This is a genomic window from Shewanella sp., from assembly GCF_013214165.1.
Classification (GTDB): domain Bacteria; phylum Pseudomonadota; class Gammaproteobacteria; order Enterobacterales; family Shewanellaceae; genus Shewanella.
In genome coordinates this window covers 1-46821 of record NZ_JABSSM010000036.1, presented here as the reverse complement: position 1 = coordinate 46821, position 46821 = coordinate 1, and the positions used below count along the sequence as shown (strand labels likewise).

The 46821-nt window shown below is 48.9% G+C and carries 34 protein-coding genes and 2 pseudogenes; 18 read left to right on the top strand and 18 right to left on the bottom strand.

Going from position 1 to position 46821, the window contains the following annotated elements; translation table 11 throughout:
- Nucleotides 1-97: pseudogene (locus HRU42_RS12120) on the bottom strand (thiopurine S-methyltransferase); the annotation flags it as partial.
- Nucleotides 98-312: 215 nt separating this feature from the next.
- On the bottom strand, nucleotides 313-666 hold the full coding sequence (locus tag HRU42_RS12115) for a hypothetical protein (protein ID WP_295031473.1): 354 nt from the start codon (nucleotides 664-666) through the stop codon (nucleotides 313-315).
- A 339-nt stretch (nucleotides 667-1005) separates the two neighbouring features.
- Here HRU42_RS12115 and HRU42_RS12110 point away from each other — a divergent pair, with 339 nt between their 5' ends.
- Nucleotides 1006-2847 (top strand): protein kinase, encoded by a 1842-nt coding sequence (locus tag HRU42_RS12110; protein ID WP_295031471.1) that lies wholly within the window; start codon nucleotides 1006-1008, stop codon nucleotides 2845-2847.
- Nucleotides 2848-2865: 18 nt separating this feature from the next.
- On the opposite strand, the gene HRU42_RS12105 is transcribed toward HRU42_RS12110, so the two are convergent.
- On the bottom strand, nucleotides 2866-3447 hold the full coding sequence (locus HRU42_RS12105) for an FxsA family protein (RefSeq protein ID WP_295031469.1): 582 nt from the start codon (nucleotides 3445-3447) through the stop codon (nucleotides 2866-2868).
- Nucleotides 3448-3755: 308 nt separating this feature from the next.
- Here HRU42_RS12105 and cutA point away from each other — a divergent pair, with 308 nt between their 5' ends.
- From cutA to HRU42_RS12080, 5 genes are all read left to right on the top strand, one after another.
- Nucleotides 3756-4079: a divalent-cation tolerance protein CutA gene (gene cutA / locus HRU42_RS12100; protein WP_295031467.1), complete on the top strand. Its 324-nt coding sequence runs from the start codon at nucleotides 3756-3758 to the stop codon at nucleotides 4077-4079.
- A gap of 81 nt (nucleotides 4080-4160) precedes the next feature.
- A complete protein-coding gene (locus HRU42_RS12095) occupies nucleotides 4161-6002 on the top strand; it encodes a protein-disulfide reductase DsbD (protein WP_295031465.1) in 1842 nt (613 codons plus the stop codon).
- A gap of 122 nt (nucleotides 6003-6124) precedes the next feature.
- Nucleotides 6125-7750: a cation:proton antiporter family protein gene (locus HRU42_RS12090; RefSeq protein WP_295031463.1), complete on the top strand. Its 1626-nt coding sequence runs from the start codon at nucleotides 6125-6127 to the stop codon at nucleotides 7748-7750.
- Between the two features lie 726 nt (nucleotides 7751-8476).
- Complete coding sequence (gene galK / locus HRU42_RS12085) at nucleotides 8477-9643, top strand: galactokinase (RefSeq protein WP_295031461.1); 1167 nt, start codon at nucleotides 8477-8479, stop codon at nucleotides 9641-9643.
- Between the two features lie 82 nt (nucleotides 9644-9725).
- Entirely contained in the window at nucleotides 9726-10760 is a 1035-nt protein-coding gene (locus HRU42_RS12080) for an aldose epimerase family protein (RefSeq protein WP_295031459.1), read from the top strand.
- Nucleotides 10761-10844: 84 nt separating this feature from the next.
- On the opposite strand, the gene HRU42_RS12075 is transcribed toward HRU42_RS12080, so the two are convergent.
- Complete coding sequence (locus HRU42_RS12075) at nucleotides 10845-11282, bottom strand: hypothetical protein (RefSeq protein WP_295031457.1); 438 nt, start codon at nucleotides 11280-11282, stop codon at nucleotides 10845-10847.
- Nucleotides 11283-11473: 191 nt separating this feature from the next.
- Nucleotides 11474-12517, bottom strand: a complete 1044-nt coding sequence (locus HRU42_RS12070) for an NAD(P)H-quinone oxidoreductase (RefSeq protein ID WP_295031455.1) — start codon at nucleotides 12515-12517, stop codon at nucleotides 11474-11476.
- A 430-nt stretch (nucleotides 12518-12947) separates the two neighbouring features.
- On the opposite strand from HRU42_RS12070, the gene HRU42_RS12065 reads away from it, so the two are divergent.
- Nucleotides 12948-15959, top strand: coding sequence for a M9 family metallopeptidase (locus tag HRU42_RS12065; RefSeq protein ID WP_295031453.1), 3012 nt, complete (start codon nucleotides 12948-12950; stop codon nucleotides 15957-15959).
- A gap of 61 nt (nucleotides 15960-16020) precedes the next feature.
- Nucleotides 16021-16560, top strand: a complete 540-nt coding sequence (locus tag HRU42_RS12060) for a DUF2059 domain-containing protein (protein WP_295031451.1) — start codon at nucleotides 16021-16023, stop codon at nucleotides 16558-16560.
- Nucleotides 16561-16666: 106 nt separating this feature from the next.
- On the opposite strand, the gene HRU42_RS12055 is transcribed toward HRU42_RS12060, so the two are convergent.
- Nucleotides 16667-19177 carry a S8 family serine peptidase gene (locus tag HRU42_RS12055; RefSeq protein WP_295031449.1) on the bottom strand — a complete coding sequence of 837 codons (2511 nt, stop codon included), beginning with the start codon at nucleotides 19175-19177 and terminating at the stop codon, nucleotides 16667-16669.
- Nucleotides 19178-19657: 480 nt separating this feature from the next.
- Between HRU42_RS12055 and HRU42_RS12050 the strand changes: the two genes are divergently transcribed.
- Nucleotides 19658-20095, top strand: coding sequence for a curlin (locus tag HRU42_RS12050; RefSeq protein WP_295031447.1), 438 nt, complete (start codon nucleotides 19658-19660; stop codon nucleotides 20093-20095).
- A 13-nt stretch (nucleotides 20096-20108) separates the two neighbouring features.
- On the top strand, nucleotides 20109-21617 hold the full coding sequence (locus HRU42_RS12045; RefSeq protein ID WP_295031445.1) for a curlin: 1509 nt from the start codon (nucleotides 20109-20111) through the stop codon (nucleotides 21615-21617).
- A gap of 1174 nt (nucleotides 21618-22791) precedes the next feature.
- On the opposite strand, the gene HRU42_RS12040 is transcribed toward HRU42_RS12045, so the two are convergent.
- The 5 genes from HRU42_RS12040 to HRU42_RS12020 form a co-directional block, all read right to left on the bottom strand.
- Complete coding sequence (locus tag HRU42_RS12040; protein WP_295031444.1) at nucleotides 22792-23571, bottom strand: CsgG/HfaB family protein; 780 nt, start codon at nucleotides 23569-23571, stop codon at nucleotides 22792-22794.
- A 3-nt stretch (nucleotides 23572-23574) separates the two neighbouring features.
- A complete protein-coding gene (locus HRU42_RS12035; protein WP_295031477.1) occupies nucleotides 23575-23964 on the bottom strand; it encodes a curli assembly protein CsgF in 390 nt (129 codons plus the stop codon).
- A 47-nt stretch (nucleotides 23965-24011) separates the two neighbouring features.
- Entirely contained in the window at nucleotides 24012-24392 is a 381-nt protein-coding gene (locus tag HRU42_RS12030) for a curli production assembly/transport protein CsgE (protein WP_295031475.1), read from the bottom strand.
- A 375-nt stretch (nucleotides 24393-24767) separates the two neighbouring features.
- Nucleotides 24768-25520, bottom strand: a complete 753-nt coding sequence (locus HRU42_RS12025) for a single-stranded DNA-binding protein (protein WP_295031442.1) — start codon at nucleotides 25518-25520, stop codon at nucleotides 24768-24770.
- A 77-nt stretch (nucleotides 25521-25597) separates the two neighbouring features.
- On the bottom strand, nucleotides 25598-26965 hold the full coding sequence (locus tag HRU42_RS12020; protein ID WP_295031441.1) for an MFS transporter: 1368 nt from the start codon (nucleotides 26963-26965) through the stop codon (nucleotides 25598-25600).
- Between the two features lie 82 nt (nucleotides 26966-27047).
- Here HRU42_RS12020 and HRU42_RS12015 point away from each other — a divergent pair, with 82 nt between their 5' ends.
- The 5 genes from HRU42_RS12015 to HRU42_RS11995 all read left to right on the top strand — a co-directional run bounded on the left by HRU42_RS12015 (nucleotide 27048) and on the right by HRU42_RS11995 (nucleotide 36019).
- Nucleotides 27048-27251: a hypothetical protein gene (locus HRU42_RS12015; protein ID WP_295031439.1), complete on the top strand. Its 204-nt coding sequence runs from the start codon at nucleotides 27048-27050 to the stop codon at nucleotides 27249-27251.
- Nucleotides 27252-28067: 816 nt separating this feature from the next.
- The gene (uvrA, locus tag HRU42_RS12010; RefSeq protein WP_295031437.1) at nucleotides 28068-30905 is read left to right on the top strand and encodes an excinuclease ABC subunit UvrA; all 2838 of its coding nucleotides are present in this window, start codon (nucleotides 28068-28070) and stop codon (nucleotides 30903-30905) included.
- 592 nt (nucleotides 30906-31497) lie between these two features.
- Nucleotides 31498-32583, top strand: coding sequence for a M28 family peptidase (locus HRU42_RS12005; RefSeq protein ID WP_295031436.1), 1086 nt, complete (start codon nucleotides 31498-31500; stop codon nucleotides 32581-32583).
- Nucleotides 32584-32831: 248 nt separating this feature from the next.
- Entirely contained in the window at nucleotides 32832-34679 is a 1848-nt protein-coding gene (locus tag HRU42_RS12000; protein ID WP_295031434.1) for a DEAD/DEAH box helicase, read from the top strand.
- 389 nt (nucleotides 34680-35068) lie between these two features.
- Nucleotides 35069-36019 carry a hypothetical protein gene (locus HRU42_RS11995; RefSeq protein ID WP_295031433.1) on the top strand — a complete coding sequence of 317 codons (951 nt, stop codon included), beginning with the start codon at nucleotides 35069-35071 and terminating at the stop codon, nucleotides 36017-36019.
- A 13-nt stretch (nucleotides 36020-36032) separates the two neighbouring features.
- On the opposite strand, the gene HRU42_RS11990 is transcribed toward HRU42_RS11995, so the two are convergent.
- The gene (locus HRU42_RS11990; RefSeq protein WP_295031432.1) at nucleotides 36033-36476 is read right to left on the bottom strand and encodes a hypothetical protein; all 444 of its coding nucleotides are present in this window, start codon (nucleotides 36474-36476) and stop codon (nucleotides 36033-36035) included.
- 142 nt (nucleotides 36477-36618) lie between these two features.
- A pseudogene (locus HRU42_RS11985) lies at nucleotides 36619-37512 on the bottom strand (NAD(P)/FAD-dependent oxidoreductase); the annotation flags it as partial.
- 159 nt (nucleotides 37513-37671) lie between these two features.
- On the opposite strand from HRU42_RS11985, the gene HRU42_RS11980 reads away from it, so the two are divergent.
- A complete protein-coding gene (locus HRU42_RS11980) occupies nucleotides 37672-38052 on the top strand; it encodes a hypothetical protein (RefSeq protein WP_295031430.1) in 381 nt (126 codons plus the stop codon).
- 241 nt (nucleotides 38053-38293) lie between these two features.
- Nucleotides 38294-38698, top strand: coding sequence for a hypothetical protein (locus HRU42_RS11975; RefSeq protein ID WP_295031428.1), 405 nt, complete (start codon nucleotides 38294-38296; stop codon nucleotides 38696-38698).
- A gap of 446 nt (nucleotides 38699-39144) precedes the next feature.
- Here the strand turns inward: HRU42_RS11975 and HRU42_RS11970 are convergent, their stop codons facing one another.
- The 5 genes from HRU42_RS11970 to metB all read right to left on the bottom strand — a co-directional run bounded on the left by HRU42_RS11970 (nucleotide 39145) and on the right by metB (nucleotide 45791).
- Nucleotides 39145-39372 (bottom strand): cysteine-rich CWC family protein, encoded by a 228-nt coding sequence (locus HRU42_RS11970; RefSeq protein ID WP_295031426.1) that lies wholly within the window; start codon nucleotides 39370-39372, stop codon nucleotides 39145-39147.
- Nucleotides 39365-39787, bottom strand: coding sequence for a GFA family protein (locus HRU42_RS11965; protein ID WP_295031425.1), 423 nt, complete (start codon nucleotides 39785-39787; stop codon nucleotides 39365-39367). The genes HRU42_RS11970 and HRU42_RS11965 overlap by 8 nt, the downstream gene beginning before the upstream one ends.
- 52 nt (nucleotides 39788-39839) lie before the next feature.
- Nucleotides 39840-40730, bottom strand: a complete 891-nt coding sequence (metF, locus tag HRU42_RS11960; protein ID WP_295031424.1) for a methylenetetrahydrofolate reductase — start codon at nucleotides 40728-40730, stop codon at nucleotides 39840-39842.
- A gap of 1490 nt (nucleotides 40731-42220) precedes the next feature.
- Entirely contained in the window at nucleotides 42221-44608 is a 2388-nt protein-coding gene (locus HRU42_RS11955; protein ID WP_295031422.1) for a bifunctional aspartate kinase/homoserine dehydrogenase II, read from the bottom strand.
- A gap of 22 nt (nucleotides 44609-44630) precedes the next feature.
- Complete coding sequence (gene metB / locus HRU42_RS11950) at nucleotides 44631-45791, bottom strand: cystathionine gamma-synthase (RefSeq protein ID WP_295031421.1); 1161 nt, start codon at nucleotides 45789-45791, stop codon at nucleotides 44631-44633.
- Nucleotides 45792-46024: 233 nt separating this feature from the next.
- Here metB and metJ point away from each other — a divergent pair, with 233 nt between their 5' ends.
- The gene (gene metJ, locus HRU42_RS11945; RefSeq protein ID WP_005500679.1) at nucleotides 46025-46339 is read left to right on the top strand and encodes a met regulon transcriptional regulator MetJ; all 315 of its coding nucleotides are present in this window, start codon (nucleotides 46025-46027) and stop codon (nucleotides 46337-46339) included.
- Nucleotides 46340-46821: the final 482 nt, after the last annotated feature.

Sequence of the window (46821 nt, the reverse complement as noted above, 5' to 3'; positions counted from 1 at the left end):
ATTCTGGCCAGTATTTTATCAATAGTGCATTGACCTCACCCAAGTGAAAACCTAGATGCTTTGCATCCCACTTGTCATGCCAAAAACCGGGTTCCATATTGCAGTCCTATTTGTCTGCCTTCAGCCCGGTACCCAAAATACTCAAGGGCTGAGGAGCAGGAGCTATCATTGGCCGATACTCTAATAGGAACTCGGTTCGTATGTAAAGCCTAGCTTAGATGTTTAACGTAAATGCTTGGCTTCAGGGCTTGGGATTATGCTTGAGTACGAGGCAAATAAGACTCAAGCAATCGGCCTGGTTTCTCTCATAGATTAGTCAGAATATGCTATCGCCAACAGCTCTTGCGTCTTCCTCAGCCAAGAACAATTATCACATTCGCAGTTTCGTCTCGACAGATGATGCGGTGTGAGGTTAGAGTCGATAAAATCGACGGCGATAAGCAATTGCTGCTTAATCTCTTTCACCGACTTCTCTTCAACCGCGATCAACTCATCATTATGGTTCATCCAGGTGCATTCCATGCCTTGATAACAGTTGAGACATTGCTCATCGCTGCTATTGAAAAAACCAGCATGAGGGCAAGCGTTCAGCTCCATAGATTGTAAGATGCGTTTTCTGGGAAAATCCAGTAATTCAATTAATTGGGCCTTATCCATCTCTGGCATATGCCCTCCTCTTCGATGATGCCTCGCAGCAAGGCTTGAGGCTAATTTATTCGTGCAACCGACTCGTTGTGAGTTTAGTTAACTGAAAGATTACATCCCAAGGTTTCAAGCTGAATTGATTTAGGTCAATAACGGTCCCGAAAAAATGCCGTAGGAGACAAAATCTATCTAAAGATAGCTAACTCGACAAACTCACTCAAGATACTGGGTTAGGCGGCGTGTTGAAAAAGCGGCTGTCACAGATTAACTGACTGACCGCTATGAGCCTCGCATTTTATGTAGCATTAGATCTATACTGGTTGTCGATCTTACTTCAGCGAATGAGCGTTATTTACCTCAATGGCCACATCAAAAAAAACGACTCCTGAACCCACTCCTCAACTGCAGCACTTCTATATATCTGAAGAGCAATCCATCTATCTGCTCAAGGCTAACGATGCACGAAAGCACAGAGCCTGGATAAGGTTATGTAAGCAACAATTGGGGAAATTGGGATATGCCGGCGTAGAGCTCATAGGTAAAGGTGCCTATGGTTTCGTGTTCGCTGGGATAAATCCTCAGGGTGAGTCCCATGTATTTAAATTCTCTCGGGTCACCTTGCCACAGAATGTGCAAGACAGGCTGGAAGAGGAAGCCTTCATGCTGGCTCAGGTCAAGCACCCTAATGTCCCACCCGCCATCAAGTTTGCCCATGCCGGTCAGCAGGGAATATTAGTCATGGCCAGGGCACCGGGGGAAGATCTGGAACAGCTCTGCCTCAAACGAGGTGCCTTACCTGCTCATATGGTGATGAGTATCGCCAGGCAGCTTGCCCATGTACTCCAATATCTTCATCATGGCCGTCCCTTAGTTCACGGTGATATCAAGCCTTCGAATCTGGTCTACGACGTCAAAAATAATCATCTCTCCCTCATAGACTGGGGCTCAGCCGTGTTCGCCCAACGAGACGCTCAAGGGGATCCGGTCAATGGCAACGTCATGGACCTGCTCTCCAGTGATCATCAGCATACCAACGCCAGGATGGGCGATGTCTACTTTATCGGTGAAGAGCAGCTGGGCGGTGCCCTGTCCAGCACTCGCTTCGATGAGCAAGGCGTGGCGGCGACCCTCTATGCCATCGCATCCGGACAATCCAGCCGTTTTGGCAGCAAGGTCATAAAAGCCACCTCAATCGGCCTCCCGGTGGAGCTGGCCAGAACCTTAGACGGCATGCTCAGTGATGACCCGGAGCAGCGTAAGCGTGCCGGTGACTACTTCCTCAAGAGTATGCTTCACAGCCATAGGCTGCTTCTGCCTGATATTCCCAGGCCTGCATTAATTGAACAGATACCTATTTGGGAGCTCTCTGAGGGCCGAGATGTAGAAACGGTGATCTATAGCTCCAGAAAGTCATTCCTTAAGGAGCACAACACCGAAGATCCCATCGAGAAGATGGACGACCTGCAACTGGAAAAATATTACCGTAATTTCATGGCGGGCATGGGAGACACAGAGAAAGGTTTTATCGCTGCCGTGGGGCGAATAAGCCAATATTCGATAGTCGGAGGCTTAGCGATTCATTGGCGAGAAAGCGGTATTTTTATCGACTCAAATCTGGCTCTCTACAAGGCCAATGAGAAACAAGCACTAATACTAGCCGTTAATAACATGGTGACTCTGGCCCGAGGCATTCGCCGCATTGGTGTCTTCAAGGCTTGTTTCTTCAATGCCAGGGACACACTCCATCTGGAACGGGATGACACTAGCACACCGTTCGATAACGACTCTGAGCAGCAGCTGCCATTTGAGGTCGGCAGTGCCCCTTCACTGGAAGATAAGTCTCGCCTGCACTCCTACTTCGAAGATGGCAGAGATCCGGACGAAAACCTTGAACTCCCCCCCGAGATAATGACCGAGTTGGCCTGGATAAATAAGATCCACCATACGGGCTGCATCATCTTCGAGGTGTTGCCTAATCATATGAAGGTCCACAGCTATCTAAGATTACTCAACCCAAAAAAACAGACGGAATTTCGCGCCAGCCTAAACAGAATATTGAGTCATGTGGGTAAGATCCAGGGCAAAGGTGTATCTGGTTTTATGAAACTCCCCTACAAGAATACGCGAAAATTTAGCCACATAAACAGCAAACAAGAGTATTTTTATCCGAAGAATCCGAAAGAGAATAAGTTAAAAAGCTAAGACGACGCAACTTAGTTGCTATTTCTTATCTTCCTTATTTTCATCCTGGATATGATGGATCTCGCGACGCTTGTCACTGGGGTCGGGCTTATGCTCGAAGTCTCCATCGAAGGTATCGCCACCTTCTGGGTTCCTGCCCTGACTAGGTCCTTGGCCCTGTTCACCGAATGGATTGCCTCCTTGATAGCCTCCATTTGGACCACCAGGACCAAAGCCTGCTTGAAATCCACCATTGGCGGCAACTTTCACCTGCATACGTTTATAGAGAAAACCGGCAACAGGAATACGGGTGAAGGGCGTCAAGAGCACCAGACCGATAAAATCGGTAACGAATCCTGGGATCAAGAGCAGTAAACCGGCGACCGCCAGCATCATGCCTTCGACGATTTCTTGCCCAGGCGCCTCACCCTTAGCCAGCTTCTCTTGTACCTGCATTAAGGTGCTGATCCCTTGACTGCGAACCAGAGAGACACCGACGATAGCAGTGAAGAAGACCAAGCCTACGGTAGTCCAGCTACCTAAAGATTCACCCACACTGATCAGTACATTCAGTTCAATGACTGGCACCAGCACGAAAATAACTAATAAAATAAAAAACACACTGACCTCACAAATACTGACGGTGAATAAATATTATTTTACCCAATATGAAACCTAAATGGGGGTTTTCGGGTCTATTTTCAAGTACAACATAGGCAATTTCGCCAGGGCCGACAGGACTATTCACCGATAAGCTCACTATTTTAGCGATGTCTTAATGCAAGCGCTAATTAAAAGTCGTAGAGTATGTCCCTAAAATGGACGTAAACCGCCGCAGAAAATTCAACCTCTCTGAGCTTGATGAAACGAATAGTGTAACAATACTAGCTTAACGCAATTTTAATCTAGCTTGAATAATAGGCGATAAGATGCAAAACAAACTGCTGTTAGTCATCACGACTCTTCCTTCAAAAGAGAGCGCGACTGAGCTGGCTAAAGAATTAATCGAAAAAAAACTCGCTGCCTGCATACAGATATCGGCACCTGTCTGTTCTATTTATCTTTGGCAAGATAAGGTATGTGAAGAGCAGGAATATCAGTTACAGATAAAATGCACCCAAGCCTGCTATTCAGTTTTAGAGCAAACCATTAGCCAGCGGCACCCCTACCAAGTGCCCGAAATCATTGCCATAGCAATCAATGATGGCTTACCTGAATATATCAACTGGGTAAATGAAGTGACTAGCACTTAACTAATTCAGAATAAACACAAAAAAACGCTAGTTATATTGATTCACCCTATGTATTAAATGGAAACAAGAAACCAAGCAACCATGAAAAAATTAGTCACCTTAGCTATTTCATTAATCTTTACTTCCCTACTGTTAACGCCGTTAGCTCACAGTGAGGGGATCTTCAGCAGCAATAAGTTCGACTTCCTCAAAGGTGAACCTAAGTTGATGCCTGTCGATGAAGCCTTCGTCTTCGATTTCAAACAAGAAGATGAGCGGCTCACCGTCAGTTGGGTCATTGCCGATGGCTATTACATGTACCGCGACAAGCTCAAATTTGAAGCCGATGGTGCAACATTGGGTGAGATATCTATTCCACGGGGAAAAGATCACACCGATGAGTATTTTGGCGAGCAGGAGGTCTATTACTCTTATGTCGAGATCCCCATCGCCATCCGAGAGGCTATCGAAGGTGGCACAGTTAACGTCACTTTTATGGGTTGCGCCGAAGGCAAGCTATGTTTCCCACCGACCCAAAAAACCGCCTTACTCAGCAAGGTCGAAGCCCATGACGGCTTACTCGAGGTCGAGCTTGCCACAGGTGAAAAACTTGTTGATACCCAAGTTATTACAGACCCGACAAGCTCACAGGATCCTATCACCCAGCAAGATAGCCTAAACCAGATGTTGTCCGGTGACAGTCTGTTGTGGACTCTTGTCATCTTCTTCGGACTCGGTATCGGCTTGGCACTGACCCCTTGCGTGTTCCCCATGTATCCTATCCTATCCGGGATCATAGTCGGTCAGGGCAAGAAACTGTCTACGGCCAAGGCCTTCAGCCTGTCTATGGTCTATGTCCAGGGCATGGCGATCACTTACTCCTTGCTCGGACTCGTGGTCGCCTCGGCGGGAATGAAGTATCAAGCTGCGCTGCAACACCCAGCAGTACTGATAGTGCTGGCCATCTTGTTCTTCGTCCTCAGCCTGTCGATGTTTGGCCTCTATGAGCTAAAACTGCCGTCCAAATGGCAGGAGAAGCTGAACAAGTTATCCAATAACCAGAAAGGCGGCAATGTGATTGGCGTCTTCATGATGGGGGTTATCTCGGGTCTCGTCGCCTCACCTTGCACTACTGCTCCCCTATCCGGCGCACTCATGTATGTGGCTCAGACTGGTGACCTATTGCAAGGCTTCCTGGCACTGTATGTGTTAAGTATGGGCATGGGCTTACCTCTGCTGATCATAGGCACTTCAGGCGGAAAGTTACTGCCAAGAGCCGGCCACTGGATGGATGTCATCAAGACAGTGTTTGGCTTCCTGCTCATCGCCGTTTCTATCGTTATGATAGGCCGGATCTGGCCCGGGCTAGTCTCAGATATCTTCTGGTCCATCTGGGGAGTCACCTTAGTCGGCTACCTGATGCACCAAAACAAGCTCACCGAGTTTAACTGGAAGCAAACGACCCGTGCGGTTCTGCTGACCTTGATGTTACTCGCCAGTTTCTCCTATGGCTTTCAGGCTGTGATGACCCACTTAGGTCATCAAGGCCCAGGTGCATCGGCAGTCTCAGGGCAACACATATCGCATCAGCGCATCAAGTCGCTGGATGACTTAAACGCCGAAGTAGCAAAAGCCGCGGCTCAGGGCAAGCCTGTGATGTTAGACCTCTATGCCGATTGGTGTGTAGCCTGTAAGGAATTTGAGAACATCACCTTCAAAGATCCTCAAGTTCAGGCGCGTCTGGCTAAGCTGGTATTCCTGCAGGCCGACCTCACCAAGATTGATGATATCGATATCGAACTGATGGAACACTATGATGTGCTGGGTCTGCCTACGCTACTCATGTTTGACGCATCTGGCCAGATCCGGGACGACTTAAGAGTCACAGGCTTTATGAAGCCTGCAGCATTTTCCACGCACTTAGATCTCCTCTTGAGCCAGTGATACGGGTCCAACAAGCTAGATCTTAAGATCTAGCTTGTTCTTCTTTGGCATAATATTTATTTAAACTTCATCAAATTCTTATACAATAAGAGGTAGTTAACTCAAACCCATTCAGGAGAAACATGGAACCCGCCATCCTAATCATCACTCTGGCCTGTGGTATGCTTGTCAGCCGAGTCGGCTTGCCACCCTTGATAGGCTATCTCGTTGCGGGTTTTGTACTTTTTATGTTTGGCATAGATGAATCTAGCCTGCCCCTGCTCGAGCAACTCGCCGAATTAGGTGTCACCCTGTTACTCTTCGCCATCGGCCTGAAGTTAGACATCAGGAGCCTGTTTAAAGTCGAGGTTTGGGCAGGATCGAGTCTACACATGATGGGATCTATGCTATTTTTCATCCCACTGCTTAAGCTCTTAGGCATGATAGGGCTAGATCAACTCACCGGCCTAGATTTCAATCAGCTAGCCCTGCTAGCCTTCGCCTTGAGCTTCTCCAGTACCATATTTGCGGTCAAGGTACTCGAAGATAAGGGTGACATGCAGTCTCTCTATGGACGGGTCGCCATAGGTATTCTCATCATGCAGGATATCTTCGCCGTCGCCTTCCTGACGATCTCAAAGGGGGATATCCCCTCGGTGTGGGCCTTAGGTTTACTGCTACTCCCCTTTGCTAGACCACTAATTTACAAGGCTTTCGACCGTGTCGGTCATGGTGAACTCCTGGTACTATTTGGCCTGGTCATGGCCTTGGTTCTCGGTGGCTGGTTATTTGAAACCGTCGGCCTTAAACCCGACCTAGGCGCCCTGATCGTCGGCATCTTACTTGCGGGTCACCCCAAGTCTTCCGAGCTGGCAAAGTCCCTGTTCTACTTTAAGGAACTCTTCCTGGTCGCCTTCTTCCTGACTGTGGGTCTCAACGGCCTGCCTAGCCTCTCAGACATTGGTCTGGCGACCATCTTAGTGTTAGTGATCCCATTGAAGATAGGCCTGTTCATCTATCTGCTGACCCGTTTCAAACTCAGATCCCGTACCTCACTCATGACCTCATTTAACTTGGGTAACTATAGTGAATTTGGCTTGATTGTCGCGGCGGTAGCCACCAGCAAAGGCTGGCTACCCCCACAATGGATGGTGATCTTGGCTGTCGCCTTGAGCATCAGCTTTCTGTTGGCGGCACCTTTAAATGCAATTTCCAGTCGTCTATATCAGAAGTACCAGGGCCGATTACAGCGGCTTGAAAAGCATCCTCTTCACCCTGAAGATCGTCAGATCCCAGTAGGCAATCCGCGCTTTCTAATCTTAGGTATGGGACGAATAGGCCGCGGCGCCTATGATGAATTAGCAGCCAAGTTCGATGGCGAGATCTTAGGCATAGAACATAAACAGGAGCTGGTCGACTATCATCAGAGCAAAGGGCGTCACGTGGTTCAGGGAGATGCCTCGGATACCGATTTTTGGGAGAAACTCGAACATGCTCCCAACCTGGAACTGGTACTGCTAGCCATGCCTCACCATATAGGTAACTTGTTTGCCGCCGAACAACTACGCAAGCTAGATTACCAGGGCAAGCTAAGTGCTATCGTGCAATATACTGAAGATGGGGAGTCTTTAAAGGAGTCTGGCGTCCACAGTATCTATAACCTCTATGAAGCCGCCGGTGCCGGTTTTGTCGATCATGTGGTCAAGGATCTGCTACCAGAGCCCCATGTGGCACGATCCAACGCCGCAGAGATCAAGCATAAGTCTTAATCTACACTCGAGAAAAACCGGAATTGCATACATCATCCTAACAATCTAGTATGGTATTTCCTATCGCATAAGATGGGAAATACCTTGCTGTGAACCAAGCCAATACAGACTCAAGCCCAAATAATATAGCCACTCTAGGGTGCGCCAACTCCTCTAGCCTGATAACCGCCGGCCTTGTCTGTTTGAGCCTAGTCTCTCAGCTCGCCTTCGCTGCCGAACGTTGGCAAGATCACACCCTCTTTGAAGTGAATAAAGCAGCCCCCCACGCCAGCTTTTTCCATACAGCTCAGTCACCCTGTAACTGAGTAAATTTGTCTTCGGTTCTCAAGTCGTCACACCTAGCGCAGCCACCCAGAGCTAGGTCGATAAGACTAAACCACTGTGTCTTGATTAAATAGAGCGAGCTTAGCGAGTGTTACTGCTGAGCCATCGCTCTTTTTTCTATGCTGAAATATCACCTCAAACCTAAGGGTTAACCCATAATAAAGGGTAAAAAACACTATAAACGGCTTAAATTAGTCTGTTTTGCATAGCAATGTCGAAAAAACTCAGTTACAGCCTCGGCTTACTCATGCTATAAAAACCTATGTCATATTTATTTACATATTTAGCTGGCGATACATAAGCTAGCGACCAAGCAAGATTAAGCGGTCAACAAGTGCCGTATTTAAACGCCTGCCTAAAGGCAGTTATTGAGCAAACAATTTATATGGGAAGCTTTAAAGCATGTCGAATCCCGCACAGCGCGCGAACAAGTTATTTGTGCAAACCTTTGGCACAACAGCAGACGATCTTTATCTGGCTCCAGGCCGAGTAAATTTGATCGGAGAACATACAGATTACAATGACGGCTTCGTCTTGCCCGCCGCCATCAATTTTCATACGATTATTGCAGTAAAACGTCGGGATGATAGTCTCTATCGCGCCGTATCCGATGCCTTCCCCGGTGAAATAAAAGAGTGGACCTTCGGTCAGGAAGGCACCATGGATCCTGATGACGGCTGGGTAAATTACCTAAAGGGTTTTACTGCAGCCATGGCAGCGGCCGGACTCTCGGCTAAAGGACTCGATATTTCAGTGGTCGGCACTGTGCCTTTAGGCGCAGGCCTGTCATCATCGGCGGCCTTAGAGGTAGCCTTCGGCACCGCAGTCAATGATTGCAGTCAACTAAGGCTCTCGCCCCTTGCCGTAGCCCAGATGGCTCAGCGCGGTGAAAATCAATACGTAGGCTGCGCCTGCGGCATCATGGATCAGATGATCAGCGCCCTGGGCGAGCAAGATCATGCCCTGCTGATAGATTGTGAAGACTTAGACAGTGAGCCGGTGCATATTCCCGATAGCCTGAGCCTTATCATAGTGAACTCGAATGTTCAGCGCGGACTCGTCGACTCTGAGTACAACTTAAGACGCGAGCAATGCGAAGCCGTCGCCGATCACTTCGGCGTTGAAAGCCTCCGGCATGTCGATCTCTGCCAACTTGAAGCCGCTAAATCTGAGCTGTCCGATGTCAGCTATAGGCGAGCACGACATGTACTGACGGAAAACCGCAGAACCCAACATGCCAGCCATGCATTAGAAGCGGGCAATATTCCTAAATTAAGCGAGCTGATGGCTCAATCCCACGCCTCTATGCGTGATGATTTCGAGATCACAGTGCCAGAAATCGATACCTTAGTCGACATCATCTCACGAGTCATAGGCGACCGCGGTGGCGTGAGAATGACAGGTGGAGGATTTGGTGGTTGTATCGTTGCGTTAGTGGATCATGCCTTGACCGATGCAGTGGTCGAAGCGATTGAGAGTCAATATGCAACAAAGACAGGTTTAGAGGCCACCGTTTACCTGTGTTCGGCCAGTGCTGGAGCGACCCGAGTAGATCAAGAGGTTTATTAACAGACTCAGGTTATTGGCATCCAGAGCCTAAGGCCTAGGAAGCAAAATTTTGACGGCACATAATTCAATATAAGGATATCCCATGGTACGTTTTCGCCCGCTAGACTCCTGGACCGATCCCCGCGGTGGTCAAATCGAACGCGTCAGAATAGATAATGGCATCATAGCCATGGAAGTATTGAGCTTAGGCGGGATCATACGTTCCTTGTGGACCCCGGATCGTCATGGCGAGCGAGGTAATATCGTGCTTGGCTGTGACTCTATCGAAGATTACCTCAAACAAGACGCTCACTTAGGTGCCATTGCCGGCAGATATGCCAATCGCATAGCCAATGGCAAGATGAGTTTCGGTGAAGATGAATATGACTTAGATATCAATCAGGCGAGTCATTGCCTCCATGGGGGCAGTCAGGGCTTTAATCGTAAACACTGGCATATGGGCCAACTCCCCGATGGCGTTCGCCTTAATCTAGTCAGTCCCGATGGTGATATGGGCTTCCCGGGGATCTGTAACGTGCAGTTAGATTATCGATTGGTAGGCAATAATCTCTATATGGAAATCTTTGCCGCAGTCAATAAGCCTTGCCCCATTAGCTTGACTCAACATAGTTATTTCAATCTTGAAGGCAGTGATTCAACCAGTAATGCAGAGCATCAATTACAGATAGATACCACCAGCATGCTCACCCTGGACGAATCAGGTATTCCCACAGGTATGAAAGATGCTTCGGGTTCTCTGCTAGATTTCCGCCGCGCTAAAGCCTTCTCTATCGCCCAAGATGATGAAAAATTTGTCTCCACATCCGGAATAGATCACTGCTACCTAACAAGCGGTTCAGACTCAGAAATGACTCGCTTTGGCTGCCTCAGCGCACCTGAGACCGGTAGAAGTATGACGCTATATACCAATCAGCCCAGTGTGCAGATTTACGGAGCTAATTACCTTGGGGGGAATCCTGGCAAAGGCGGCAAGGAGTTAAAAGCACATCACGCCATCTGTATCGAGCCGCAACAACTGCCCAACGGTGCCAATCAGCCCACTCTGGAGGCCGATCCCTGGATAAAACCAGAAGAGGTGTACCACCATATCAGTCGTTATGAATTTCAGACGTTTTAAGTTAGCAAAGCGCCTAGGCTTTAGGCGCTAGGTCCAAACCCTCTTTCGACAAAGAGCTCTTTCGACCAACAGGCCTTCAACAATTTATTCTTCGAGCCCGCCGGACCAGCCATTAGCAAACTCTCTGTCCAGGCTCCCAGAGCCAGGCTCATTATCTGATGAGGCCCTATCGACCTCATTTCGCTTTTTTGATCTAGCCTTTGCCCTGGTAATGAGAGGCTTATGCTTAGTCGCATTCGCCTCGACCCAGCCCTGATGCTTCTCCATAAATTCAGCACGCGCCGAATTCCAGGCTGCACCATAGGCATCTTCGGCAGCCTTGGTCCTTGCCTTATCGAGATCATGCAGATTACCCGAGACTATCTCTTCGGCATACTCGATTATCGTATCTCTCACCGCATTATAAAGATAAATACGACCCGCTTTAGCTTCAGGAAACTGCTTATCATGAATGACGATGACATTGCCTCGAGCCGTTCTTAATTCGCCATACCATATTGGTGTTTTTGTGGTGTTATACATATATGCCAATACCCTTAAATCAACACATTTTGAATATCTCAGTCAATATCGAATTTAGCTTAAAGCCGCAATTATTCAAGTTTTTCTGTCTAAAAATAATTTAATCCACAATAAATAAACCACGCAAGCCCATAAGCTATAGTGAACTAGCCTGATGACAGGTATATTTCGGCGATATTACAAAAAATATTTCAATCAGGCTCTTCTCCATGGACCGATAACACTATTTTTCCCCTGTGCCGACCCGACTCCATCAGTTGATGACCAGCGACACTGTCAGCGAGAGAAAATCGAGCCGATATATTTGGCACTAGCTTATTAGTGTTAACGTCACCCTCTCGAGTTAGCGCCAGTAATGGCCAGACCTTGTGCCGTAACTCTGAAGCTATTTTGGCCTTAGCCGCGACACTCTGAGGCCTCAATGTGGAGCCTGTCCAGGTGATACGCTTAGCCATGATCCTGAATATGTCCACTTGCGCCTGAGGCCCTCTTTGCATGGCGACAGACACCATACGGCCATCGACGGCTAACGCCTTCAAATTCTGGTTAATAAAATCCCCACCGGCGATATCGAATACCAGATCCACGCCCACATTTGAGGTGTATTCCATCACAGGTTGCACAAAATCATCCTGATAATTGAGGGCTAAATCGGCTCCAATGCTCAGACAATAATCACATTTGTCATCGCTGCCCGATGTGGCTATGACCCTAGCTCCGAATGCTTTAGCTAAGGCTATCGCCGCACTACCAATCCCGCCCGAACCACCATGAATAAGCACTGTTTCTCCGGATTGCAACCCCGCTCGCATAAACAGGTTACCCCACACGGTGAAGAACGTCTCCGGGATAGCGGCGGCTTGCTCCAGAGTCCAGCCTTTAGGGATAGGTAAGCAATGGGAGGAATGAGTGGCCACGTACTCGCCATAGCCCCCACCAGGCACTAAGGCCGTGACCTTGTCACCAAGTTGCCATTGGCTCACCTCAGCTCCAAGAGCACAGACTTCTCCCGCCACTTCCAGGCCCAAGATAGGACTCGCCTCTTTAGGCGGCGGATAGGCTCCCTTTCTTTGGGCGACATCGGGACCGTTGATACCGGCATAGGCGACCTTGATTAATACCTGGTCTTTGGCCAGTTCAGGCAAGGGGGAACGCTTGATAAACATCACATCGGCGTCGCCGGGGTGCTCGAAATCAACATGAAGATAATCTAGGGGGAGCGAGGCGTTAGGCATAGTCAGTTTAGAATTTTATTTATGATTGGTTATACATACACCCCTTAATGAATCGAATCAATAGATTCGAAATGCGTGGCTGCTATCTATTAACTCAAGCCCCTCTCATCAGTCAAGGTTCAATAATCAAACTGCACCTTATTACCCCCTTTAAAGTCACTAAAAAATCATCTAATTAGTAAAAAATCTATACGTTAATCTCATCCTGAAGATAGCTGGCCTAACGCTTAAGGTTTAGGCTCCTATCTGGAGTGATCATAAGAATACTGACCCTGAGTGATCTATGTCTCGAGAATTGTTTCTTTTGTATTCAAAATGTTATCCATGTCACACCGATACCTAAGCAAGACATTTAATTGTTAGATACTATGCGTGCGAGCGCCAATTTCATCTAACTATTAAACAAAATAAGCATAAATGGAGAGAGCCCATGAGACTTACATCATTAGTCGTCGCCTTAAGCTTGGTAACAAGCTACGGCACACAAGCAAGCACGGAACAGCTAAACGCCGATTATCAGCCCTCAATTAACCCAAGTGCATCTAGGCTCCAAACAACACACACTCAGTCGCCTATTGGCCCCTTGGGTGATCTGGCTCCCCAAGCCGCCCAAGATTGCAGCAGCTTCCTTGGCCTAGATGGCCACGCCTTAGTCAAAAAAATATCCAGTTCAGATCCACAATGCATCAGCCCGCTCTACAACCTGACAGGCTCGGATGCCAGGACGCTATTTAGTGAGTCTAATATGCGTACCGTCGCCGCTGCCGTGCGTGACCGTGCACCTGGCTATACCGGAGTTGATACCACGGGTATCGAATCCTTGATCTATTTCCAGCGCGCCGCCCTCTATGTGCAGTACTATCGCCCGAGCGATGTGCCTGTCTACTCGAACGCCGTTAAATCTGACATCAAGACTCAGATAACAGGCCTGTTCAACAATGGCAACATCTGGACCGCCTCTACGGCAAATTCTGGGGTATTGAGGGAAACGCTGATCCTTATCGACTCCACTGGACTCGGCGCCGAATTCAACTACATCACCAAGGAGGTTCTCAACCGCTTCGATGCGAGCTGGGAAGTTAACTCAGGCATGAGTGCCGCCGCGAACTCGGTATTCACCACCCTGTTCCGCGCCCAGTGGGATGAGCCAATGAAGGCGCTCTTTGCCAGGGACCATAGTATTCTCGATGCCCTGAATAACTTCCAATTAGCCAACCGTCATCTGGTCGGTACCGATGCCGAATTTGTGCTAATCAATGCCGTGCGTGAGATGTCTCGCCTGTATCACATCCCCGAGATGAAGAGCCGAGTCAGCCCCTTAGTCAAGGCGGTACTCGACAGCAGCAATAAGAATGATGCCTCGAAAGTGGTCTGGATCGCCGCCGCCGAGATGGCCGATTATTACGATCGCAGTAATTGTAACTACTACGATATCTGTGGCTTCAAGGCGCAGCTAGAAGCCGAGACCTTAGCCTTCAACTGGAAATGTTCACCCACCCTGAAGATACGTGCCCAAGACCTCTACCAAGATCAGGCAAGATGGGCATGCGACGTGCTCGGTGATCAGGAGGCTTACTTCCACAGCAAGCTATCCACGGGGAACAATCCGGTTCTCGACGATAATAATGACGATCTTGAGTTGGTCATCTTCGACAGTTCGAGTGATTATAAGTCCTATGCCACTAGCTTCTTCGGCATTGACACCAACAATGGCGGCATGTATCTGGAAGGCTCACCAGCTGGCCTTAAAAACCAGGCACGCTTTATCGCCTATGAGGCCGAGTGGCGCAGACCCGATTTCCATGTGTGGAACCTGCAACACGAATACGTACATTACCTAGATGCTCGCTATAACTTGCTGGGAGATTTCAGCACTGGGCTCTCGGCCGACACCATCTGGTGGATAGAAGGCCTAGCCGAATACATCTCTTACCGTGACGCCAATACCACGGCAATCACCTTAGGCGAAACACGAGAGTTCCCGCTCTCAACCATATTCAAGAATAACTATGATTCAGGTCAGGACCGCATCTATCGCTGGGGTTACCTGGCGGTGCGCTTCATGTTTGAAAATCATAAAGCCGATGTAGATCAGATCTTAGACTACCTTAGATACGGTCAATACGCCGAATATCAAACCCTTATAGATGGCATAGGCAGCCGCTATGACAACGAGTGGCTCGGCTGGCTCACCAGTGGTTTGAGTACCCTAGATAACGGCATTGTCGATCATGGCCCATCGGATATTGAGGCGCTCCCAAGCGGTACCGAAGGCAATTGGACCGGTCCTGTCTCGACAATAAGTAAGGACTACTCGCCATGTACAGTGACCAATGAAGCCTATCGTTACACCCCAGATAGCGAGCTGGTGATCGATCAACCCATGGAGTGTATCGACTCTCAAGATGGTAGCGTCAGCTTTGCCTTCGCCAACGTCGACAAGAGTGAGCAGACTCTGTGGATCAAGACAGGTGGCGGTTGGGGTGATGCCGATATCTACTACAGCTCTACTGGTTGGGCGAGCGGTGAAGCCAATGATGGCTTTGGCATAAGCAAGGGTAACCATGAGGTGATTCAGATCAGCTTAAATCCGGACGAGTATTGGCACTATCTGACACTCTCGGGTGAATTTGGTGGCGCCAACCTGCTGGTCAGCACCACAGAAGTGTTTGCCGATCTGGATCCGGCTCTGGGTGGTGGAACTCTCCCTAAGCCAGATCCAGAGCCAGAGCCTGATCCAGCTGCCGACTGTGGCGCTGCGACCATGAGTTATGGTGAACTGACCTTAGGTAAAAATGAGTGTATTAGCGGCGGCAGAAGCAGCTTCTTTGTTTTTGTCGAGCAAGATAATACTCAGCTAACCATCACGACATCGGGGGGAACCGGCGATGCCAGCCTGTATTACAATGCGGATACCTGGGCCTATGCTGACAATGCTCATGCCCGCTCGACCAACCCGGGGAACGAGGAATCGATCCGAGTGACGGCTAACAGCGGCTGGCGCTACATAGTGGTCGATACCGATACCGAATATAGCGGCACCACCATCAAGGTTAGCCTAGCAGGCGACACTATTCCGCCTGTGACACCACCGGCCAAGAGTTATATTGAGGATGCCTGTCAGACACTCGCCCCTATGAGTGACGCACGACTCACATCCGCCGAGGCTATCTGTAGCGCCGATGGCATGAACTATTACACCATATGGATCGATGCAGGTACCACAGAGCTCAAAGTGACGACCGACCATGGCACGGGTGATGTGAGCCTATATGGCGGCACTAGCTGGCCTAGCGCGCAATATTACTCGGCATCATCGACTAATCCTGCCAGTACCAGTGAGTCATTCACAGTGACGAACCCAAGTGAAGGTTGGTACTACATCACTCTAGAGAGTGAGTCAGCGAGTTCCGGTGTGGCCATTCAGGCAGATCTGAAGTAATAAATGAAGGAACCTAGATCTTAGCTCTTAGGAACTAGGTTCCTGCTCATCAGGAGTCATGATGAAGAAATATATTTTAACCTTAGCCATCTTATTTTCGAATACTGCTTTGGCTGCAGATAAGCAGGAAATCAGTTTGTCTCATCGAGCGGCTGCTCAAGCAGTGTTAGATGCCACCTTAGCCCAAGACGTGATCCCCCAAGCCATGTATCAACTCAAGGCGAGTTACGCTCATCTGGTGAAAGATCTGCCCTTAAAGAGAGCGCATAGAGAAATTGAAACCAGATATAGGGAGCAAGCCATCGAGCTCGCTAACAAGCGACTCAACTGGGAACAGATTCAGCCAGAGTTTATTGCGCTCTATACCCGTACTTACGAGGAGCAGGAGCTTAAAAATATCGCCAGCTTCTACCGCACCGAGACAGGCAAGAAATACCTAAAAAACATGCCTGCGACGTTAAGACAATCCAGCCAACTGGTACAGGCTCAGATGAGGGATATCAGGGGAGAATTCAAACAGATCATCACTCAACTCGAGCGCGCGATCACAGTGAACAAGTCCCAAGCCCCGAGTCAGTCGACGAGCGGTCATCACGACTAACTCGCTCAAATTTCATCTACAAATAGCAAAAAAAAGCGGCCCTAAGGCCGCAATACAACAAGGAAGTGTTTCCTTATGGCACGTCTAAGTGCCTTGAATCTTTCGTTTAGAACTGAGCCGTGACTGGATCAGAACATAGACTAGTAGACGTTTCACAGATCTTGTATTCAACCGATGCTGGTGCATCGGTGAAACGATCACGGTAACGAGCATCGTTATCTGTGGTTTTGATCATCACGCCATCACGATATATGCTCACAGACTCACCAGAAGCACCAGCCCAGGTCAGATCGACCAGAGCGCTACCGCGGCGTGAAACTCTAGCACGAGCAACCGCAGCCGTGATGCTGTGTTCAAATACTTCAACATCCATCAGAGCCGTGTCTTCGTTGCCTTCGGCATCGGTCACAGTCATAGACACAGAATACGACCCTGCAGCAGCATATACATAGTTAGGACTCATATCGGCAGATACAGCGCCATCTCCAAAGCTCCAGCTATAACTGACGATATCGTCATTAGCATCGGTACTCGTGTTAGTAAATGCTACGCTCAGGCCATCGACACTGGGATCGAAGCTAGCGACCGGGGCTGCAGGAGCCGCATCACCGACACCAGCAACCACCATGCCCCAGCTATTTAATGTCCCCGTATCGACACCGACATTATCACTGACAAACAGTGTCCAGGTACCGGCAAGCATCTCACCATTGAAGTCACTCAGATCCCAACTATTGATGATGTCATCGGCACTTCCACCGGCACGATTCGACAATACAACCTCAGTGCCAGCCGGAGAAGTCAGGGTCACGATCAGATCGCCGCTCCAGGTATGGCTGATATTCACGTCGGCGTCGACGCCGAAGATCTGCACCTCATCGCTGATCTCGATAGTGCTGCTGATACCCGCTGCGTCGTTATCAGGAATATCTACAGAAGAGTCATTGGCATACGTGAAGTCTTCAAGACCCTGTGGCAGTACAGTCAGAGAGACTGACTTGTCCTTCTGGATCATGCCATCATCACCGGAAACGGTAATCGTATAATCGCCCCATGCCGCGTTATCTGCAGTCATCACATCTAGGGTAAACATGCCACCCGCCATCACAGAGTCGCTAGACAGAGTAACGCCCGCCAATGCTGGTGAAACGGCTATGGTTAGCGCAACAGTATCATCCCACCCCGCCACGCTGCCGACACTGAAGTCGTAACTGGTAGCTGAACCTGCCTCGACAGTTTGAGACACGGGCGTTGCAGTGAAACGGTAACTTGGAGAAGGATCGGCCATGTCCAACGCAGACGCCACGTTGAGTCGAGTACCGGCAACTGTCTTACCCGTTAGCGCGGCGTTGGCATCACCTGACGCCATCAGCAGCTGCTTCATTTCCACTGGACTCAGATCCGGATTAATCGACCAAACCAGCGCGGCAGCACCTGTCATGTGCGGCGTAGCCATAGAGGTACCCGAGAAGGTCGAATAACCATTACCCGGAGTCGTCGACAGGATTGATGAGCCAGGTGCCCCCATATCGACACTGGTTAAGCCCCACTGTGAGAAGCCTGACATCATGTCATTTCGATCTGTACTGGCGATTGCCATCACAGCATCTGAATCATAACTTGCCGGATAACTGGCAGTCGCATCATTATCTGACGCGCCATTACCGGCAGCGGCGAAGAACAAGATGCCAGCATCGCCTGCAGAGTCAATTGAGTCTTTCAGCGCCTGGCTAAATCCACCGCCGCCCCATGAGTTGTTGGTCGCCTTGATGTCGACACCATGGTTGATCTTAAGATCTGTCATGTAATCGATACAGGCAATTGCACCTACGGTAGAACCCGAACCGCTCGCATCGAGGAACTGACAACCGACGATAGTCACGTCCCAGTTAACACCCACAACACCGATACCATTGTTACCCTTTGCACCGATAGTGCCCGATACATGAGTACCATGGCCGTTACCGTCCATAGGATCGCCACTATCATTGATGGCGCTGTAACCGTGAATATCATCGATCACACCATTGCCGTCATCATCGATACCATTGCCTGGGATCTCATTAGGGTTAGTCCAGATATTTCCCTGTAGATCTTCATGGTTATAATCGACACCCGTATCGATAACACCGACAACGACACTGGTATCACCTGTGGTGATATCCCAGGCTTCGACCGCATCGATATCGGCATCGGCCGTTCCACCATCCTGACCTGTGTTATTCATGCCCCAAAGAGAGACAAAATCAGGATCATCCGGTGTTCCTATGGCCTTTATCACATAGTTTGGCTCAGCATACTTAACCGCAGGGTGTTTACTGATGATCTTAATCGCCTCGTCAATATTGGCACCTGAACGTAGAGATAATTTAGCTAAGCGTCCATCGAGTAAGCGAGAGAATTTATCATCGATACCGTCGGCATTGAGATCCAGAATGGAGCCCCTAACAAGTCGCTGAGCCGAGACTCGCTCACTCTTAGTGGTATTATCTTTATAAACAACGAGAATCGAATCTTGCACATATTCATGGTTAGCAATTGATTTGGCTTGTACTGGCGTAGATACAGCCATAACTCCTGCAATGGCAATCGCCAGAGGTGACAGTTTGTTCAACATAAACTGATTTCCTATTAATCCTTTAAAATTCTCCAATCCGGTACTTCATCCCTTTACCGCGTCATTCCTTGACCTAATACCAAGAGGTATTAGTAAGCCTCGAAAGTCACAGCATGATAACCGGCACTTATTAACCCGTGAATTTTTGCCACACAAATGCGAAATTTAAAAGAGTGTTAACATTTTTTACAACTTTGTTACTAGCCGTATAGGATTATACATTTCAACAATACGGTTAAAATGTCAGTACAATATCCATACATTTCAATCAATTAAAATTATTTTTATGTTTAAAAAAATAAATTGGATAAATAGACCTTCTTCCGATTGCGGCATTTTTCATCGATACGTACCTTGGATATCAAATTTGGCTTAACTAAAAATTTAGCCAGTTCAGATAAATCCACCGCGAGTCACTGGCAGTTTTTTGCAAGCATTACGCATTAAAGTCATGACAAGCAACTCGTAAAGGGGTGTTAAGTGCAGGCTTTAACTAAGGCTCTATCCATCATCATGCTGCTATCAAGTAGCTTCTGTGCTCAAAGCCAAGAGCCACAAGAGCGCCAAGATAGTGAAGATTATGAACTCGCTATCACTCTGCAAACTCTACTTGAAACAAACGGGCGAGGTAATTTCATTAACTTGGTTCAATCGGGTGTACTTAATCAGGCTTACTTACTGCAATCGGGTCAGGCCAACAGCATAGAGCTAGCGCAAGTCGGTCTGGATAACCAAGCCAACATCACTCAATACGGTGATAACAATGAAGTCGAACTCGTCCAGCTTAGTGGGCACAATCAGGCCGATATTACTCAGATAGGTAATGACAACTTGGTTCAACTAAATCAACTGGGAAGCGCTAATTTTTCAATTGAACAGATTGCAGATGGGGCAGCAATCACAATAACTCAATATTAACAGGGAGCGTCACATGAGAACACAAACAAAATCTATCATAGCTTTAGCAATCGCCGCAGGACTCGGAATGAGCTCCTCTGCCTTAGCAGACTCACTAAACAGTACCACAGTGACTCAGACTCTTGTCACCGCTGGCGATGTGGTCGGCCAGGAAACCTATGTCACTCAAACGGGTGAGGAGCATACAACGATTCTCAATCAAGAAGGTGATGGGCAGACAGCCACAATCGTTCAAGATGGCTGGTGGGCAGAAGTATATGTCGACTCGAAGGGGCAAGGCAACGATGTCGAAGTCAACCAGGTCGCAGATTGGCATGCCGCCACTATCGATATCAACGGCGATAACAACGAGGCTTTGGTGGAACAAGCTGACGACTGGAACCAAGCCAGTGCAGCTATCTCAGGCAATGACAACTTTGTCGATATGGTTCAAGACGGCAGCCAGAACGAATCTGTCGTTGAGCTATTAGGCGACACTAACTCAGCTATCCTGGTCCAGGAAGGTAGCGGAAACTACGGCGTATTCCGTGTCGAAGGCAATGACAACGATGGTGATATCACTCAATATGGTGATAACAACGTGGGTGGCATGGTGTCGCTGGATATCACAGCAAACCAGGGCAACAACAACGACATTGAAGTCTATCAGGAAGGCGACGATAACTTTGGTGCCATCAAGGGTGTCGCTGGCGATAACAACAACTTCTTAGTGTCCCAAGAAGGCAATAGCAACACAGGTTTTGTCTACTCGCTAACGGGAGCAGACAATGAAATAGAGATTAGCCAGGAAGGCAACAGCAACACGGCTTACCTTGCCCTTACCACGGGTGATGATAATGATGTTGAGATCACCCAAACTGGCGACAATAACACCATAGGCGACACGTTAATCGCAGATATCCAGGGCGGTGATAACAATATCGACCTAGAACAGGAAGGTAACAACAACAGCACCGAATTTCAGGTTTGGGGCAACGACAACGATATCGACCTCGATCAGGAAGGCGACACTAACCTTGCTACCTTCGGAGCCTATGGCGATGACAACGACATCGACATGAGTTCAGACGGCAACAACAACGAAATTACAGCCTTTGCCAATGGCGAAGACAATGACATCGAAGTTCATCAAGATGGCAACACCAACTTCGCCTATGCCGATCTTCAGGGTAACGATAACGAAGTTGACATCGACCAAGATGGCAACGAAAACGAAGTGGCGATCACCATTGTTGGTCTCGATAACACTGATATCGAAGCGACTCAAAATGGCGACCTTAACCTTATCGACCTGATCATCATGGGTGAAGAGAACAGCGTCATGGTCACTCAAACTGGTAACGGTAACTGGTTTGGTGGTGAAGATGAATCTGCGTTTATGGTCGAAGGCATGGGTAACAGCCTGATGGTCGCCCAAAACGGTAACGATAACTTAGTCACAGGCTCTCAAACGGGTATGGGTAACAGCATATCTGTGACTCAGACTGGTGACTTCAACTCGGCAGTCGTCATTCAGAACTAAGGCTAGTTAACCTTAACTGGATTAGAAAGGGAGCCTAGGCTCCCTTTTCTCTGTCGTTAGAACGCAGCAAACTGCTGCTAAAAAACCAAGAAAGCGAGGACGTGACTTCGTCACTAGAGAACGGCTGAAAAGCGCCTCACAGAACGCGGCAAGCCGCTGCCAGAACGGGCTCCGCCCTACAGAACGCAGCAAAGCTGCTGCTAGGAACGGGCTGCGCCCTACAGAACGCGGCAAAGCCGCTGCTAGAACGTGACTTCGTCACTGCGAGAGCGGGCTGCGCCCTGCTAGAACGCAGCAAGCTGCTGCTAGGAACGGGCTGCGCCCTACAGAACGCAGCAAGCTGCTAGGAAAAGATTTTGATCTTGTCTCGTAGCCAACTCGTTGGCGTTCTCTGAGTGAGCTTGCGAACGTTCCGTAGCCAACTCGTTGGCGTTCTAGCAGTGAGCTTGCGAACGCTCTCGAAGCGCAGCGCCCTAGCAGCCAACGTGTTGGCGTTCTCTGAGTGAGCCCGCGAACGTTCCGTAGCCAACTCGTTGGCGTTCTAGCAGTGAGCCAGCGAACGCTCTCGAAGCGCAGCGCTCTAGCAGTGAGCCAGCGAACGCTCTCGTAGCCAAGCTGCTAGAACGTGACTTCGTCACTGCGAGAACGGGCTGCGCCCTACAGAACGCAGCAAGCTGCTAGGAAAAGATTTTGATCTTGTCTCGTAGCCAACTCGTTGGCGTTCTCTGAGTGAGCTTGCGAACGCTCTCGAAGCGCAGCGCTCTAGCTGTGAGCCAGCGAACGCTCTCGTAGCCAAGCTGCTAGAACGTGACTTCGTCACTGCGAGAGCGGGCTGCGCCCTGCTAGAACGCAGCAAGCTGCTGCTAGGAAAAGATTTTGATCTTGTCTCGTAGCCAACTCGTTGGCGTTCTCTGAGTGAGCTTGCGAACGCTCTCGAAGCGCAGCGCTCTAGCAGCCAACTCGTTGGCGTTCTCTGAGTGAGCTTGCGAACGTTCCGTAGCCAACTCGTTGGCGTTCTAGCAGTGAGCTTGCGAACGCTCTAGCAGCGCAGCGCCCTAGCAGCCAACGTGTTGGCGTTCTCTGAGTGAGCCCGCGAACGTTCCGTAGCCAACTCGTTGGCGTTCTAGCAGTGAGCTTGCGAACGCTCTAGCAGCGCAGCGTTCTCGCAGCCAAGTTAGGTCTTCTCGGCTGGCACATATTGATTCCAATATCCCTGCTCGATCCCTTTCTCTATGATCTCAGCCACCGCTAGCTCTATTGCCTGCAGCACACAGAACTGCACCGGCTCATTGGTGGTGAAACCTATTTCGGCTTCGGCCAGACGATTTAAGCTGGTAAAACGGATCAAACCAGCACGCATCTCCTGGGAGAAGACTCGCTTAGTGGTCGATACCGACATCATCACCTTGCCAGTGTGTACGTCCACGGCTCTGAGATAGATGGTCACCTGATCTTCCCGATACATCTCGGAAGCACCGATGCCATAATATTCGACCCCGGCACCACCAGTGCTGATGTTGGACTCGTAACTGATGATCCCCCCCTCAAGCAGCAGGCGCGCATTGGTCAGTGGCTGCACTTTAGAATCTTTCGACTTCATCGGCTGCTTCTTGCTTATCTTCCGCTCAGTAAGCAGATTTTGCAGCCCCTCTCGCTCCACCGGCGTGAACCACTTAGACTCTAGCAGAGTCTGGATCAGCATAGAGGTCGCCCCTTGGGTCACCGCCGTCGAGAAAGAGCTGACATTTTGCTGAGGCTTATATTGTCCAGTCTGATCCCTGAAGGAATAAACGGCGACCGGTATAGGGTATTTAGGCCCAGGTTTTGCCTGTAGATCACGCATGGTTTGACTCACAGGATTAATCTCAGCCTGGGTAACATTGAGCTCGGGTTTAGGAATTAGACTACAAGCCGAGAGTAATAGTAGGCCACAACAAGAAATTAACGTCTTCATTATTTAGCCTCCATAAGTGGGCATTTCTATCACAGTCACTTCACCCGTTAACAGGTTAGTGATCGTCAACATGACTCCACCGCCAATAGTGGCGACCTCGATGCGAAAATCTCCGGTATCATAAATGCCGTCGCTGATCTCACCATTTGCCACACCTCGGGTAACAGTGTTGAGAATATTACGCTCCAGTGATTCCTTAAAACGAGTGACGAAATCTTTCTCTGCACTATCTGCCGTATGATCATTCTGTATATTGGCTTTATTGAGCAGATATGAGCCATTGAGAGGCGAACCGCCAAAACTGGGGTTGATTGGGGTATAAACTAATTCGGTGGCTTGAGTCTGGTTTGCCACCAGACTTGCGGCAGATAGCGCGGCCCCCATAAATAACATCCTGTAATTCATTATTCTTATTCCTAATCATCTTGGTTACTAGCTTGCTAGTAACCATCTGAGGTATCGGCAAATTCACCTGTTATCGCATTTGCTCTGATTTTAGCCATGTAGTCTATGGTGAGTAGAATGGCCTGCTCCGCTCTCTCCTTAATAGGGTTAGCTCGGCGTCCAAAATGGGTCCTATAGATAGCCGTTCCATTGACCTCTAAGGTGAGCTGTGTCCCAGATTGTGGGAAGACAGTTTCGTATAGAGTGACATTAAATCCCTGGGTAAAAGGGAGATCCCTCCAATAACCTGAATAGTAGAAACCAAAATCTTTTCCAAAGCGCGTCAAGGTTCTATCGATCACTAGACCGCTAATCTCTATGTCGTCCTCTTTAGCCATCACAGGCCAGACAAGACTCAGTAAGAGAAAAATTAACATCAGTTTTTTTACCATACACTCAGTCATCCCCCTAGGCTTAGTAGGCTTTTACATATGCCGAATCCAGCGCCGACGGGCGATTTCCTTATATTGTTATAGTGACAGACATGAACCTGTCCACAGTAACAGCAAAACCGACACTTACGATGAGCAAAATGGATTAAAGCCTGGTTCAAGCGCAAAACTAGAAGAAGGGAGTAATACTTTTGGCTAGTAATACATAGGTAAAAAGCATTAATAAGGGGACACAGAGATCTAGCCGGCTCTCACGGTCTCGAGCCCCATCCCTCGAATAAGGCGCATAAAAAAACCCCGCCGTAGCGAGGTTCCTGAGTCATGCATAGGGAGTATATTTGAACATACTCCTTAGTAAGCCTAGAACGGGATATCATCATCCCAACCGTCATCGAGATCCGGTGTGAAATTCTGTTGCGGCGCGGCCTGTTGTGGCTGAGGCGCTGGGCGTTGCTGTGGAGCAGCAGGTTTAGTCTCCGCAGGCTTTGGCGCTTGTTGAGCTCCTTGCTGGGCACCTTGTTGAGCTCCTTGCTGGGCACCTTGTTGAGCTCCTTGCTGGGCACCTTGTTGAGGCTTGGCCGCATAAGCTGGAGCCTGCTGTTGTGGCGCAGCCTGTTGCTGTTGACCATAACCGCTTTGTTGAGAGGCTTGTTGCTGAGGAGCCTGCTGACGCTGCTGTTGAGGCGCCTGCTGGTAACCACCAGACTGTTGTTGCTGACCTTGCTGCTGACCTTGCTGCTGACCATAGCCACCTTGCTGTCCGCCACCTTGACCACGGCTATCGAGCATCTGCATCTCGTGAGCATTGATCTCAGTCTTATAACGGTCTTGACCGGTCGCTTGGTCTTGCCACTTACTGGTCTGCAATTTACCTTCGATATAAACTTTTGAACCCTTCTTCAGGTACTCGCCAGCAACTTCAGCTAAGCGACGATACATGACGATATTGTGCCACTCGGTGCGCTCTTGTTGTTGACCTTGTTGGTCTTTCCAAGACTCACTCGTCGCCACTGTAAAGTTGGCTACGGCATTGCCATTTGGCATGTAACGAACTTCAGGGTCTTTCCCTAAGTTACCGACCAAAATTACCTTATTGACACCACGACTGGCCATTGAAATCTCCTGAGATATTTTTACTAATTACTATAAGTTTTACGCCCGCTTCGAAACACCATATCCGAACAGGCGAGTTAGCTGACAGAGCCTAACACAGCTCGCGCTTCTCTTAAATCGAAATGCTCATCAACTTTTAAATATGCGACTCTCTCTTCTAAGACTACTATCGCCTCGGCCACGCCGGTTAATTGCGACAACTCACTTGCCATAGCCCTAGCCTGTTCTTTACCTTCTACTGCTGCTTCAAGGGTATAGCTCTTGAGTAACACGGGATTTTCCATGCCTAAGGTCAATAACAACCAGACAGCCATCAAGCACAGAGCGACCGTAAATACCCCGACGGCGCCCAATAATTGATATGCACCGCCACCGAGTAAGCCACCACAGAAGGCACCGAGAAATTGACTGGTAGAGTAAACCCCCATGGCAGAGCCTTTATCACCCACCGGACAAAACTTGGCGATCAAACTCGGCAATGAGGCTTCTAGGTAGTTAAAACCGGTAAAAAATAGCACCACGGCAATACTCAATACCATTAGGTTGTTGGTAAACAGCGCCATCAAGGCTAAGGCCAACATCATGATCAACAGAGATGCCTGAAACGTGGCCTTAGTATTTTTCTTCTTCACCCCGATAACGATCAACGGCACCATCAGCAAGAAGGCACCGATAAATGCCGGGAAATAGAGCATCCAGTGCTTCTCTTTCACTAAGCCCGCATCGACCAGATCCAGTGGCAAGGCCACAAATACTGCCGTCAGTACTAGGTGTAGAATAAATATTCCGGCATCGAGTCTGAATAGTTGCGGGTCGGTGATCATGGCCTTTAACTTGGTAGGCGTCGCCACAGTGTCACCTTTCGGCGCATGGGTGATGGGAGTAGGCACCAGAAACTGCACGATCAACATGCCGAGCACCGCCAGACACGCCGTCAAGGCGAACAAGCCCGATAAACCAACATACTGGGCAGCAATTGGCCCGACCAATAACGACAGTGCGAAGGAGAAACCTATACACATGCCGATGATCGCCATCACCTTAGTGCGCTGCTCATCCCGGGTTAAATCCGCGGCCAAAGCGAGCACGGCTGCGGCAATTGCCCCCATGCCCTGTATGGCCCGACCGGCGACGACGCCATAAATCGTGTCGGCATTGGCGGCGACCAAGCTACCGATAGCGAACACGACCAAACCGATGAGGATGATGGGTTTACGGCCAAACTTATCCGATAGGATCCCCATAGGGATCTGCAGCGCGGCTTGAGTCAGACCATATGCACCTATGGCTATCCCCACCCATAGCGGTGAAAATCCCTCGAGATGTTGCCCGTATAGCGCAAACACAGGCATGATCATGAACAAGCCCATCATACGCAAACCAAATACACCAGCTAATGAAAACGCGACTTTTGTCTCAGTCTTTGAGAGTCCGTTATTGGCCATATACCGCCCTGATCTGAAACCATAAAATAAGTCGCGCATGTTATCACGAAGCCGTTTATAAGCGCAAAGCAGCTAACTGAATGTGGCATCGAAATTACGAAAATGTGACCTAGTCACAGCAAAGCTGCAGCTAGGAACGGGCTACGCCCTACAGAACGCGGCAAAGCCGCTGCCAGAACGTGACTTCGTCACTGCGAGAGCGGGCTGCGCCCTGCTAGAACGCAGCAAGCTGCTGCCAGAACGGGCTGCGCCCTACAGAACGCGGCAAGCCGCTGCTAGAACGTGACTTCGTCACTGCGAGAGCGCAGCAAGCTGCTGCTAGGAACGGGCTACGCCCTACAGAACGCGGCAAGCCGCTGCTAGAACGTGACTTCGTCACTGCGAGAGCGGGCTACGGCCTGCGAGAGCGCAGCAAGCTGCTGCTAGGAACGGGCTACGCCCTACAGAACGCGGCAAGCCGCTGCTAGAACGTGACTTCGTCACTGCGAGAACGGGCTACGCCCTACAGAACGCGGCAAGCCGCTGCTAGAACGTGACTTCGTCACTGCGAGAGCGGGCTGCGCCCTGCTAGAACGCAGCAAGCTGCTGCTAGGAAAAGATTTTGCTCTTGTCTCGTAGCCAACTCGTTGGCGTCCTCTGAGTGAGTGTAAATCCTTTTACAAGGCCAGTTCGTCATCCATGACTCTCGTTCATGAGCTAATGGCTTCACCATATTCACCCTGCGAACGTTCCGTAGCCAACTCGTTGGCGTTCCAGCAGTGAGCTTGCGAACGCTCTAGCAGCGCAGCTCCCTAGCAGCCAACGTGTTGGCGTCCTCTGAGTGAGTGTAAATCCTTTTACAAGGCCAGTTCGTCATCCATGACTCTCGTTCATGAGCTAATGGCTTCACCATATTCACCCCGCGAACGTTCCGTAGCCAACTCGTTGGCGTTCCAGCAGTGAGCCCGCGAACGCTCTAGCAGCGCAGCTCCCTAGCAGCCAACTCGTTGGCGTCCTCTGAGTGAGCCCGCGAACGCTCTTGTAACCAAGCGTTAAAGCAATTCCGCTTTTATCATTTTTTATGCGATAATCGATCTCTTTTTTATTCGGCATAGAGAGACAGATGGACAAGATTGAAGTACGTGGTGCCCGCACCCACAATCTAAAAAACATCGACTTAACGATACCCAGAAATAAGTTGATTGTGATCACCGGACTTTCAGGCTCAGGAAAATCATCCCTAGCCTTCGATACCTTGTATGCCGAAGGCCAGAGACGCTATGTCGAATCTCTCTCCGCCTATGCGCGCCAATTTTTAAGCCTGATGGAAAAGCCTGATGTCGATCTGATTGAAGGTCTCAGCCCAGCTATATCCATCGAGCAAAAATCCACATCTCACAACCCCAGATCTACCGTAGGCACTATCACGGAGATCTACGACTATCTGCGATTGCTGTTTGCCCGTGTCGGTGAGCCCCGTTGCCCGACCCATGGCCAACCGCTCGCCGCACAGACCGTCAGCCAGATGGTCGATAAGGTCATAGAGTTGCCCGAAGGTAGCCGCCAAATGTTACTGGCCCCTGTGGTCAACAATCGCAAGGGCGAGCATGTCAAACTTCTCGAAAGCCTGGCGGCTCAAGGGTTTATTCGTGCCCGTATCGACGGGGAGGTCTGCGATCTGACCGATCCTCCAGAATTAGAGTTACATGTGAAGCACACCATAGAAGTCGTGGTCGACCGCTTCAAGGTACGAGACGATATTAAGCAGCGCCTGGCCGAGTCATTCGAAACCACACTCGAGCTCTCCGGTGGTATTGCGACTGTCGCCTCTATGGATAATGACCAAGAAGGCCACACAGAAGAACTCTTGTTTTCAGCAAATTTCGCCTGCCCACACTGTGGGTATTCCATGGCCGAGTTGGAGCCGAGAATATTCTCCTTCAATAATCCGGCTGGCGCCTGCGGTACCTGTGATGGCTTAGGTGTGCAGCAATTTTTCGATGCTGACCGAGTGGTATTGAATTCTGAACTGTCCCTCGCTGGCGGTGCTATTCGTGGCTGGGATAGACGTAACTTCTATTATTTTCAGATGCTCAGTTCATTAGCCGAACACTATAAATTTGATATTGAGAAGCCCTACCAGCAACTCACTGATGACGTACGCAAACTGGTGTTATACGGTTCCGGCAAGGAAACCATTTCCTTCAAGTACATCAATGACCGAGGGGATGTAGTGGTACGTAACCACCCTTTCGAAGGCATTCTCAACAACATGGATCGTCGTTACCGTGAAACCGAGTCAAATGCCGTTCGTGAAGAGCTGGCTAAGTTCATCAATACTCAGTCCTGTCAAAGCTGTGGTGGCTCTCGTCTGCGAGAAGAGGCAAGAAACGTATTTATCAAGGATCTTAACCTGCCAGTACTGACCGAGTGGTCTATCGGCGAGGCCATGGACTACTTCAGCAGTCTAGAGCTACCGGGGCAGAAGGGTCAGATAGCAGAGAAGATCCTCAAGGAAGTGCGCAACAGACTCGGCTTCCTGGTCAACGTGGGGCTCAATTATCTGAGTCTATCCCGTTCGGCGGAGACATTATCCGGTGGAGAGGCCCAGAGAATAAGACTCGCCAGCCAGATTGGCGCCGGTCTGGTCGGTGTCATGTATGTACTCGACGAACCCTCTATTGGCCTACACCAGAGAGATAATGAGCGCTTGCTGCAAACCTTAGTTCACCTAAGAGACTTGGGTAACACGGTGATCGTGGTCGAACACGACGAAGATGCGATCAAGATGGCCGATCACGTTATCGATATCGGCCCGGGAGCCGGGATCCACGGCGGCGAGGTGATCTGTGATGGCACCCTGCAAGATATTCTCGACTGTGAGGCGTCGATCACCGGCCAATATCTGTCTGGTGCCAAAAAAATCCATATCACTGAAGCACGCGTCGCTTACGACGCCGACAAGGTGATTGAGCTATTCGGGGCCAGTGGCAACAACCTTCAGGATGTGGATTTAACCATTCCCGTCGGCCTGTTCACCTGTGTCACCGGCGTATCGGGTTCCGGCAAGTCGACACTGATAAACGACACCTTCTACAAGATAGCCCACAGACAACTCAATGGTGCCACGGTAGATGAACCCTCCCCTTATAAGCGTATCGAGGGCATGGATCACTGCGATAAGGTGGTCGATATCGATCAGAGCCCTATCGGTCGAACGCCCAGATCTAATCCGGCCACCTATACGGGTATTTTCACCCCGATACGTGAGCTGTTTGCCGCGACTCAAGAGTCGCGCACACGAGGCTATAAGCCGGGACGTTTCTCTTTCAACGTCAAGGGCGGCCGCTGTGAAGCCTGTCAGGGCGATGGTCTGATTAAAGTTGAGATGCATTTCCTGCCGGATGTTTATGTCCCCTGTGACGACTGTAAGAGCCAGCGCTATAACCGTGAAACGCTAGAGGTAAAATACAAGGGTAAAAACATTCACGAAGTCTTGTCTATGACTGTCGAGGAGGCGCGTGGTTTCTTCGATGCGGTGCCCGCCATCTCCCGCAAACTGCAGATGTTGATGGAAGTCGGTCTGTCTTACATTGGCCTAGGTCAGAGTGCGACTACGCTATCGGGCGGTGAAGCCCAACGCGTCAAGCTTGCCAAGGAGCTATCGAAAAGAGACACGGGCAAGACCCTATATATTCTCGATGAGCCGACAACCGGACTGCACTTCGCCGATATTCAGCTACTGCTGGACGTCTTGCATAGACTAAAATCCCATGGCAACACCATAGTGGTGATCGAACACAACTTGGACGTCATCAAGACTGCCGACTGGATCATCGACTTAGGACCCGAAGGCGGCGCCGGAGGTGGAACTATCCTGGTCAGCGGTACCCCGGAAGAGGTCGCTCAGCATACCGAGTCCCATACGGCACGTTTTCTTAAGCCTCTGCTGCAAGGATGATGACAAGTTGACCTAAACCTAAGGGTGATCATACTTGTAAATATAAGTGCCGGACCGAGTCGATATGGCTTGGTCCGGCTCACTAAATCTAGCTTATTATATTGATAACTTTATACAAACATGGAAATTAACGGGTCATATTTAGCCAATTTCTAGAGCACATTTTAGCGAGATAATCTGTAATTCGACTCCTAATGAAGTCAGATTACATTTTGACCTTGGCTTATTTTTATCGTCATTCCGGCAATGCTTGTGGGCGGGGATCTGGCTGCCTTGGTATTGGCTATTTTGTTTAAGGTCATAGCTGCATTGATACTTCGCCCTGCCTTGGAAGCTCGCAGCCACAACTACAGTGCTGTTCTTCTCTCTTCGATTGAGGTTTTTGGGGTCACTCTACGTTTGAGCTAGCCATTCGTTTATGCCGCAAAGTTTGCTAGGCTTCGAATGAATATTGACCACATTGTTTGCTTCTTGGATGCAAACAATGACACCAGCCCCCCAGCATTATCCGATTCGACAGGTAAACCGAGTGTATCTCTGCTTAAATAGGGTTAAGTTAGATAAAACAACTGGCAGCCATAAAAGGAACGGGATGGATCCAACTCCTCATCGATTTAATAAGCTAACGACTGCTAAGCTGAAATTTCAGCAATTAGCTATGCTCGTCACTCTGCTGTTAACTAGCCAGCTCATCTCAGGCTGTACTCACTCACACTTTTCCTACGCCTCATGCAAGACTCAGCTCGCTGCCGAATGGGTCTACACAGACCAGCTTCACGCCGATATCGCCAAGCTCACCTCACCGAAATTAGAGGGAAGAAAAACCGGTACCTTAGGGGCCGAGTTAACTAGACAATATATCGCCAACCGATATGATGAAATAGGGCTTACCCCATGGAAAGGTGAATATTCAGTCCCATTTACATACCAATATAACTTAGGTGAACGTCAGGGGGTCAATATGGTCGGCGCCTTCTATGCCGCCGAGCCCACAGACAAATGGCGGGTCATTCTCGCTCATTACGATCACTTAGGCATGAAAGGACGTAAAATGTACCCGGGAGCAGACGATAACGCCTCCGGGGTCGCGGCTCTTTTACAAGTCGCCAGCCAAATTGCAAAACACAACAAAATCGAACACAATCCAATAGATTCAGCTCCACGCCAAGTGCAACCCCAAGTGCAACCCCAAGCGCCAGTCAACACCTTATTTGTCGCCACCGATGCCGAAGAACCAGGCCTCTTTGGTAGCTATGCCTTAGTCGAACAACTCAAACAACTAAATGCCATCCCACAAATAAAACAGATAGAGTTAGCCATCAACTTGGATATGGTTGGCCGTCCCGGTCGCTCCTATGTTATTTATCTCGAAGGCCGGCGGGGTTTCTCCCATTTTGATGAGATAAAGCAGACATTGACCGACACCACGGGCCTGTGTATCAAGGCCAAACATGCCCGCCCCCTGGCTAGGAGTGTCCAGAAAATAGACTGGCTGAGGGCCTCTGATCACTATCCTCTACATAAGGCCGGGATCCCCTGGCTCTACTTTGGAGTCCCGCCTCACAATGATTATCACCAGAGCGGTGATACTGTAGAAAAAATAGATCTTAAATTTCTGGCTGCTGTAAGCGAATCTGCCTATCAACTGCTGATTATCGACAGTTTAACGTTAGAATAAACCTGAAAATCACTAATAGAAATTAAATATCTCACTCCTTAACTCATTAATTGGCTTGATATTTGCTAGGAAACTATCGATTATACGGGCTAAAACACCATCTTTAATTGGTAATACCAATTGCACCCTGCTATAATATTCGGCTTACTGATACGTTATTCGGTGCGGGAAGTCGACACGGGGTTGATTTTCTGTCTATAAACCTATGTGCTTTACGAGCACTCTGCTATTCCACAAGGTTACAACCCATGTCATCCAATGAACTAACTTTCCGCGAACTCGGTCTTGCCGAGCCTCTTTTGCGTTCTCTTGACGAGCTTGGCTATGAGAAGCCAACCCCGATTCAAGCCGCAAGTATCATCCCTCTTATGGCGGGTAAAGACATACTAGGTCAGGCGCAGACTGGTACAGGTAAAACGGGTGCTTTCGCACTGCCACTACTTAGCACCATAGACCCTTCAATTAATGCTCCGCAGATTTTAGTCTTAGCACCGACTCGTGAACTTGCCGTGCAAGTTGCCGAAGCGTTCGCTACCTACGCTAAATTTGTTAAAGGCTTACATGTACTGCCAATTTACGGCGGTCAGAGCATGCAACAGCAGCTAAACGCCCTAAGACGTGGCCCTCAGGTCATCGTTGGTACGCCTGGTCGTGTTATGGACCACATGCGTCGCGGCACACTAAAACTTGATTCACTAAAAGCTATGGTCCTCGACGAAGCCGATGAGATGCTTAAAATGGGCTTCATCGACGATATCGAATGGATCCTTGAGCATACGCCTAAGCAACGTCAACTCGCTCTTTTCTCTGCCACTATGCCAGAGCAAATCAAGCGTGTCGCTAATAAATATTTGACCGAGCCTGTTCACGTTAAGATTGCTGCTACTACAGCTACTGTTGACACCATCGAACAGCGCTTCGTGCAGGTCTCACAACACAACAAACTTGAAGCACTGGTACGTGTTTTAGAAGTTGAGAAGACCGAAGGTATTATCATCTTCGTTCGTACTCGTAACAGTTGTGTCGAACTGGCTGAAAAATTAGAAGCTCGCGGTTACGCATCATCACCTCTACACGGTGATATGAATCAACAAGCACGTGAGCGTGCAATTGATCTGCTTAAACGCGGTAAGTTAGACATCATTATTGCAACAGACGTCGCAGCTCGTGGCCTTGACGTTGAGCGTATAGGACACGTAGTTAACTACGATATCCCATATGATACTGAAGCTTACGTTCACCGTATTGGTCGTACAGGTCGTGCAGGCCGTACAGGTATGGCAATTCTTTTCGTTACACACAGAGAAATGCGCATGCTACGCACTATCGAACGTGCAACTAAGAGCCGCATCTCTCCGATGGACGTCCCGAGCCCTGAGACAGTAACTGAACGTCGTCTTTCTCGCTTAGGTGAGCAAGTTGCCGAGGTTATCGCTAAAGACTCTTTGGACTTCATGAAGGGTGCAGTAGCAAAGCTATGTCAAGAGCTAGAAGTCGATACAGATATTCTTGCCGCCGCTCTGCTTCAGCAAGTACAGAAAGACCGTCCTCTACAGTTACCAGCGATTCACGAACGTCAACGTGATAGCCGAGATGATCGTAACTCTCGTGACCGTAATGATCGTGGTGACCGCGGTTCTCGTGGTGAGCGTAGCGAGCGTCCACGTCGTGATTCACGCCCGACTCCTAGCAACTTAGGTACAGCTGACGCACTTAAAGACAGTCCAGACGTTAAGATGTGTCGTTACATCATTGATGTTGGCCGTGACAATGGCGTTGGTGTAGGTAATATAGTCGGTGCCGTCGCGAACGAAGCTAACATCGACAGCCGTTACATTGGTCAAATTCAGTTATTCGATCAAATAACAGCCATCGATCTGCCTGCCGGAATGCCAGCAGATGTACTGCAACACCTTAGAAAAGTACGTGTATGTGGTAGACCTCTGAACATTCGTGAAGCCGAAGGTGCCGAGCTTCCTTCAGGTGGAGATAGCCGTCCACCACGTCGCCCACGCAGAGATGCTAGCGATCGTCGCCCATCATCCTCCGGTGACAGAAAACCCCATCGTAAAGGTGGCGCTCCTAAAGAGAGCTAATCTAAGATGATTCACAGGCGCATAGACGCTAAGTGAAAATATCAATGAAAAGGAGCCTTGGGCTCCTTTTTTTATGGCTTACTTTTAGTAAGTACCACCAGAGACAAGTGTTGCCAGTCAGGGGCTTAATAACACTAAATACTAAAAATCAAGCATGACAACCACGCCGACACCACACATACCCCACCCCACTTAAGCATCACAAAAACAAATAAAACAAATAAAATACAATCAGTTAACATGACAATGCAAAACCGAGACCTAGCTCACACTCCCTGATATTTATGTGATCTTAAGCAAAAATTAAAAATACAATGCCAACCAAAGATACAGGACGAACATTTTAGGCTCAGGTTTATCCCCTTCGCTTAATCATCACAGGTAGGCATATGTTGTTAAAATTTAATCAAGATGTCCGTCTGCGTATTGGCGATGTCATTGTGCAATACCGACTCATAAATAAAGATACTCCAGTAGTGATAACCTTCCCTCCCGGCTCAGAATGGATAACTGAATTAGAGACAGATGAAGTACTCTGGGGTTTTGATTTTTTCAAACAACAGCAGATAAACGTCATCTCATTTTTCCATACCCAGCAAGATGAATACTTCCGTTCGGTAGCTCTGCAACATTTTATCGAGCAACTGGGAGCATCCCTTGCCATATTTCCTGAGAAAATAGGCTACGGGATCAGTCGAGGTGGCTTTGCAGTATCATTACATGCCAATGCCCTTGGATTAGATAGAGCCCTATTAATGATGCCTCTGAGCACTTACTCACCTTTGTTAGCGCCTTGGGATCCGAAAGTTATCAAAGCCGATAAGACAAGCCAATACTCAGGGGACAACAATGACGCCAGTGGCTGCAAGACACCCTTGACCATCATCTATGACCCCCTATTGAAGCCTGATCGCCTCCACATGGAACGGTTTAGCGGTGAAGTGCAAAGACTCAAAATCTCAGGTGTCGGCCATAGAATAGGTAGAACGTTAAGAGATCTCGGCATATTAAAAGAGACGGTATTAGATTTTGTACACGGCAGGCTAGATCTAGATAATTTTCCCCGACGAGTAAGGGGCAGAAGAACACTGTCATTTTATCTCAAGAGCCTCTCCAGTGATCCCACTGGCAAACTCACCCTAAAGCGTAAGCAGGTGATCTACTATCACAAGCTATTATGGAAATTAAAGCATATAGAAGATGAACCGAGAAAGGTGGCTACTAGACTCAAGGATAGCCTGTTGAAAAGAATTGATGAGTCTCAAAAGTTTCTTACTTGCTCGAGAAACTTTTTTCCCGCTAAAGCGTTCGTCATGACTAACTTTTTTGTTTTTTGCTAGCAAAAAAGTGAAACTAGCCAGAAAATCCCGCTAAAAGCATAGGCTTGATAACGCTATCGAAAAACACGACAACATATAGTATGAGTAGTAGTAAGACGCTGACGATACAACGCCTTCGTGACTCTAGGCCATCAGGGTTGAGCAAACTTGGAAAAAGAAGAAAATTGAATGGATTAAACAGATTTTGATAACAGATGATGCCGATGCCATGTCTACGCCCTCGCATTAGCATACGATAGAAAAAAAATGCGAAACGGATCAGCAATAAAGGGATGCAGACTAACATTGCCAAAGAAAAAGCCAACTCAATACCCGATATTTGAACATCAATTTGTGTTAACTGATTTAACTCACCGGTTAGTGAAAAGACAAATCCTATGGTCACAATTAGGGAAAAAAGTAAAAAAAGTAAGCTATAACCAAGTAACCTATACCAGTCTATTCTGACGTTACGCATATGAACACCTCAAGCCAACAATAACCTTGTCCATAATAGAACTCCACTATAAATCTAGTACAATTTTCACCAATCCAACATTGCCGCAAACACTTTTTCAAAAGTGCGCCACTTTCACCGAGCTAGAGTCCCAACTCCTGGTTTATTTTTCCTCTGCCAGTAATGCTTCTACATATTTCGCTATTGCCAAGCTGGCGGTGAGTCCTGGAGACTCGATACCAAACAGGTTAATTAAGCCCTGTATGCCGTGTGCCTTACAGCCATCAATGCGGAAATCTGCAAAACCAGCGTTAGGCCCTTGAAGCTTAGGTCGTACTCCCGAGTAACTAGGCCGAAGCTTATTCGCATCTATGTCTGGGAAATATCGCCTTATTGCCTCGAGGAACCTAGGTTTCAAGTTTGAATCTATGCTGTAGTCTGGGGTTGTCGAGCGAGATATGTACTGGGTATCAGGGCCAAATTTCAGTTGTCTGCCCATGTCTAGGGTCGCATGGATCCCAAGCCCGGTGATATTTGTCTCTGGGACTGGATAGACAAGTCTTGAAAATGGACTCTTGCCCCCATAAGAAAAATAATGGCCTTTACACCAATGGAGCTCAGGAATACTTGCCCTCCCAACTCCGTCAATGTTCTGAGCCACATCAGTAGAGTATAAGCCCGCACTATTGATAAGGTAGCGACTCTGTAGCGACATGACTTCACCTTCAATATCCAGGCTAAGGTTAAATCCTTTATCTGTGGGCTCGGCCCCTATAAATTGAGTGTTAGCCGCAAACATGGCGCCATTGGATTCGGCCTCAGCTAGCAGGCTCTGCATGTAACTGTGGCTATCTATGATGCCGGTCGATGGCGAGAGGAGCCCGACTGACGCCTTTAACTCAGATGAAAATCGATGCAGCTCTCGTCGAGATTGCCATACAAGATCGTCAACACCATTGATGCTCCCCCTCAGCAGCAAACTTTGTAAATACGCTTGCTGATCTTCATTCTGGGCGACGATAAGTTTACCTAGTGGGTTAAATGGGATTCTTCTTTGTTGGCAATATTCATAACGTTTTCCATTTTAAGTCCCTAAGCCTTGGTCGACGACGCAAGATACATACTAGCAAGCATTACCGCCGATCACGTCAATTTACCCAATGACATTAATACACTATATTGAACATGACCAATATAAAAATAAAGGGTGACGCAGATGCCTAGACTCAGTTTTGGCTGCACGATAAACCATCTACAGAAAAGTATTGCCGAAGTGATTGTAGATCCTGACATTGAGCTCACCATAGAGATGGTTGAGGAACTAGATACTTATCTGAATACATACTATTCAGGCTCCTTTGCACTCCTGGTCAACAAAAAAAACTCATATAGCTACACTTACGAGGCGCAATTATGCCTGGCATCGCTAGAGAAACAGAAGGCTATAGCCGTCTTATATCATAATTTACACCAAGAGCAGATCCCGCCACAATTCGATAAGAAACGTAAGATGGATAACATTAAGATAAAAAGCTTTCCAGCCACACAACTAGGCACGAAGAAAGCATTAGACTGGCTGACATCGAGCTTAAATTAGGCTGTTTCTAATTGAGCTCGAATAGATTAATTATCATTAACCTACGAACTTATTCCCTCTCCGATGGCTCTAATACATTGAATTATAGATAAGCACTCAAGTCACCTAAATTTTATTTCGCGATAGATCAAAGACCAGAGTGCTTGCTTAACATAAATGTAACCGCTCACATTTTACAGGCGTAACTATTTTATACTAAGCTTCAATGGCGTTATTAAAATAATAATACAAGGAAGAAAACATGCATAAATTTAATTTTGGTTGTTCGGTCGAACTACTGACTAACAATATTGCTCAAGTGACTATTGAGCCTGGAGTCGAGGTCACGCTAGAGATGTTAGGCGAATTTGATGAATACATGAGTCAAATTTTTAACCATGACTATGCCTTATTGGTCAATAAACGACACAGCTACAGCTATTCATTCGAAGCTCAACTTTGCATGGCATCACAAGAAAACTTAAGGGCAACCGCCGTCGTTTTCTACGATGATAATGAAGCACACCTCCCGCCAGAATTCAGTCAGAGACGCAAGGTCGATGAGTTGAATATACGCCTATTTTCCGGCATCAATGATGGCAATAAAACCGCCGTCAACTGGTTAGAAGAACAGTTATCGACAGAGAAACAACTCGAGTTGACTTAATAATTTGGCTTGTCATTTTAAACGATTATGGAGATTCAACGGTTTGATAGGATGGGGGAATACCTACAGTAACAGCACAAAAACATTGTTCACGCCAATACCTGACAGCGACAAGGTATCTAGATTATCGCTGCTCAACATGTCAGGCCACAGACCTAAACTGACAATGGGTGCCGTACTGCTAAAGCTGAAATTTGCGTTAGCGTTAACTTGGCACTCTCTTGGGTCGTTGCATCGATTCACCAAAACACGCGTAAGCCAGATTAGTTTACCTAAATGGCACTCTAGTCACTCAAGATATCGAAAAAGCAGACAAATGGTTATCTAATGCCTATGCATTGGATAACAAAGCGATAGCGCTCGTATCAGAGATGTCCTGCTGTCTGACTGGGGCTTAGAGACGCTACAATTTAGGCTTAATTAGATTTCCTCAGAGATAAGCACAGCTAATCCAGACGTTTGATACCTAGTTCGACTTGTTGATTTAATTTATCTATGCAGGCTTCACAGATACAGGAGCTAGAAGCAGGCATAGCGCCTAGCATGGCATTTTTTGGCGGGAAAGTGACTCGAGTACACCAGCAAGCATCTATCGGCTCCCCAGACTCTACTGCACAAGTGTTGCTTTGTTGACAGAGCGGGCAAAGGTCTTGAGTTACGTCATGCTTATTCATCAATATCTACTTTAGATAAACTAGTGAGCCGATCGGCAGGATGATTAACGCCATCATATAGTGTTACGCCTTCTCGCAATAGTTTATGAAGTTGAAAAGGGTCATCCCCCTCTAAGCAAGCCAGGTTAAACGCATACAGGTGGGGATTAGAACGTCTCTGGTGATGGGTGTAAATTCCACATGTTGAGCAAAAATAATGTTTCGCACTATGGGTATTGAATTGATAGAGACTCAAGACTTCCTGCCCCTTCACGACCTCAAGATCGGCTAACGCCACAGAAGCAACAATCGCCCCGCGTCGCCTACACATGGAGCAATCACATCTGCGAGGATCGACTAAACCTTGGGGTAAGGTTAATTTAAGTTCGACGTCGCCACAGTGACAACTCGCCCTAAATTGATTTGTAACCGGCATAATCCCTCGTATATCTCATACTTACTTACAGCATTAACACACAAGATAACACTTATTTCCCAGGACGTACGCCTAATGTATGGCAGATTGCATAGGTCAGTTCCGCACGATTAAGGGTATAGAAATGGAAGTCTTTAACGCCTTCACGAGACAAGACCTTCACCATGTCGATGGCCACGTTAGCACCTACCATCTGACGGGTAGCGGGATCGTCATCTAAGCCTTCAAACTGCTTATGTAACCAACCGGGAATAGAGACATTAGTCATGCCAGCAAAACGCTTAAGCTGCTTAAAGTTAGTCACCGGCAGTATGCCTGGAACGATTTCGGCATCGATACCGGCGGCGACACAGCGGTCACGAAACCTGAGGTAGGACTCGACATCGAAGAAGAACTGAGTGATGGCACGGTTTGCCCCGGCATCTATCTTCTTCTTAAGATTGATCAGATCAGCCTGAGCATTGCTTGCATCCGGATGAACTTCTGGATAAGCCGCCACCGAGATATCAAAATCGGCGACAGAGCGCAGTAGACGCACCAAGTCATTGGCAAAACGGGTTGGCTTAGGACTGCCATCGGGGAGATCCCCACGCAGTGCCACTATGTCCCTGATACCTGATTGCCAATAATGTTTAGCCAGCTCTTTAAGCTCCTCATCACTGGCATCGACTAGAGTCAAATGAGGTGCTGCAACCAGATCAGTCTCTCGCTGAATACGGTCAATAACACCATGGGTGCGGTCACGAACACCAGAGTTGGCACCATAAGTCACAGACACAAACTTAGGTTTCAATGGCTCGAGACGGCGAATAGAATTCCAGAGGATTTTTTCCATCTCTGGTGTTGCAGGAGGGAAGAACTCGAAAGAAACGTTAATATCACCCTTAAGCTCAGACAAGCTCTGATTTAGTGATGTTGAATGTTGTGCGTGATGAAAACCCATTCCTATTCCCTCTACTGCTACTTAACTGAAAAACACAAAACCATCTAGACGTTTGGACGTCTAGATATCCATAGTAGTGGAGCTGAGTATTAAGTCAATAGCAAATGAAGTACTAAATTCAAATAAGATAGAACGAGAACGCGGCAAGCCGCTGCTAGGAACGGGCTACGCCCTACAGAACGCGGCAAGCCGCTGCCAGGACGTGACTTCGTCACTGCGAGAGCGCAGCAAGCTGCTGCTAGGAACGGGCTGCGCCCTACAGAACGCAGCAAGCTGCTGCTAGAACGGGCTACGCCCTACAGAACGCAGCAAGCTGCTGCTAGAACGGGCTACGCCCTACAGAACGCGGCAAAGCCGCTGCTAGGAACGGGCTACGCCCTACAGAACGCAGCAAGCTGCTGCTAGGAACGGGCTGCGCCCTACAGAACGCAGCAAGCTGCTGCTAGAACGGGCTGCGCCCTACAGAACGCAGCAAGCCGCTGCTAGGACGTGACTTCGTCACTGCGAGAGCGGCCTACGGCCTGCTAGAACGCGGCAAGCCGCTGCTATAAAAATCTTTAGATCTTGTCTCGTAGCCAACTTGTTGGCGTCCTAGCAGTGAGTGTAAATCCTTTTACAAGGCCAGTTCGCCATCCATGACTCTCGTTCATGAGCTAATGGCTTCACCATATTCACCCTGCGAACGCTCTAGCAGCGAAGCGCTCTAGCAGCCAACTTGTTGGCGTTCTCTGAGTGAGCCCGCGAACGTTCCGTAGCCAACTTGTTGGCGTTCTAGCAGTGAGCTTGCGAACGCTCTAGCAGCGAAGCGCCCTAGCAGCCAACTTGTTGGCGTCCTAGCAGTGAGTGTAAATCCTTTTACAAGGCCAGTTCGCCATCCATGACTCTCGTTCATGAGCTAATGGCTTCACCATATTCACCCTGCGAACGTTCCGTAGCCAACTTGTTGGCGTTCTAGCAGTGAGCTTGCGAACGCTCTCGTAGCGCAGCGCTCTAGCAGTGAGCCAGCGAACGCTCTCGTAGCCAAGCTGCTAGAACGTGACTTCGTCACTGCGAGAGCGGGCTGCGCCCTGCTAGAACGCAGCAAGCTGCTGCTAGGAAAAGATTTTGATCTTGTCTCGTAGCCAACTCGTTGGCGTTCTAGCAGTGAGCTTGCGAACGCTCTCGAAGCGCAGCGCCCTAGCAGCCAACGTGTTGGCGTTCTCTGAGTGAGCCCGCGAACGTTCCGTAGCCAACTCGTTGGCGTTCTAGCAGTGAGCTTGCGAACGCTCTAGCAGCGAAGCGCCCTAGCAGCCAACTCGTTGGCGTTCTCTGAGTGAGCCCGCGAACGTTCCGTAGCCAACTCGTTGGCGTTCTCTGAGTGAGCCCGCGAACGTTCCGTAGCCAACTCGTTGGCGTTCTCTGAGTGAGCCCGCGAACGTTCCGTAGCCAACTTGTTGGCGTCCTCTGAGTGAGCCCGCGAACGCTCTCGGAGCGCAGCGCTCTCGGAACTATTATTCTTGCACCAGATCCCGGCAAATTTGCGCCAGATCTGATTGCACAGCTGCTGCAGTCACTTCACGGCCGGCACCAGGTCCTCTGATGATCAGAGGGTTATCTTGATAGAAGGCGCTGCGGATAACAAACACATTATCGCCTGGGGTCAGATTGGCATAGGCATGCTGAGTATCGACCCACTCCATGCCAACAGCCGCCTTAAGCTGGCCATCAACAACATCGAGTCCGGCAACATATCTCAAGACCTTATTCTGCTCAGCCGCTGCCTGGAACTGCTGTAGCATCTCATGATCTAGCTCATCGATACGGGCTAAAAACTGTTCCAATGGAATATCGGCTAAGTCTGCTGGCACTAATGAATTGAGCTCAATATCTTCCAGTTCAATCTCGTGGCCAATCTCACGGGCCAAGATCAACAATTTTCGCTGCATGTCGCGACCGGACAGATCATCGCGGGGATCTGGCTCGGTAATGCCTAAGCCTTTCGCCTCCAACACCAGCGCTGAAAATGGCTTCTTAGCGTCATATTTCTCGAATAACCAGCACAAGGTGCCAGAGAATATGCCACCAACGGCTTCGATAGTGTCACCACTGTTATGCAGGTCGTTCAATGCATGCTGTACGGGTAACCCCGCACCACAACTGGCGTTGTAGCGCCAGAATAGCCTGCGATTACCCAGCTGTAGCTTTAGCTCTCGATAGAAAGCCAAGGGGCCAGAACCCGCCAGCTTGTTAGCGCTAACCACATGAATACCTCGTGAGAAGAACTCAGGGTATTGCAAGGTTAACTCTAAGCTGGCGCTGATATCCAAGGCGATGAGCTCGTCGCATTTCAGCGCTTGCAGCTGCTCAAACATATGGTCATAGAGCCAGGGGGTGGCTTGCTGCTCAAAATCCTGTTTCCAGGAATCGAGCGCTATCCCCTCCTCTTTTAACAAGGCCTTCTTAGAGCTGAGTAATCCCACCAGCTCCACGCTAGCTTCTAGCTCTTTATTGAGTGCGACTCGAGCACGACTGAATAGATCCACCCAAGCTTCACCTATATTTCCCACCCCAAGCAGCAGCACACCGATGCGTTTACGGGGGCCGGCGCAGCGACGATGCACTTTTTGAGTCAGCAGGTTCACTTGTGACGTCGGCACTAGGGTCACCAGACTCAAGCCATCTTTAAACAGTGGCCTGGCATCCCGGTTCAACAGGCGAGCGAAGCCACGGTGATAAAGGCCGGCATCGGCGCTGACCAAGGCGACTAGCCCCAAGTCTTCTCGCAAATGTAACTCAGAGATCCCCAGCCCATCTGTCTCCAGTATGGATTGAACTTGTTGCTGATTCTCGAGAGTAAAGGCCAACTCGACTCGATTATGAGCCAACTGCCAATGGGCTAAAGGAACCAGGCCCGCACCTTCCAATGACTCGGCCAGATGAGCGATGTCACTAGTTATCCTGAAACTAAACAGGGAGACACTGGACAAGTTAGTCACCACAGGAGCACTGGCTTGAGAGCTCTTGGGTGCGATCAGGGTGAAATCGGTATGCGAGGCATAGCTAGAACGAACAGCCAGGCTCACTTGAGTATCGAATAGGGGTTGTAAGGAACGGTTATGCAGCACAGGTGAACCCAGATGCGCTAAACGGTTAGCTTCATCTAACGACAGGCTCTTGAGTAGCTTGGCATCGTTAATCATGTTTGGATCGGCATTAAACACACCTTCCACATCTGTCCAGATGGTGACGCGCTCGATATCGGCTAAGCTGGCAATCAGGGTGGCACTATAATCTGAGCCGTTACGCCCGAGTAACAAGGTTTCTCCACGTCTGTTGGCGCAGATAAACCCGGTGATAATTAATCTTTGGTTGGCATGGTCATCTAGGGCTTGCTGAACACGTACTCGGGACTCATCGAGCCTGATCTGCGGCACGCCTCCTTCATCGGCTAACAGCAAACTTCTGGAGTCGATATCCGATGCCGCGACGCCGGACTCTCTGAGTAAGGCTGCCAAGAGACGCGCGGACCAACGCTCACCGAAGCTCACCACTTCGCTTCTTTTATATTCGTTTAACGCCTCTAGAGAAAACAGGCTAATGAGCTGATACTTGTCGATAGACAAGCGCTCTCTCAGGCTTCTGGCCTGCTCATTAGAAAGCAGCTGCTCAATTAAATTCTGTTGAAAGCTGATCAACACCTGCAGCTCTTCTTGCCATAGCTGACCTGTGTCTTTGAGTTGCAGTAATTTATAAAGAAAATTGGTGCTCTTACCCGCGGCCGATACCACGACGAGATCGTCGCTGTTGCCGTGAGTGAGAAGGATATGAGCCACACGGCGATAGCAATCTGCATCCGCTAAGCTAGAACCACCAAATTTGTGCAAATGACAACGCGCCATCTTTAACTCCTATCTACCGAGATTAACAAGTCGCCGCTGCTGCGAGTCCAGCTTCAATATCGGCAACTAAATCATCGGCATCTTCGATACCCACTGAAAGACGGATTAGGGTATCTTTTACCCCGGCTTCTGCTCGAGCCTCTGGCTCCATAGCTCTGTGGGTCATTGTCGCAGGAACGGCGACTAAACTCTCTACCCCACCTAAACTTTCTGCCAGAGAAAACACAGAAAGTTTGTCAAGAAAAGCGACCAGCTGAGTTTCTCCGCCCTTGAGCTCGAAACTCAGCATGGCACCGAAGCCCCGCTGTTGTTTCGCTGCGATCTTATGACCCGGGTGATCACTCAGGCCCGGATAATAGACCTTATCGACCGCCTCGCTGGCCGTTAATACCGCTAACACTCGCTGGGCATTGGCCTGATGCTCACGCATACGAACCGCCAAGGTGCGAATACCGCGTAGGGTCAAGTAACTATCGAAGGCCGATCCTGTTAGGCCCAAGGTATTAGACCACCAATGCAATAACTCACCGAGCTCGGCATCTTTGGCGACGACGGCACCACCGACTACGTCGCTATGGCCATTGATGTACTTAGTGGTCGAATGAATGACGATATCGGCGCCGAGCAGCAAGGGTTGCTGCAAAATCGGCGACAGAAACGTATTATCAACCACGACTAAGGCATCGACCAGATGACTCGCCTTGGAAATGGCTTCGATATCGACGACACGCAGTAGCGGATTCGATGGTGTTTCCAGCCAGACCATCTTAGGCTTCTGAGCAATGGCAGCTTCGAGTGCAGCGCTGTCGGTCTGATCGACCACAGCAAGTTTAAAGGCTCCCTTCTTGGCTAAGTTAGTAAACAGACGATAACTGCCGCCATAACAGTCATGGGGGACGACCAGCAGGTCATCAGGGCCAAGCAGGCTAGTCACCAAGGTGATCGCTGCCATACCGGTACAAGTCACCACGCCTGTGGCACCTTTTTCCAGAGCGGCGATAGCATCACCTAGAATAGAACGAGTCGGATTACCCGAACGACTATAGTCATAGTCTCTGGGGTTCTTATGCCCATCGAAGGAGTAATTAGTCGACAAGTAGATGGGGGGCACCACAGCACCATATTGAGTATCGGACTCAATCCCTTGACGCACTGCAATTGTGGCTAACTTACGCTCGGTCATCTACTACTCCTAAACTATTTACTGAACACCTTCTGCCTAACAAAAACTGGGAAAGAGATGTCTGGACGTCTAAATGTACCTAAGGGAACGCCTAGCGTCAACCAAATATAGACGTTTAGACGTCTAAACATACAGAAATCTATTTGCAATTGTCATAAATAAGAGGCAATAATTTGACTGCACAATTTAAAGGGTTAAAATCTGCCCCGAATTTTGAATATACAGGTGAGTCAATGACTGAGTGGAATGGCGATTATATCAGCCCATATGCTGAACACGGCAAGAAGAATGAACAAGTAAAGAAAATTACTGTTTCTATTCCCTTGAAGGTACTTAAGGTTCTCACCGATGAGCGCACGCGCCGCCAAGTGAATAACCTGCGTCATGCCACCAATAGTGAATTGCTTTGTGAGGCATTCTTGCACGCATACACGGGGCAGCCTCTGCCTAACGACGATGACTTGTCTAAAGATAAGCCTGATACCATCCCAGCGGAAGTGAAACGCTTGATGGATCAGATGGGTATCGAGTGGGAAGATGTAGAGTAATCAGCCTCGCTTAACACTTGAACCAGTCAGTTTCAGGGATCGCATTGCGATCCCTGCTTGCTTCTACACGATTACTAGGACGTGACTTCGTCACTGCGAGATCGGCCTACGGCCTGCGAGAACGCAGCAAGCTGCTGCTAGGAACGGGCTGCGCCCTACAGAACGCGGCAAGCCGCTGCTAGAAAACCAAGAAAGCGAGGACGTGACTTCGTCACTAGAGAACGGCTGAAAAGCGCCTCACAGAACGCGGCAAGCCGCTGCCAGAACGGGCTACGCCCTACAGAGCGCAGCAAGCTGCTGCTAGGAAAAGATTTTGCTCTTGTCTCGTAGCCAACGTGTTGGCGTCCTCTGAGTGAGCCCGCGAACGTTCCGTAGCCAAGCTGCTAGGACGTGACTTCGTCACTAGAGAACGGCTGAAAAGCGCCTCACAGAACGCGGCAAGCCGCTGCCAGAACGGGCTACGCCCTACAGAGCGCAGCAAG

Bases quoted from the DNA above. Each gene is read 5' to 3' on its own strand.
- HRU42_RS12115 (WP_295031473.1), bottom strand. From the start codon at position 666: ATGCCAGAGATGGATAAGGCCCAATTAATTGAATTACTGGATTTTCCC.
- HRU42_RS12110 (WP_295031471.1), top strand. From the start codon at position 1,006: ATGGCCACATCAAAAAAAACGACTCCTGAACCCACTCCTCAACTGCAG.
- cutA (WP_295031467.1), top strand. From the start codon at position 3,756: ATGCAAAACAAACTGCTGTTAGTCATCACGACTCTTCCTTCAAAAGAG.
- HRU42_RS12095 (WP_295031465.1), top strand. From the start codon at position 4,161: ATGAAAAAATTAGTCACCTTAGCTATTTCATTAATCTTTACTTCCCTA.
- HRU42_RS12090 (WP_295031463.1), top strand. From the start codon at position 6,125: ATGGAACCCGCCATCCTAATCATCACTCTGGCCTGTGGTATGCTTGTC.
- galK (WP_295031461.1), top strand. From the start codon at position 8,477: ATGTCGAATCCCGCACAGCGCGCGAACAAGTTATTTGTGCAAACCTTT.
- HRU42_RS12080 (WP_295031459.1), top strand. From the start codon at position 9,726: ATGGTACGTTTTCGCCCGCTAGACTCCTGGACCGATCCCCGCGGTGGT.
- HRU42_RS12075 (WP_295031457.1), bottom strand. From the start codon at position 11,282: ATGTATAACACCACAAAAACACCAATATGGTATGGCGAATTAAGAACG.
- HRU42_RS12070 (WP_295031455.1), bottom strand. From the start codon at position 12,517: ATGCCTAACGCCTCGCTCCCCCTAGATTATCTTCATGTTGATTTCGAG.
- HRU42_RS12065 (WP_295031453.1), top strand. From the start codon at position 12,948: ATGAGACTTACATCATTAGTCGTCGCCTTAAGCTTGGTAACAAGCTAC.
- HRU42_RS12060 (WP_295031451.1), top strand. From the start codon at position 16,021: ATGAAGAAATATATTTTAACCTTAGCCATCTTATTTTCGAATACTGCT.
- HRU42_RS12055 (WP_295031449.1), bottom strand. From the start codon at position 19,177: ATGTTGAACAAACTGTCACCTCTGGCGATTGCCATTGCAGGAGTTATG.
- HRU42_RS12045 (WP_295031445.1), top strand. From the start codon at position 20,109: ATGAGAACACAAACAAAATCTATCATAGCTTTAGCAATCGCCGCAGGA.
- HRU42_RS12040 (WP_295031444.1), bottom strand. From the start codon at position 23,571: ATGAAGACGTTAATTTCTTGTTGTGGCCTACTATTACTCTCGGCTTGT.
- HRU42_RS12035 (WP_295031477.1), bottom strand. From the start codon at position 23,964: ATGTTATTTATGGGGGCCGCGCTATCTGCCGCAAGTCTGGTGGCAAAC.
- HRU42_RS12030 (WP_295031475.1), bottom strand. From the start codon at position 24,392: ATGTTAATTTTTCTCTTACTGAGTCTTGTCTGGCCTGTGATGGCTAAA.
- HRU42_RS12025 (WP_295031442.1), bottom strand. From the start codon at position 25,520: ATGGCCAGTCGTGGTGTCAATAAGGTAATTTTGGTCGGTAACTTAGGG.
- HRU42_RS12020 (WP_295031441.1), bottom strand. From the start codon at position 26,965: ATGGCCAATAACGGACTCTCAAAGACTGAGACAAAAGTCGCGTTTTCA.
- uvrA (WP_295031437.1), top strand. From the start codon at position 28,068: ATGGACAAGATTGAAGTACGTGGTGCCCGCACCCACAATCTAAAAAAC.
- HRU42_RS12005 (WP_295031436.1), top strand. From the start codon at position 31,498: ATGGATCCAACTCCTCATCGATTTAATAAGCTAACGACTGCTAAGCTG.
- HRU42_RS12000 (WP_295031434.1), top strand. From the start codon at position 32,832: ATGTCATCCAATGAACTAACTTTCCGCGAACTCGGTCTTGCCGAGCCT.
- HRU42_RS11995 (WP_295031433.1), top strand. From the start codon at position 35,069: ATGTTGTTAAAATTTAATCAAGATGTCCGTCTGCGTATTGGCGATGTC.
- HRU42_RS11990 (WP_295031432.1), bottom strand. From the start codon at position 36,476: ATGCGTAACGTCAGAATAGACTGGTATAGGTTACTTGGTTATAGCTTA.
- HRU42_RS11980 (WP_295031430.1), top strand. From the start codon at position 37,672: ATGCCTAGACTCAGTTTTGGCTGCACGATAAACCATCTACAGAAAAGT.
- HRU42_RS11975 (WP_295031428.1), top strand. From the start codon at position 38,294: ATGCATAAATTTAATTTTGGTTGTTCGGTCGAACTACTGACTAACAAT.
- HRU42_RS11970 (WP_295031426.1), bottom strand. From the start codon at position 39,372: ATGAATAAGCATGACGTAACTCAAGACCTTTGCCCGCTCTGTCAACAA.
- HRU42_RS11965 (WP_295031425.1), bottom strand. From the start codon at position 39,787: ATGCCGGTTACAAATCAATTTAGGGCGAGTTGTCACTGTGGCGACGTC.
- metF (WP_295031424.1), bottom strand. From the start codon at position 40,730: ATGGGTTTTCATCACGCACAACATTCAACATCACTAAATCAGAGCTTG.
- HRU42_RS11955 (WP_295031422.1), bottom strand. From the start codon at position 44,608: ATGGCGCGTTGTCATTTGCACAAATTTGGTGGTTCTAGCTTAGCGGAT.
- metB (WP_295031421.1), bottom strand. From the start codon at position 45,791: ATGACCGAGCGTAAGTTAGCCACAATTGCAGTGCGTCAAGGGATTGAG.
- metJ (WP_005500679.1), top strand. From the start codon at position 46,025: ATGACTGAGTGGAATGGCGATTATATCAGCCCATATGCTGAACACGGC.